At 68.4% G+C, this 57,525-nt stretch carries 50 protein-coding genes, 1 tRNA gene, 1 other RNA gene and 1 pseudogene (2 of these 53 only partly in view); 22 read left to right on the top strand and 31 right to left on the bottom strand.

Annotated elements, in window-relative coordinates; translation table 11 throughout:
• Window positions 1-975: the 3' portion of a TPM domain-containing protein gene (locus ACY466_RS01345; protein WP_463249197.1), read on the top strand. The gene continues 546 nt to the left of window position 1, outside the view; 975 of the gene's 1,521 nt are visible here — the last part of the coding sequence; its start codon lies beyond the left edge, outside the window; its stop codon occupies window positions 973-975.
• A 137-nt stretch (window positions 976-1,112) separates the two neighbouring features.
• Here ACY466_RS01345 and ACY466_RS01340 read toward each other — a convergent pair whose 3' ends face one another.
• The 5 genes from ACY466_RS01340 to ACY466_RS01320 all read right to left on the bottom strand — a co-directional run bounded on the left by ACY466_RS01340 (window position 1,113) and on the right by ACY466_RS01320 (window position 7,180).
• Complete coding sequence (locus ACY466_RS01340) at window positions 1,113-1,745, bottom strand: nucleoside/nucleotide kinase family protein (RefSeq protein ID WP_463249196.1); 633 nt, start codon at window positions 1,743-1,745, stop codon at window positions 1,113-1,115.
• A 43-nt stretch (window positions 1,746-1,788) separates the two neighbouring features.
• Window positions 1,789-2,766, bottom strand: coding sequence for an LLM class F420-dependent oxidoreductase (locus ACY466_RS01335; RefSeq protein ID WP_463249194.1), 978 nt, complete (start codon window positions 2,764-2,766; stop codon window positions 1,789-1,791).
• Window positions 2,767-2,794: 28 nt separating this feature from the next.
• The gene (locus tag ACY466_RS01330; protein WP_463249192.1) at window positions 2,795-3,595 is read right to left on the bottom strand and encodes an SDR family NAD(P)-dependent oxidoreductase; all 801 of its coding nucleotides are present in this window, start codon (window positions 3,593-3,595) and stop codon (window positions 2,795-2,797) included.
• A gap of 36 nt (window positions 3,596-3,631) precedes the next feature.
• Window positions 3,632-5,473 (bottom strand): glycoside hydrolase family 15 protein, encoded by a 1,842-nt coding sequence (locus tag ACY466_RS01325; RefSeq protein WP_463249191.1) that lies wholly within the window; start codon window positions 5,471-5,473, stop codon window positions 3,632-3,634.
• Between the two features lie 183 nt (window positions 5,474-5,656).
• Entirely contained in the window at window positions 5,657-7,180 is a 1,524-nt protein-coding gene (locus tag ACY466_RS01320; protein WP_463249188.1) for a catalase, read from the bottom strand.
• Between the two features lie 322 nt (window positions 7,181-7,502).
• Here ACY466_RS01320 and ACY466_RS01315 point away from each other — a divergent pair, with 322 nt between their 5' ends.
• Window positions 7,503-8,648: a hypothetical protein gene (locus tag ACY466_RS01315; RefSeq protein WP_463249185.1), complete on the top strand. Its 1,146-nt coding sequence runs from the start codon at window positions 7,503-7,505 to the stop codon at window positions 8,646-8,648.
• Window positions 8,649-8,654: 6 nt separating this feature from the next.
• Here ACY466_RS01315 and ACY466_RS01310 read toward each other — a convergent pair whose 3' ends face one another.
• The 9 genes from ACY466_RS01310 to ACY466_RS01270 form a co-directional block, all read right to left on the bottom strand.
• Window positions 8,655-10,361, bottom strand: coding sequence for a GMC oxidoreductase (locus ACY466_RS01310; protein ID WP_463249183.1), 1,707 nt, complete (start codon window positions 10,359-10,361; stop codon window positions 8,655-8,657).
• A complete protein-coding gene (locus ACY466_RS01305; protein ID WP_463249181.1) occupies window positions 10,358-11,932 on the bottom strand; it encodes a flavin-containing monooxygenase in 1,575 nt (524 codons plus the stop codon). Before ACY466_RS01305 ends, ACY466_RS01310 begins: the two co-directional genes overlap by 4 nt.
• Window positions 11,929-12,519 (bottom strand): TetR/AcrR family transcriptional regulator, encoded by a 591-nt coding sequence (locus ACY466_RS01300; protein WP_463249179.1) that lies wholly within the window; start codon window positions 12,517-12,519, stop codon window positions 11,929-11,931. The genes ACY466_RS01305 and ACY466_RS01300 overlap by 4 nt, the downstream gene beginning before the upstream one ends.
• Window positions 12,520-12,585: 66 nt before the next feature.
• Window positions 12,586-13,332 carry a TauD/TfdA dioxygenase family protein gene (locus tag ACY466_RS01295; protein WP_463252099.1) on the bottom strand — a complete coding sequence of 249 codons (747 nt, stop codon included), beginning with the start codon at window positions 13,330-13,332 and terminating at the stop codon, window positions 12,586-12,588.
• Between the two features lie 11 nt (window positions 13,333-13,343).
• Complete coding sequence (locus tag ACY466_RS01290; protein ID WP_463249177.1) at window positions 13,344-14,405, bottom strand: D-alanine--D-alanine ligase family protein; 1,062 nt, start codon at window positions 14,403-14,405, stop codon at window positions 13,344-13,346.
• Between the two features lie 2 nt (window positions 14,406-14,407).
• Complete coding sequence (locus tag ACY466_RS01285) at window positions 14,408-15,712, bottom strand: ATP-grasp domain-containing protein (protein ID WP_463249175.1); 1,305 nt, start codon at window positions 15,710-15,712, stop codon at window positions 14,408-14,410.
• Window positions 15,709-16,512, bottom strand: coding sequence for an O-methyltransferase (locus ACY466_RS01280; RefSeq protein WP_463249174.1), 804 nt, complete (start codon window positions 16,510-16,512; stop codon window positions 15,709-15,711). The genes ACY466_RS01285 and ACY466_RS01280 overlap by 4 nt, the downstream gene beginning before the upstream one ends.
• Window positions 16,509-17,750, bottom strand: coding sequence for a sedoheptulose 7-phosphate cyclase (locus tag ACY466_RS01275; protein ID WP_463249172.1), 1,242 nt, complete (start codon window positions 17,748-17,750; stop codon window positions 16,509-16,511). Before ACY466_RS01275 ends, ACY466_RS01280 begins: the two co-directional genes overlap by 4 nt.
• A gap of 12 nt (window positions 17,751-17,762) precedes the next feature.
• Window positions 17,763-18,434 (bottom strand): HAD family hydrolase, encoded by a 672-nt coding sequence (locus tag ACY466_RS01270; RefSeq protein ID WP_463249170.1) that lies wholly within the window; start codon window positions 18,432-18,434, stop codon window positions 17,763-17,765.
• Between the two features lie 348 nt (window positions 18,435-18,782).
• On the opposite strand from ACY466_RS01270, the gene ACY466_RS01265 reads away from it, so the two are divergent.
• Window positions 18,783-18,980 carry a PspC domain-containing protein gene (locus ACY466_RS01265; protein ID WP_463249167.1) on the top strand — a complete coding sequence of 66 codons (198 nt, stop codon included), beginning with the start codon at window positions 18,783-18,785 and terminating at the stop codon, window positions 18,978-18,980.
• A 69-nt stretch (window positions 18,981-19,049) separates the two neighbouring features.
• Here ACY466_RS01265 and ACY466_RS01260 read toward each other — a convergent pair whose 3' ends face one another.
• Both ACY466_RS01260 and ACY466_RS01255 read right to left on the bottom strand, forming a co-directional pair.
• Window positions 19,050-20,078, bottom strand: coding sequence for an aspartate-semialdehyde dehydrogenase (locus ACY466_RS01260; RefSeq protein ID WP_463249165.1), 1,029 nt, complete (start codon window positions 20,076-20,078; stop codon window positions 19,050-19,052).
• A gap of 7 nt (window positions 20,079-20,085) precedes the next feature.
• Complete coding sequence (locus ACY466_RS01255) at window positions 20,086-21,351, bottom strand: aspartate kinase (protein ID WP_463249163.1); 1,266 nt, start codon at window positions 21,349-21,351, stop codon at window positions 20,086-20,088.
• Window positions 21,352-21,493: 142 nt separating this feature from the next.
• Here ACY466_RS01255 and ACY466_RS01250 point away from each other — a divergent pair, with 142 nt between their 5' ends.
• Both ACY466_RS01250 and leuA read left to right on the top strand, forming a co-directional pair.
• On the top strand, window positions 21,494-23,173 hold the full coding sequence (locus ACY466_RS01250; RefSeq protein WP_463249161.1) for an FUSC family protein: 1,680 nt from the start codon (window positions 21,494-21,496) through the stop codon (window positions 23,171-23,173).
• A gap of 129 nt (window positions 23,174-23,302) precedes the next feature.
• Entirely contained in the window at window positions 23,303-25,117 is a 1,815-nt protein-coding gene (gene leuA / locus ACY466_RS01245; RefSeq protein WP_463249160.1) for a 2-isopropylmalate synthase, read from the top strand.
• A gap of 25 nt (window positions 25,118-25,142) precedes the next feature.
• Here leuA and ACY466_RS01240 read toward each other — a convergent pair whose 3' ends face one another.
• Window positions 25,143-26,072 (bottom strand): LysR family transcriptional regulator, encoded by a 930-nt coding sequence (locus tag ACY466_RS01240; RefSeq protein ID WP_463249158.1) that lies wholly within the window; start codon window positions 26,070-26,072, stop codon window positions 25,143-25,145.
• A 72-nt stretch (window positions 26,073-26,144) separates the two neighbouring features.
• Between ACY466_RS01240 and ACY466_RS01235 the strand changes: the two genes are divergently transcribed.
• The 3 genes from ACY466_RS01235 (at window position 26,145) to ACY466_RS01225 (ending at window position 29,227) form a co-directional block, all read left to right on the top strand.
• Window positions 26,145-27,083: an EamA family transporter gene (locus ACY466_RS01235; RefSeq protein WP_463249157.1), complete on the top strand. Its 939-nt coding sequence runs from the start codon at window positions 26,145-26,147 to the stop codon at window positions 27,081-27,083.
• Between the two features lie 151 nt (window positions 27,084-27,234).
• Window positions 27,235-28,530, top strand: a complete 1,296-nt coding sequence (locus ACY466_RS01230) for a MurT ligase domain-containing protein (RefSeq protein WP_463249155.1) — start codon at window positions 27,235-27,237, stop codon at window positions 28,528-28,530.
• The gene (locus tag ACY466_RS01225) at window positions 28,523-29,227 is read left to right on the top strand and encodes a type 1 glutamine amidotransferase (protein WP_463249153.1); all 705 of its coding nucleotides are present in this window, start codon (window positions 28,523-28,525) and stop codon (window positions 29,225-29,227) included. The genes ACY466_RS01230 and ACY466_RS01225 overlap by 8 nt, the downstream gene beginning before the upstream one ends.
• On the opposite strand, the gene ACY466_RS01220 is transcribed toward ACY466_RS01225, so the two are convergent.
• Window positions 29,228-30,205 (bottom strand): Bug family tripartite tricarboxylate transporter substrate binding protein, encoded by a 978-nt coding sequence (locus ACY466_RS01220; RefSeq protein ID WP_463249151.1) that lies wholly within the window; start codon window positions 30,203-30,205, stop codon window positions 29,228-29,230.
• A 274-nt stretch (window positions 30,206-30,479) separates the two neighbouring features.
• On the opposite strand from ACY466_RS01220, the gene ACY466_RS01215 reads away from it, so the two are divergent.
• The 3 genes from ACY466_RS01215 to ACY466_RS01205 all read left to right on the top strand — a co-directional run bounded on the left by ACY466_RS01215 (window position 30,480) and on the right by ACY466_RS01205 (window position 33,028).
• Window positions 30,480-30,608, top strand: coding sequence for a hypothetical protein (locus ACY466_RS01215; RefSeq protein ID WP_463249150.1), 129 nt, complete (start codon window positions 30,480-30,482; stop codon window positions 30,606-30,608).
• 99 nt (window positions 30,609-30,707) lie between these two features.
• Window positions 30,708-32,360, top strand: a complete 1,653-nt coding sequence (locus tag ACY466_RS01210; RefSeq protein WP_463249148.1) for a sensor histidine kinase — start codon at window positions 30,708-30,710, stop codon at window positions 32,358-32,360.
• Entirely contained in the window at window positions 32,357-33,028 is a 672-nt protein-coding gene (locus ACY466_RS01205) for a response regulator (RefSeq protein ID WP_463249146.1), read from the top strand. The genes ACY466_RS01210 and ACY466_RS01205 overlap by 4 nt, the downstream gene beginning before the upstream one ends.
• 104 nt (window positions 33,029-33,132) lie before the next feature.
• Here ACY466_RS01205 and recR read toward each other — a convergent pair whose 3' ends face one another.
• Genes recR through ACY466_RS01185 form a run of 4 tightly spaced genes read right to left on the bottom strand, consistent with a single transcriptional unit; the run spans window position 33,133 to window position 34,903 of the window.
• Complete coding sequence (gene recR, locus ACY466_RS01200) at window positions 33,133-33,744, bottom strand: recombination mediator RecR (RefSeq protein ID WP_463249145.1); 612 nt, start codon at window positions 33,742-33,744, stop codon at window positions 33,133-33,135.
• Between the two features lie 7 nt (window positions 33,745-33,751).
• On the bottom strand, window positions 33,752-34,090 hold the full coding sequence (locus tag ACY466_RS01195; protein WP_463249144.1) for a YbaB/EbfC family nucleoid-associated protein: 339 nt from the start codon (window positions 34,088-34,090) through the stop codon (window positions 33,752-33,754).
• Between the two features lie 38 nt (window positions 34,091-34,128).
• Window positions 34,129-34,467 carry a hypothetical protein gene (locus tag ACY466_RS01190; RefSeq protein ID WP_463249142.1) on the bottom strand — a complete coding sequence of 113 codons (339 nt, stop codon included), beginning with the start codon at window positions 34,465-34,467 and terminating at the stop codon, window positions 34,129-34,131.
• Window position 34,468: 1 nt separating this feature from the next.
• Entirely contained in the window at window positions 34,469-34,903 is a 435-nt protein-coding gene (locus tag ACY466_RS01185; protein ID WP_463249141.1) for an SRPBCC family protein, read from the bottom strand.
• A gap of 244 nt (window positions 34,904-35,147) precedes the next feature.
• On the opposite strand from ACY466_RS01185, the gene ACY466_RS01180 reads away from it, so the two are divergent.
• From ACY466_RS01180 to ACY466_RS01165, 4 genes and pseudogenes are all read left to right on the top strand, one after another.
• Window positions 35,148-36,521 carry an FAD-binding oxidoreductase gene (locus ACY466_RS01180; RefSeq protein WP_463249139.1) on the top strand — a complete coding sequence of 458 codons (1,374 nt, stop codon included), beginning with the start codon at window positions 35,148-35,150 and terminating at the stop codon, window positions 36,519-36,521.
• Entirely contained in the window at window positions 36,518-37,834 is a 1,317-nt protein-coding gene (locus ACY466_RS01175; protein WP_463249137.1) for a class I SAM-dependent methyltransferase, read from the top strand. Before ACY466_RS01180 ends, ACY466_RS01175 begins: the two co-directional genes overlap by 4 nt.
• 200 nt (window positions 37,835-38,034) lie before the next feature.
• A pseudogene (gene fadD5 / locus ACY466_RS01170) lies at window positions 38,035-39,585 on the top strand (fatty-acid--CoA ligase FadD5).
• On the top strand, window positions 39,582-40,829 hold the full coding sequence (locus ACY466_RS01165; protein WP_463249135.1) for an alpha/beta hydrolase: 1,248 nt from the start codon (window positions 39,582-39,584) through the stop codon (window positions 40,827-40,829). Before fadD5 ends, ACY466_RS01165 begins: the two are co-directional and overlap by 4 nt.
• A 111-nt stretch (window positions 40,830-40,940) precedes the next feature.
• Here ACY466_RS01165 and ACY466_RS01160 read toward each other — a convergent pair whose 3' ends face one another.
• The 6 genes from ACY466_RS01160 to ffs all read right to left on the bottom strand — a co-directional run bounded on the left by ACY466_RS01160 (window position 40,941) and on the right by ffs (window position 49,027).
• On the bottom strand, window positions 40,941-43,091 hold the full coding sequence (locus ACY466_RS01160) for a 3-hydroxyacyl-CoA dehydrogenase NAD-binding domain-containing protein (protein WP_463249133.1): 2,151 nt from the start codon (window positions 43,089-43,091) through the stop codon (window positions 40,941-40,943).
• An 11-nt stretch (window positions 43,092-43,102) separates the two neighbouring features.
• Window positions 43,103-44,314: an acetyl-CoA C-acetyltransferase gene (locus ACY466_RS01155; RefSeq protein ID WP_463249131.1), complete on the bottom strand. Its 1,212-nt coding sequence runs from the start codon at window positions 44,312-44,314 to the stop codon at window positions 43,103-43,105.
• 256 nt (window positions 44,315-44,570) lie between these two features.
• Entirely contained in the window at window positions 44,571-46,823 is a 2,253-nt protein-coding gene (locus ACY466_RS01150) for a DNA polymerase III subunits gamma/tau (RefSeq protein ID WP_463249129.1), read from the bottom strand.
• 57 nt (window positions 46,824-46,880) lie between these two features.
• On the bottom strand, window positions 46,881-47,468 hold the full coding sequence (locus ACY466_RS01145) for an HhH-GPD-type base excision DNA repair protein (protein WP_463249127.1): 588 nt from the start codon (window positions 47,466-47,468) through the stop codon (window positions 46,881-46,883).
• A gap of 132 nt (window positions 47,469-47,600) precedes the next feature.
• On the bottom strand, window positions 47,601-48,887 hold the full coding sequence (locus ACY466_RS01140; RefSeq protein ID WP_463249126.1) for an aminotransferase class I/II-fold pyridoxal phosphate-dependent enzyme: 1,287 nt from the start codon (window positions 48,885-48,887) through the stop codon (window positions 47,601-47,603).
• Window positions 48,888-48,932: 45 nt separating this feature from the next.
• An RNA gene (gene ffs / locus ACY466_RS01135) (signal recognition particle sRNA small type) lies at window positions 48,933-49,027 on the bottom strand.
• A gap of 94 nt (window positions 49,028-49,121) precedes the next feature.
• On the opposite strand from ffs, the gene ACY466_RS01130 reads away from it, so the two are divergent.
• Window positions 49,122-49,206 (top strand) — tRNA-Ser (locus tag ACY466_RS01130).
• A 79-nt stretch (window positions 49,207-49,285) separates the two neighbouring features.
• On the opposite strand, the gene ACY466_RS01125 is transcribed toward ACY466_RS01130, so the two are convergent.
• Entirely contained in the window at window positions 49,286-50,146 is an 861-nt protein-coding gene (locus ACY466_RS01125; RefSeq protein ID WP_463249124.1) for a DUF2797 domain-containing protein, read from the bottom strand.
• 271 nt (window positions 50,147-50,417) lie between these two features.
• Between ACY466_RS01125 and ACY466_RS01120 the strand changes: the two genes are divergently transcribed.
• A complete protein-coding gene (locus ACY466_RS01120; protein WP_463249123.1) occupies window positions 50,418-51,332 on the top strand; it encodes an alpha/beta fold hydrolase in 915 nt (304 codons plus the stop codon).
• Window positions 51,333-51,392: 60 nt separating this feature from the next.
• Here the strand turns inward: ACY466_RS01120 and ACY466_RS01115 are convergent, their stop codons facing one another.
• Window positions 51,393-52,805: an MFS transporter gene (locus ACY466_RS01115; RefSeq protein WP_463249121.1), complete on the bottom strand. Its 1,413-nt coding sequence runs from the start codon at window positions 52,803-52,805 to the stop codon at window positions 51,393-51,395.
• Between the two features lie 132 nt (window positions 52,806-52,937).
• On the opposite strand from ACY466_RS01115, the gene ACY466_RS01110 reads away from it, so the two are divergent.
• The 5 genes from ACY466_RS01110 to ACY466_RS01090 all read left to right on the top strand — a co-directional run bounded on the left by ACY466_RS01110 (window position 52,938) and on the right by ACY466_RS01090 (window position 57,082).
• A complete protein-coding gene (locus tag ACY466_RS01110) occupies window positions 52,938-53,846 on the top strand; it encodes a LysR family transcriptional regulator (RefSeq protein WP_463249119.1) in 909 nt (302 codons plus the stop codon).
• The gene (gene gluQRS / locus ACY466_RS01105; RefSeq protein WP_463249116.1) at window positions 53,843-54,775 is read left to right on the top strand and encodes a tRNA glutamyl-Q(34) synthetase GluQRS; all 933 of its coding nucleotides are present in this window, start codon (window positions 53,843-53,845) and stop codon (window positions 54,773-54,775) included. Before ACY466_RS01110 ends, gluQRS begins: the two co-directional genes overlap by 4 nt.
• A gap of 43 nt (window positions 54,776-54,818) precedes the next feature.
• The gene (locus tag ACY466_RS01100) at window positions 54,819-55,436 is read left to right on the top strand and encodes an RDD family protein (RefSeq protein WP_463249114.1); all 618 of its coding nucleotides are present in this window, start codon (window positions 54,819-54,821) and stop codon (window positions 55,434-55,436) included.
• A gap of 49 nt (window positions 55,437-55,485) precedes the next feature.
• Entirely contained in the window at window positions 55,486-56,262 is a 777-nt protein-coding gene (locus ACY466_RS01095) for a hypothetical protein (protein WP_463249112.1), read from the top strand.
• A gap of 79 nt (window positions 56,263-56,341) precedes the next feature.
• Window positions 56,342-57,082, top strand: coding sequence for a queuosine precursor transporter (locus ACY466_RS01090; RefSeq protein ID WP_463249111.1), 741 nt, complete (start codon window positions 56,342-56,344; stop codon window positions 57,080-57,082).
• A 141-nt stretch (window positions 57,083-57,223) separates the two neighbouring features.
• On the opposite strand, the gene tgt is transcribed toward ACY466_RS01090, so the two are convergent.
• A protein-coding gene (gene tgt, locus ACY466_RS01085; protein WP_463249108.1) for a tRNA guanosine(34) transglycosylase Tgt crosses the window boundary here: on the bottom strand, window positions 57,224-57,525 show its 3' portion. The gene runs 931 nt beyond the window's last position; 302 of the gene's 1,233 nt are visible here — the last part of the coding sequence; its start codon lies off the right edge, out of view; its stop codon occupies window positions 57,224-57,226.

The raw sequence follows: 57,525 nt of genomic DNA, 5'->3' as shown, positions 1-57,525 counted from the left end.
GACGAGTTCGCGGCCGGTCCCGGCTCGACGTGGCTGCCGTGGGCGGGGGTGGTCACGATGCTCGTCGGTCTCGGCGCCGTGGCGGTGATCTTCCGCAGGCGCGCGACGCCCACGGTGTCCAAGCAGTCCCCGACGATCCATCGCCCGGACCACCGCACCGACGCCGCGATCGGCACCACCCTCGTCCACCGCACCTTCGTGGCCGGTGCGATGCCGGCGACGGTGCTCTCGCTCGCGGCCGCCGACGCACTGGCCCTCGAACCGGAGGACAAGGCCGTGCGCGTTCGCCTCCTCGACGAGAGCAAGGTGCGCGGAGAGATCCAGCGATCGGTGTGGGACACGCTCACCGAACACGCCGAGGACGGTGTGGTGGACAGCGCGGGGCTGACGAAGGTCGCGGCCGGGACCGGCGCGACGAAGAACGTCGTGGACGCGCGGATGCGCGCCGACGGATGGCTGGCCGAGGGCACGGCGGCGCCGCGAGCGACGATGGCGATACTCGGCATCCTGGGCGGTGTCGCCATGGTGGGCGGCGGCATCGTCGCGGCCTCGGGCGCGCCGCTCATGGTGGTCACGGCCGTACTCGGTTTCGCGCTTCTCGTGACCGGCGTTCTGTGCTCGGCCATGTACTCGCGGTTCTCCGTCGCCGGCCGGGACGCGGCGCGCCCCTGGGAGGCGTACCGAGACGGGCTGAAGGAGGCGGCGAAGGACGAGTCCGATCCGGTCGATCTGGACGATGCGTTGCCGGACATCGTGGCGCTCGGGCTGGGCGGGGCGTACCGGAAACAGCTGGAGAAGGCCACGGATCCGTCGAGCGGTACTCCGTTGCGCGCCTTCACCTCTCCCACCGGAGCGGATGCGACCGTGCTGAACTGGGTGATGTTCTCCACGATCTTCACCGCCACGAACAGCAGTTCCGGCGGCACCGTCTCCGGTGGCAGCACGGGAGGTGGAGGCGCCGCGGGGAGTACGTGACGCGCTACCGGTGTCGGTGCGCGGCCGGTGTCGGTGCGCGGCCGGTGTCGGTGCGCGGCGATCCGCACACCTTCCATCGCTCCGCACCCCTTGCTGCATGCTGCGGTCGGTGCGAACGTTCGACAACCCGTGCGGATCTACCTCTCGTCCGGAACGGCGATGATCTGATCCGCCCGCTCCGCGCACGACGCCACCAGATCGGCGTTCGCCATGTCCACCGTGTGGACCCATGCCTCGGCGTCGGGTGCCGATCGACCGTTCTCGCGGTGCCGTGAGATCAACCGCTCCACGCGCACGTCGGCCGGCACATCGAGATACCAGACCGCGTCGAGGTGGCTGCGCACCTGGTCCCAGCCCGGCTCGTCGAGCAGCAGGTAGTTGCCCTCGGTCAGCACGATGGGGGTGATGTGCGGGACGGCGATCGCTCCGGCTTCGGCCGCCTCGATGTCGCGTCGGAACCGCGGGGCGTACACCACTTCCTCCGTGTGGGTCCGCAGACGATCCAGCAGGTTCACGTATCCGGCGACGTCGAACGTGTCCGGCGCACCCTTGCGTTCCCGACGCCCCAGGCGGTCGAGTTCCTCGTCCGCGAGGTGAAATCCGTCCATTCCCACCACCACGGCGTCGGGCGCGAGCGCGTCGGCCAGCAGCGCGCAGAACGTGGACTTGCCCGCTCCGGGTGGACCGGTGATGCCGATGACGCGGCGCGTGTCGAGATCCACGCGCAGTTCGGCGGCGAACCGCCCGACCGTCTCGGCGATCGTGCTCACCCGTGCGCCTCGAGCGATGCGCTCACGGCGCACGGGCGCGGCACTACGCCGACCGCAGCTTCTCGAGCAGCGGCCCCGCTGCCTCGGCGAGGAACTGCTCCTGCGACGCGTCGCCGACCTGCACGAGCGCGACGTCGGTGAAGCCGGCCTCCCAGTAGGGACGCACCTTCTCCACGATCGCGTCGAGATCCGGTCCGCAGGCGATGGTCTCGGCCACGTCCTCCTCGCGGACGAACTGCGTGGCTCCGGCGAAACCGGCCGTCGTCGGCAGGTCCGCGTTGACGGCCCAGCCGCCGGCGAACCAGCGGAACTGATCACGGGCGGTGGCGACGGCCGCATCGCGATCGGGTCCCCAGCAGATGGGGATCTGTCCGATCTTCTTCGACGGGGCGCCGCCGCTGCTCGCACGGGCGTCGTCCCACCCCTGCACCAGATCCGCCTTCGGCTCCGTGGCGATGAGGTGATCGCCGAGCGGGGCGAAACGGGCGATCGACTTCTCACCGGACACGGCGATGCCGATCTCGAGCGGTGTCTCGGGAACGTCCCACAGCCGAGCGGAGTCGACCCGGAAGTGCTTGCCCTCCCACGTGATCAGGTCGCCGGACTGGAGCTCGCGGATGATCGTGACGGCTTCCTCGAACATGTCCTGACGCTTGGCCACCGAGGGCCATCCTTCGCCGACGACGTGCTCGTTGAGGTTCTCTCCGGTGCCGAGACCGAGGGTGAAGCGACCGTCGGCGAGGATCTGCATCGTCGCCGCCTTCTGCGCGACGACCGCCGGGTGGTACCGGATGATGGGGCACGTCACGTACGTGTACAGGTCGACGGTGCTGGTGGCGTGCGCGACCGCGCCGAGCATCGACCACGCGTACGACGCGTGCCCCTGCGAGGACAACCACGGCGAGTAGTGATCGCTCGACACCTCGAAGTCGAACCCCACCGCCTCGGCCTGCACGGCGTAGTTCACGAGCTGCTTGGGGCCGCTCTGCTCGGTCATCAGGGTGTATCCGAAACGAGTCATGCTGTGTGCCTTCCGGGCTGGGCTGGAACTAGATGGTGGCGACCGAGCCGGAGTCGACCCGGTAGTTCGATCCGTTGACGAAGCTGGCGCGATCCGAGCACAGGAACGTGATGACGGACGCGACCTCCTCGGGAGTTCCGCGGCGACCGAGCTCCATGAACGGGCGATCTTCCTTCAGGAAGCTCTCGATGGCCTCGTCACGGTCGGTGCCCCGCGACTCGGCCCGCTTGTCCATCATCGCGTCGGTCATGGGGGTGTGGATGAAGGCGGGCGAGACCGCGTTCACCAGAACGCCTTCCGAGGCGTAGGTCTTGGACAGACCCTTCACCAGGGACAGAATTCCGGCCTTGGCGGCGCAGTACGGCAGCTCGTCGATGTACGGCTGCTCGGCGTCCTCGGAGGCGAGGAGAACCACCCGCGCCCATCCCGTGGCACGAAGATCGGGCAGGAACGCGCGCACCACGCGCACCGGTCCCAGGAGATCGATCTCGATGGTCTTCGACCACCCCTCGTCGTCGATCTCGTCGAACATGCCCTGGGCGCCGGTCACTCCCGCGCTGTTCACCAGGATGTCGACACCGCCGAGCGCCTCGACGGCCTTGGTGTGCAGCGTGTCCACGGCCGCGGGGTCGGTGACGTCGGCGGCGATCGCGGTGACCGAGCCGGTCTTCGCGTCGAGCTTGCCCGCGGCCTCGTTCAGCGAGTCCTCGTCGAGGTCGCTGACGACCACGTGCACGCCCTCGTCGAGGAGCATCTGTGCGGTGCACCAGCCGATGCCCGAGTCGGCGCCGGTGATGACGGCCTTCTTGCCGGTGATTCCGAGATCCATTGCGTTACTCCGATGTTCGAGTGCGCGACCGCACGGTCACGCTGAGGTGCGATCGTCCGACAGGTCGTCGGACGAGGTGGGGTGGGCGGACGTTCGGTCGTGACCCGACGCCAGGGTCAGCGCCGCGTTGATCAGGGCGAGATGACTCAATCCCTGCGGGAAGTTCCCCAGGTGCGTCTCGGTGCCGGAGTCGGATTCCCTGGTGGGATCGATCATCTCGGCGAACAGTCCGACATCGTTGCCCGTGGTGACGAGCCGATCCATGATGTCGCGGGCCTCGTCCTCGCGACCGACGGCGGTGAGAGCGGAGACCACCCAGAACGAGCACGCCACGAACGTGCCCTCCACCATCTGCATGCCCGAGTAGCGATACAGGTGATCACCCGATCCCAATTCCGAGCGCAGAGCGTCGATGGTGGACGACATCCGGTCGTCGTCCGTGCACGGACTTCCTGCGTGCAGGAGTACGGAGGCGTCCAGTTCGGTGGATCCGGGGTACCAGACGTAGGCCTGACGGTCCTCGGACCAGCAGTGGGTCTCGATCCACTCGGCGATGCCGTCCCGCTCGACCTTCCACCGATCGGCGACGCCGGGAATCTGTCCCTGCTCCGCGAGGTGCACGGCGCGGTCCAGAGCCTGCCAGCACCCCATCTTGGACGACGTGTAGTGCTGCTCGTCGGGCAGTTCCCACAGCCCGGCGTCGCGGCTACGCCAGATGTCGCAGGTGGTGTCGGCAATCTCGGCGAGAAGGCGACCGGTGGGGGCGTCGAGGATGTTGCCGGCGTCGACGTAGAGGGAGACGATGTCGAACAGATCGCCGAAGATGCCCTGCTGCAACTGGGTTGCGGCGTCGTTGCCGTTGACGACCGGTCCGATACCGCGCCAACCGGGCACGTCCGCCACCGTGCTGCCGCCGGGAATTTCGCCGCCGAGGGTGTAGAACACCTGGGTCAGTTGATCGTTCGCGCGCACCACGCGCAGCAGCCAGGCGACGGCGGCGTGCACTTCCTCGCGCAGACCGAACCGGATGAGGGCCTTGAGGGTGTAGGCGGTGTCGCGGACCCAGGCGTACCGGTAGTCCCAGTTCTTTCCGCCCGCCCACCGCTCCGGCAGCGAGGTGGTGGCCGCGGCGGCGATCGACCCGGCGGGACTGAACAGCAACAACTTCAGCGCCAGCGCGCTGCGGTGCACCTCGTCGCTCCACGGCCCGTCGTAGTTGAAGACCGTCGACCAGGTCTGCCAGTTGGCGATGGTGCGGTCGATGCCCGCGTCGACTTCCTCCGGCACCGGAAGGAACAGCGGCTCGACCTCGGTACCCACGACGCCGATCAGCGAGCGCGACTGCGGGCTGGTGGTGAAGCGGCCGCCGATGCTGCGATCACGCTTGTCGACGTCGTCGGCGTTCAGAGTGCGCACACCGAGGGTGACGCCGTCGATGCGCAGGACCGTGCCGTGGACCGTGTCGTACGCCCACGGTGAGGCCGTGCCCAGAGCCGTACCGGGTTCCACCGACCACTCCATGTCGACGGTCCCGGACACTCCCTCGACCCGGCGGGCGAGCTCGGTCCACGGAAGTCGGCCCGCGACACCGGTATTGAGCGAATCGGTCACCCGAACGACGCCCGTGTCCGTCGTGAAGGTCGTGATGAGCACGTTGGTGCCCTCGCTGTACTGCCGCGTGGTGGTGAAGTCCGCGGCGGGATTCATCGTGATGAAGCCGCCGGCCTCGGCGTCGAGGATCGCGGCGAACACCGGCGGGGAATCGAGATTGGGTATCGGTAACCAGTCGATGCGGCCGTCGTTGGCGACCAGCGCCACCGTCCGGCCGTCGCCGATGGCGGCGTAGTTCTCGATGCCGGTATAGCCGTCTGTTCTCATGCCGAGAACACGATCGCGGGGGAATGACTCACCCCGGACGGCTACCCGTACCCCGAGCTCGACAAACGGCGCCCGATCCCGCCGAGACCACCGTCACCGCACGCGCCGATGCCGCGCCCGGAAGATCTCGGGCGCGGCATCGGCGTTTCTGCGTTTCTGCGGTTCTACGGTCCTGCGGCGGAACTAGACGCGAGCGGCCTCGTCGGCCGGGTCGTCGACCGCACCGGCACCGGTGGTGGGGGCGGTGTCGCCCTGACCCGCGCGAACACCCTCCTCGACCTTCGCGCCGATCTCGGCGTCGACGTTCGTCCAGTACTGGAACACACGCTGCAGCACGTCCTCGGACACGCCGTTGAGGGCGTGGCCGACGATGTTGCCGACCAGACGCTCGCGCTGTGCGTCGTCCATGACCTCGCGGACCAGGTCACCGGCCTGGCCGAAGTCCCCGTCCTTGGGATGCTGGACGTAGCCGGTGCGCACGAAGCGGGGTTCGAAGTCCCAGGCGCCGTCGTCGCCGTACCGGTTGCTGTCGGCAGCGGGGCCACCGTACGAGTTCGGGGCGTAGACCGGGGTCTCGGGGCTGTTGAAGTGGTAGTTCATCGCCCCCTCCTTGGAGTAGGAGTTGATCTCCGACTTCGCCCGGTTGACCGGCAGCTGCGCGTAGTTGGCGCCGATGCGGTAGCGGTGCGCGTCCGCGTAGCTGAAGATGCGGCCGAGCAGCATCTTGTCCGGGCTGGCGCCGATTCCGGGAACCAGGTTCGACGGCTCGAACGAGCTCTGCTCGATCTGCGCGTGGAAGTTCTCCGGGTTGCGGTTCAGCGTCATCTTGCCGACCTCGATCAACGGGTAGTCCTTCTGGGACCAGACCTTGGTGAGGTCGAACGGGTTGTAGTCGTAGGTCTCCGCGTCGTCGTACGGCATGATCTGGACCTTGAGGGTCCAGGACGGGAAGTCACCGTTCTTGATCGACCCGAACAGGTCCTGCCGGTGGTGATCCGGCGACGTGCCGGCCAACTCGTCGGCCTTCTCCTGGGTCAGGAACTCGATGCCCTGGTCGGTCTTGAAGTGGAACTTCACCCAGCTCTTGGTGCCGTCGGCGGCGATGAGCTGGTAGGTGTGCGAACCGAAACCGTCCATGTGGCGGAACGACTTCGGGATTCCGCGGTCACCCATGAGCCAGGTCACCTGGTGAGCGGACTCGGGCGAGAGCGTCCAGAAATCCCACTGCATGTTGTTGTCACGCAGACCGGAATCCGGCATGCGCTTCTGGCTGCGGATGAAGTCCTGGAACTTGAGGGGATCCTTGACGAAGAAGATCGGCGTGTTGTTGCCGACCATGTCCCAGTTGCCCTCGGTCGTGTAGAACTTCAGCGAGAATCCGCGCGGGTCACGCCAGGTGTCGGGACTTCCCTGCTCGCCGGCCACGGTGGAGAAGCGGGCCAGCATGTCGGTCTTGGCACCCGGCTGCAACACCGCGGCCTTGGTGTACTTCGAGATGTCACCGGTGACCTCGAACGTGCCGAACGCGCCCGCGCCCTTGGCATGAACGACGCGCTCGGGAACCCGCTCGCGGTTGAACTGCGCCATCTTCTCGATGAGGTAGTGATCGTGCAGCAGGATCGGGCCCTGCGTGCCCGCGGTGAGCGAGAACTCGTCGCTGGGGACCGGAACGCCGGCGTTGTTGGTGGTGGGCCTCGGCTGGGTCATGGTGTGAATCTGCCTCCTCGGCGTCACGGGTCTCTCGGGTGCTGCTGGGGTGCAGTCGTCGACCTCGATGTGCTGGGGTTGCCCAGAATCGGGACAACGCACACATCGGGCCGATCCGAAGACCGTGACGCGATGATCCGAGTCTGCCACTAATCTGGACTGTGTCAAGAAAAGCCGAAGCGTCGTGCGGTGTCCCAACCGGACAATTACCGCATTGTGGTGCACCGACAAGCCGGTCGCAGCGGTCGCGAAGATGTGCCACTCTGTGTCCGCGCCGACGCTTCCGTGGTCGGCTCGGACCGTTTCCGGGGGGAACATCGTCATGCGTCGTCGATCCACTGTTCGTACGCTCGTTCGTCGGGCCACGCTCGTGTTCACGGTGACCGCCGCCGCCGCGGCGCTGCTGCCGGCGACCGCGCAGGCCGCGCCCGTCGCTCCCGCCACCGTGCTCGGATCGATCGACGACGGACCCGGACGGTTCTCCGTCTTCCGCACGGTCGACAGCGGTCTTCGGCCGACCGACGCCGACAACGCCGGCTGCGCCGAGCACTGGGGCGGCCCTCCCCGTTCCCTCACCGTGGTCGAACGGCTCGACGCCCGGCTGTACACCTTCGACTCCAGCTCGAGCACCGGGTTCCTGACCGATCCCACCGCGAACGACGTGGGCCCCATCTACGTCTGCAACGTCCCGGCGCTCGACGGCCAGGCCTTTCTCGGTCAGTGGGGCCGGATGACCGCCCCGGGGCTGGGTGAGGTGACGATGAACGGTCCGTGCGGCATCGAGTTCTACATCGGCGAACCCGGCCGCGGCGCCGTCGACTGTGTGCTTCGCCTCGATCCGAACGACAGCGGAGTCACCGGCGGAGTGGCGACCAGCAATTCGGTCGTCAACCCGGCGAGACTGCCCGACGGGCGCACCGGCTCCGTGTGGACGATGTACACGACGGGCGAGGCCGACGCGCCGGTCGATGCACCGAAGCCCGGTACCCCGCAGCCCACCGGCTCGGTGAAGTACAGCGTGACCCGCGAGGTGAACTCGTCCTCCACCGGTGCCACCGCGGCCTGCCCCGGCGGGGTGCGCACCACCGCCCTGCACCCCACCGGGGTCGACGCCGCCACCGGCACCGTCGACCCCGAACCGTCCGAGACGGCCGTCGCCACCGCCACGGTGTGCTACCAGCTACCCGGCGGCCCGGACTTCCCCGCGAGCCTGACCATCACGCACGAGGGTGTGACCCCGGCCCTCACCGCGACCTCCACCGGGCAATGCCGTCGGCTCGAACTCGCCGAGGCCCCGGGGTCGATGCAGCAGTCGTGCGGTTTCACGCTGCCCCCGAACTTCGGGCGCGGGCTCACCGGCGGGCAGGTCACCGTCAACGGGCTGGTTCCCATCGGCGATCCGGCCGGATCCGACAACTCGGCCGTGTGGACGACCGGGCTCCTCGGATCGATCACACCCGACCTCTGAGTGTCGTCAGTGCCCCTGACCCACCACCGTCAACGGCAGGCGCAGCGCTCCCGGCGCGTCGTCGGGTACCACCGGGTTCGACGGACGGACGGGCTTGACCGGTTCGTACCCCGCCGATTGCGGCGGACGCGGATCGGCCTCACCGTGGTTGGGCCACAACGCCATTGCTCGCTCGGCCTGCGCGGTGATGGTCAGCGACGGGTTCACCCCCAGGTTCGCACTGACGGCCGAACCGTCCACCACGTGCAGACCCTCGTACCCGAACACACGGTGGTAGGCGTCGATCACGCCGCGTTCCGGCGTGGCGCCGATGACGGCGCCGCCCAGGAAGTGGGCCGTCATCGGAATGTCGAACACGTCCGCGAACGAGCCGCCGGGGTCGCCGTCGATCATGTCCGCGGCCTTGCGGATGGCGGTGTGGCCCTCGGGGATCCACTTGGGCGGCGGGCTGCCGCTTCCCGGGCGTGAGGTCAACCGGCGGCCGAAGCGCCCCTTCTTCGATCCGAGCTCGAGCGAGTTGTCGTCGGTCTGCATCACCAGCGCGATGACCGTGCGCTCGGACCAGTTCTTCACGGACAGGCTGCGCAGAGTCGCGGCCGGGTTCTTCAGGGCGACCTTCAGGGTGGCGAGCGGCCGCGGGAGCTTTCCTCCGCCGTCGCTCAACACCGTCTGCAACAACCCGATCGCGTTGCTGCCCTTGCCGTACCGCACCGGCTCGATGTGGGTGTGATCGTTGGGGTGGAAGGACGAGGTGATCGCCACGCCCTGCGTGTAGTCGACCTGGCGGTCGCGGGCCGTGGCCGCGAGGACCGCCTCGGAGTTGGTGCGGACGACGGATCCGAGCTTGTCCGACAGCTTCGGCAGGGTGCCGGATTCCTTCATCGCCAACATGAGCTTCTGCGTCCCGTACGTCCCGGCCGCGAACACCACCTGATCCGCCGTCATCACGGTCGTCGTCCGGCGTAGCTTCGCGCCGGTACGGCGCGTCGTGACCTCGTACCCGCCGCCGGGTCGCGGGGCCACCGAGGTGACCGTGGTCAACGGGTGCACCACGGCGCCGGCCTTTTCCGCCAGGTACAGATAGTTCTTCACGAGCGTGTTCTTCGCACCGACCCGGCACCCGGTCATGCACGCACCGCACTCGGTGCAGCCGGTGCGCGTGGGGCCGACGCCGCCGAAGTACGGGTCCGCCGTCTCCCGGCCGCGGTCACCCGGTTGGCCGAAGAACACTCCGACCGGAGTCGTGGAGAACGTGTCGCCGACACCCATCTCCTCGGCGATGTCGCGCATGATCTTGTCCGCGGGGGTGATCGACGGGTTGTCCTCGACGCCGAGCATGCGTCGAGCCTGCTTGTAGTACGGCACCAACTCGTCCTGCCAGTCCGTGATGTCGCCCCACTGCGGGTCCCGGAAGAACGGCTCCGGCGGCTGGTAGAGCGTGTTCGCGTAGTTCAACGATCCACCGCCCACGCCGGCACCCGCCATGACCAACACGTTGGGCAGCAGGTGGATGCGCTGGAGGCCGTAGCACCCGATCATCGGCGCCCACAAGTACTTTCGCAGACGCCAGCTGGTCTTCGGCAGCTCGTGGTCCTCGAACCGTCGGCCGGATTCCAGAACCCCCACGCGGTAGCCCTTCTCCGTCAGCCGGAGCGCCGACACACTGCCGCCGAATCCCGAGCCGATCACGATCACGTCGTACGTGTTCTTCATACTGCGGACCTCTCCTCGGTGGGGGCAGCAACGCCGGTGACCGGCGAGCGCCGTCGCGTCGTGTAGTTCTCGATGTCGAACCGTTTCGTCGCCCGACGGAACAGCCACGTGAAGGTCGGCCACATCGCCGAGTTCCGCCCCTTCGCGTCCAGGTACCAACTCGAACAGCCGCCGGTGTTCCACACGGTGCCCTCGAGGTCGTCGTCGAGTTTCGCGTTCCACTGCTCCACGGCATCCTCGCGGACGTCCACGACACCGATGTTCTTCTCCGCCATCTGCTCGAGCGCCGATTCCACGTAGGCGGACTGCGATTCGAGCATGTACACGATGGAGCTGTGGCCGAGGTTGGTGTTCGGCCCGTACATCATGAACAGGTTGGGAAAACCGTTCACGGTGGTGCCGCGGTAGGCGTGCGGACTGCCGGCCCAGTGCTCGGCCAGCGTCGAACCGTCCCGCCCTCGGAGCAGGTGGGCCACCGGCGGCTCGGTGGGGGTGAACCCGGTCCCGAACACGATGGCGTCGACGGCGTGTTCGGTGCCGGTGGCGTCGACCACGCCCGTCGGCGTCACGGACGTCAGACCGGAGTTCACCAGGGTGACGTCCGGGCGCTCGAGCGTGGTGAACCAGTCGTTGGACAACAGCATCCGCTTGCACCCGATGCGGTAGTCCGGGGTGAGCTTCGCCCGCGTGCGCTTGTCCCGCACCTTCAGACGCAGGAAGCTCATGGCCACCGCGCGCGCGACACCGAGGAGCTGCGGGCGCTTGGCCATCATCTCGACGTAGAACTCGCGGTAACCGTAGATGGCGCCGCGCTGGAGCTTCAAGGTCCACGGAGCGCGGCGGTAGAGCGCGCGCTCGAGGGGGCCTCGGGTGCGGTCGGCGCGAGGAACGACCCACGCCGGCGTGCGTTGGAAGACGACGAGGTGCTCGGCCTTCGGGGCGATCTCCGGCACGAACTGGATGGCGGACGCTCCGGTACCCACGACCGCGACGCGCTTGTTCGTCAGGTCGTAGTCGTGGTCCCAGGTCGCCGAGTGGAACGTGTGCCCACGAAAGTCGTTCAGTCCGGGCACGTTCGGAAGTTTCGGAGTGGACAGAGTTCCGGTCGCGGCCACCAGGATCCGCGCGGTCAGCGTGCCGCGTTCGGTCTCCACGGTCCACCGCTCGTCCGCGTCGCTCCACTGCGCGCCGACCAGGGCGCAGCCGGTGACCAACCGCCGGCGGAGACCGAAGCGATCGGCGACGTCGCGGAGGTAGGAGTAGATCTCCGGCCCGCGCGCGAAGGTGTGACTCCACTCCGGCGACGGTGCGAACGAGAACGAGTACAGCGAGGTCGGAACGTCGCACGCCACACCGGGATACGTGTTGTCCCGCCAGGTTCCCCCCACGTCGTGTCCGCGCTCGATCATGAGGATGTCCGCGCCGGGATCCTTCTGCAGGATCCGCGCCGTCACCCCCATTCCGGCGAAGCCGGCGCCGACCACCAGAACGTCGACGTGGGCGGGCAGGCTCCGCGACTCCGGCAGGCTCTGCGCCTCTGCGTGCGCGTCGGATCGATTCGCCGTGGTCATGACTTCCTCACCATTGCCTCCCATACCGGTAACAGACGTGCTCGCATCTCGCGCTCCTCTTCGGGCGTTCGGAAAATGGCGGACACCGCCAACCCGCGCGCCAGTTCGATACTCAGATCGAGGGCGGCGGGAGACATGGTGTCCCCGTACAGTTCTCGTCCGCCCAGCTGCAGGGCGTCGGCGACGCGCCGCTCGAGCGGCTCGACCTTCTCGTGCAACGACGCGTCGGTGCGGGCAGCCACCCACAACTCGAGGGCGGCGTCGAACAGCGGTCCGGAGAACGCGTCGAGAAGAAGGTCCGGACCGGGTGCCTTGTCACGCCGAGCACCCAGGATCTCGTCGAGGCGACGCTCGACGAGGTGTTCGACGGCGGCGACCACCAGTGATTCCTTGGTGGGGAAGTGGTGCAACTGCGCGCCCCGGGACACGCCCGCCCGGCGGGCGATCTCCTGCGTACTGGCGCGGGAGTAGCCGAGCTCGACGAGCGTGTCGACAGCGGCGTCGAGCAGCTTTCCCCGCGTTTCGGCGGTCCGATCGGCCTGCGTGCGTCGCACGGGCACCTCGGGATCGTTGGTGGTCTCGGTCACACCATCGACGATAGCGGGAAACTTACAAACAGTCCAGACTGATTGTAAGTTTTCCCTCGCCGAGCGTCAGGCCACCATCCCCCGATGCATGACGCGATCCCCCACGACGCCGGAGTGGTCCGCCTTGTGCATGACGACCCGGTTGTCCCAGATGACCACGTCGCCCGGCGACCACCGGTGCCGCAGCGTGTTCTCCTCGGCGGTGCAGTGCTCGAACAGCTCCAGCACCACCTCGGCCGACTCCTCCGCGGTCATGCCGCTGACCGCGACACAGCGCTGCGGGGTCGACAGGTAGATCGACGTGCGACCCGAGATCGGATGCACCGCGAACAGCGGGTGCTCGGCCGACGTCTCCTGGTCGTCGCCCGGGTCCACCCCGGTGACGACGTGCGTGACGGTGCGGCCGTCCAGCTTCTCGCGCAATTCCGGATCGAGCGTGTCGTACGCCCGGTACTGATCGGTGAACAGCGTCTGCCCGCCCTCGGCGGGAACGGTGACCGCCCGGAGCGAGGTGTAGACGGGGGGATGCGCCACGTAGCTGGTGTCGACGTGGAACGTCGACTTCGGCGGTGTCGTCCGGCCCACGTTGCTGATCACGTTGAGGTCGGGGAATCCGGGTACCGGCGTCTCCCCCACGGTGAACACCGTGCGGCCGAAGCTCCGCAGGAAAGCGAGGAACGCCTCGTTGTCGGCGTCCTGCTCGGTGAACACCAGCACACCGTGCTCGGCCAACAGCCGACGCACCTCGGTGACGGCGTCGTCACCCAGCGCGTCCACCCGAGCGTCCGCCACGCGGGCGCCGATGGGGGACATCTCCGTCACGTTCACAGTTGCGCTCCTTCGATCGTCGAATGGTCGAGCAGGGTTCGTCGGCGCACTTCCCGCAGCGCGTCCGCGAAGAGATCGCCGACCTCGATGCCGGCTTCCTTCGCCATCATCGCGATCACGCTGGTCCGGGCGAACGAGCAGTACAGCCCGGCCTCGAGGAACCACGGCTTGCCGTCGGGGTCGATGCGGAAGTCGAAGAGGCTGTAGTCGCGGCACCCCAACGCGACGTGCGCGCGGCGCGCCGCTTCCCACACCCGCTCGGTGACCGGGTCCGTGGTCGGCACCATCCACGCCCGAGTGTCGTTCTTGGCCACGAGCACCAGCTGCCCGTCGTCGGTGCGCGTCAGCTTGTCGTCTCGGCCCCGGACGGGCTTGGTCGAGCTGTCCACCGCGTACTCCTCGAGCGGAAGGCAGATCAGTTCACCGCCACGAACCACGATGCCGCACCGTACTTCTCGGCCGAGTTCGATGTAGGTCTCCACCAGCGCGGTCGGCGACTCCTGCCACGCGGCATCGAGTGCATCCGCGAAATCGGCCTCGTCGCGCACCAGCGTCACCCCCACCGAGTTGTCGGCGTCGACGGGTTTGACCACGGCGGGTACCGGCAGCGTCGGCCTCTCGCCCGCTCGCAGCACCTCACCCGGGGGAACGGCGACCCCGGCCGCGGCCACGACGGCGCGGGCCACGGCCTTGTCCGCGGTCATCGCCATCACGTGCGGGGCATTTCCCACGACCGGGATCCTCAACGCGTCGAACAGGGACCGGTAGGTGGTCATCCCCGGTACGCAGAACATCTGCGGCAGAACCACATCGATGGCCGACGAGGCGATGTGGGCGATCGCATCGGCCAACGACAGGGCCGGCGCGCGATCGAGATCGGGAAGCGCGTAGGAGTCGGAGAAGCGCCACGAACCGTCGGGCGAGACGTAGGCGAGCACGAAGTCGTAGCGCGTCGGATCGGCCAGCGCCTCGACGGCGTTCGCGGCGTAGACGAGGGACAGGTCGGCGAAGAACCGACTCACCGCCGATCCGGCCAGATGAAGCACCCGCCGAGTCATGATCAGTCGCCTCCCGATTCCACGAGTTTGCCGATGTTGAAGTCGATCCGGGTCCACCCGCGACGCGCCCGCAGGTTCTTCAGCAGCAACGCGGGAATCTGCACGTGATGAACCATGAAGTACGGCAGCGGATCCGAGCGGGTGAGGATCGCGTCCTTTCCGCGCAGAACGGTTCGCAACCGGTGCGCGCGACCGGACTCGGTGAGCAGACGCCAGAGTTCGTGGTAGATCCAGTACGTCGGCCGGGCACCGGGACGCGGCGTGATCATGTCTCGGCCCGTTTCGAGGTAGGCCGCGGACACCCCGGGGTGATCGTGGAACATCGTGATCGCGGAGTGGGTGCGCGGATTGCATTCGATCGCGTACACCTCACCGTCGTCGCTCTCGATGAAGTCGAAGGACGCCTGACCGGTGAGGCCGAGTTCGGACACGAAATGCTCGACCCACCGCAGGATCTCGGGCTTGTCCACCATCTCGTAGTTGACCTGGAACGCCGAGGACACGCAGCACCCGTAGACCTGCAGGGAACCGTCCCGGACGGTGCCGTGCGTGCAGTACTCCTGACCGGTGACGAACTGCTGCAGGATCCAGGGATCGTCGGCCGAGATCGACAGGCTCCGCGCGAACGCCGCATTGCGCTCCGGGGTCTCCCGCGTGAGCGGGGTGAGGTCCATGCGGCCCACCGGGTTGTACGCCAGACGCTTGAGGATGTAACTGCGCCCGACCGGAAAGTCGAAATCCTCCACCTGCGCCGGGTCGGTGACGAGCCGCCAATCCGGAACCCGGAGACCGAGTTTCGACGCGGCCTCGGAGAACGCGGTCTTGTCGTCGAGCATGCGCACCGTGGGTCCGTCGACGTGCACGGTCTCGCACAACTCGTCCAGTACGCGTCGGGCGTCCGCCTCGAACACACTCGACGCCGGGCTGGACACGGGCACGAACACGTCCACTCGCTCCCGACGGACGATGTCCGCCAACGCCTCCGCGAAGTTCGGGGCCGTCGGTTCCGGAATGCAGTGGAAGGCATCCACCGCGTTCGAGAACCGGTGGCCCGTCAGGCGATACTTCGCCGATTCGACGAGCACCACGCGATGACCCGCGGCGTGGAAGGACCGCGCGAGTTGGAGTGCCTTGGTCATCTTCCCGCCGCTGATCATGACGGTCCGGCGCTCCGCGGCAGGCGCGGGGGCAGGCGCGCGGCGCAGTCGATGCGCCACGGCCGCCCCCGCCACCAGCGCGGCGTCGATGGGCAGGGTGGCGGTCAGCGCACCCAGGGCCGCGAGGGTTCGCCCCGCGTTCGCGCTCATTCGCCGACGTCGATGCGCCGGATCAGGGTGAGGCCGTCGCGCAGCGGAAGCAGCACCTGCTCCACTCGGGGGTCGTCGGCGACGGCGCGATTGAAGTCGCGGATCGCCGCCCCGTTGGCGGTCGGCGCGGAGGGCAGATACGGCTCGCCCTGCAGGAGGGTGTTGTCGACCGCGACGATCGCGCCCGGAGCCAGCAACGTCGAGTCGAGCAGCGTCTCGAGGTAGCCGAGGTACCCGGACTTGTCCGCGTCGATGAACACGAAGTCGAACTGCCGGTTTTCGGCGTCGAGAGCCGTCAGGGTGTCGGCCGCCGGACCCACGTACACCGTGATCCGGTCACCGACCGGGGATGCGGCGAACGACTGCTGGGCGAACTCGGCCACCGCCGCGTCCACCTCGCACGCCACCACCTCGCCGCCGTCGGTAACGGCCTCGGCCGCCGCCAGTGCGGAGTAGCCGGTGAACATGCCGATCTCGAGAACACGCGACGCGCGAGCGAGCCGCACGAGCATCTTGAGGGCCTGACCCTCCACGTGGCCGGAGAGCATCTCCTGCTCCAGGGTGCCGTCACCCCAGTCCGCGTCGCGGGTGCGCCGCGCGAGGTCGGCGAGCGCCGGCGACTCGGCGGTGGTGGACGCATCGAGGTAGGGGTCCATCCCACCCGCGAGATCACGGGCGCGGTGGAGCCGGTCCAGGATGTCGGGGTCCACCCCGTCGACCCGGCCGAGGAGCTGGGCCACGTGGTCCAGCTCCTCGGCCAGGATCGCCACCGGAGTCACCGGGCGAGGGCGAGAAGTCACCGAGCCGTGGCCTTCCCGACGGCCTGCTCGCTCTCCGGAAGGGTGAAGGTGTCGACGCCCTCGCCCTGACGGTCGAAGTCCTGGCAGATCTTGTTGTGCAGCGTCAACACGTCCGAGAGCTCGTCGGTGGAGACGTCGTTGAGGAACGTGCACGTCCCGATGGGATCGGGAACGGCCGCCCGCAACATGCCGTCGCGCGTCTTGAGGATGGAGTTGGTCGCCTCGGTGAGCAGCTCCGGGGTGAGGTGCGGGCTGGTGAGCGAGAGTCCGAGACGGCTCATGACTCCCAGTACCCGGTCACGATCGTCGACCGACAGGTGGCCGCGCTGCTCGGCGAGCGTCGTGGACAGTGCCATGTCGATGTTGATCGCGTGGCCGTGGAAGAACGGCACCTCGGGCGCGAGCTCGAGCGTCGGGCTCCAGGTGTGTCCGAACGCGATGACCCGGTCCAGATCGATCTCGTGCAGGTTCGGTGCCTCGAGCTCGAGCATCGTCTCGATCGCCTTGTAGGTGAGGCGGTCGCCGATCTCGCGCAGTTCGGCACTGCCGTCGAGGTGTCCGAAGTGCGTGCGCAGCAGATCCGGTCCGTGCGAATCGAGCATGTCGAAGATCTCGGAGTTGCCCACCACGGAGATCTTGATCAGCTCGGCCATGCCGTTGCGGATCTGGTCCTCGGGCAGAGTCTTCATGAAGCTGAAGTCCAGCAGCACCTTCTGCGACGCGTGGTACGCGCCGAGCCGGTTCTTGTGCTTGCCGTAGTTGACCGCGACCTTGATGGACACGCTGGCGTCGATGAGGCCGATGAGCGTGGTGGGGATACGGATGTACGGGGTGTTGCGTCGGTAGCTCGCGCAGGCGTAACCAGCGACGTCGGTGGTGAGGCCGCCGCCGACGACCAACACCGGCTCGGTCCGCACCAGACCGAACGCGTCGAACTCGCCGACGATGCGCTCGAAGGTCTCGAGGGACTTCGCCGTCTCGCGGATCTGCACGGCGACCGTGGTCAGCTCGATGCCGTGGTGATCGAAGTAGGTGTGGATCTGCTCGCCGTAGTGCTCGAGGACGCTCTCGTCCACCACCATCAGGCAGCGGCCGTAGGGGCGGTAGCTGTCGGCGAGTTCGGTGCTGTCGACGGAGAACACACCGTCGACGTACAGCAGGTCGTATTCGATCTTTTCGTAGCCCTCGACGTGGAAGGACTTGTCACCGGCGGTGACGCTTGCCTGGAGGTTGCTCATCGTGTGTCGCTCCTAATTGCTCGCAGTGGCGAGTCGACGGACCTGCTGCGGATCCAGGGACTCGACCGTCTCGGTCGCGGCGGCGAAATCTCCGCCCGCGGTGTTCTCGTTGGGGAACGCGACGCAGGTCACGTCGGCGGCTGCGGCTGCGCGCACGCCACCTTCGTTGTCCTCGATCGCGACGCATTCCCCGGCCTGCTCCCCGAGCTGTTTCAGGGCGAACGTGTAGGACGCCGCGTCCGGCTTGCCCTGCTCCACGTCGGACCCGTCGACGACGACGTCGAAGGTGTTCGCAGCGATGTGCGACTCGAGGGCCGTCAACACCGCCGCCACGTTCTCCGCCGACGTGGTGGTCACGAATCCGAGACGCATGCCGTTGTCCTTGGCCGCCGCGATGGTCTCCACGACACCCGGGCGCGGCTCGACGGACGTCTCGGCGAGGAGCGCACGGAACCGCTCGGACTTGGTGGCGTGGACGGCGGACGCATCGACGTCCTGGCCGCGGGACGACGCGAAATCGGCGATGCGCTGCGCGCCACCGTTGGTGCCCATCATCGAGCGGTAGTCCTCGCGCGACCAGTTCCAGTCCAGGTCGTGCTGGGCGAACGCGTCGTTGAAGGATCGACGCTGGAGTTCGGAGGTGTCGACGAGGGTGGAGATCGAACCGAACAGGATGGCGGACATGGAAGAGGTTCCTTTCGTGCTTCCACTGCGGGGTGCTCACCGGACGACGTCGAGGACGCGATCGCCGACGAGAACAGCGGAAGGGGCGTCGGCGGGGGATCCTGCGATCACCGCGCTGGGATTCCACGCGGTGCATGGCGCCGCCGCGCCACGTGTAGTCATTCGGATGCGGAGGCCAAAAGGACCGTTTTCCTCGTGAGAACTTCCGGGACCGGGCGGGAACTTCTGGATCGGGTTCGTCCGTTGGGTGGCTACCCGCGTCGGAAACGACGCTCGGAGATTCGGGCATGACGGATACTCATGCAGCACGGACACTCACGTATCACCGTCGACCACGAGGAGCACACCATGACCGCACCGGCCCGCCGACTCACCCGCTCCCGGCGCAGCAAGTGGATCGCCGGCGTCTGCGGCGGCCTCGCCGAGCGCTTCGGCCTCAACGCCAATCTGGTCCGGTTCCTGTTCGTCCTGTCGTGCGCGCTGCCCGGCCCGCAGTTCGTCATCTACCTCATCATGTGGATGGTGGTCCCCAAGGCGACGTACTGACCGGCGACCGCGAACCACGAAAGCCCGCCCCGAGAGTCTCGGGGCGGGCTTTCGTGACGGGCGGGTCGACTAGTCGACGAACAGCTCGGCGATCTGGATCGTGTTCAGAGCGGCGCCCTTACGGAGATTGTCACCCGAGACGAACAGGGCGAGGCCGCGCCCGTCGGGAACGCCCGGGTCCTGCCGGATGCGACCGACCAGCGAATCGTCGGCACCGGCGGCCTGCAGCGGCGTCGGGACGTCGACGACGCGCACACCGGGGGCCGACGACAGGAGTTCCTTCGCTCGCTCGACGGACAGCGGGTTCGCGAACTCCACGTTCATCGACAGCGAGTGGCCGGTGAACACCGGTACGCGAACACACGTGCCGCTGACCAGGAGCTCCGGGAGTCCGAGGATCTTGCGCGACTCGTTGCGCAGCTTCTGGTCCTCGTCGGTCTCCCCGGACCCGTCGTCCACGAGCGATCCGGCCAGCGGAAGCACGTTGAAGGCGATGGGCTCGGTGTAGACACCGGGGGCGGGGAACGGGGCGTCGCTGCCGTCGTGCACCAGCTTCTCGGCGTCGTCGATCACGGCGCGCGCCTGGGTGGCGAGTTCCTCGACACCGGCGAGTCCGCTGCCGGAGACCGCCTGGTAGCTCGACACGATCAGCCGCTGCAACACCGCCTCGTCGTGCAGGACCTTCAGCACCGGCATGGCGGCCATCGTGGTGCAGTTGGGGTTGGCGATGATGCCCTTGGTCAGGTTCTTCGTGGCCTCGGGGTTGACCTCGCTGACCACCAGCGGCACGTCCGGGTCCTTGCGCCACGCCGACGAGTTGTCGATGACGGTGACCCCGGCGGCCGCGAACCTCGGTGCCTGCTCGCGGGACATGGTGGCCCCCGCCGAGAAGAGCGCGATGTCCAGACCCGACGGGTCCGCGGTGGCCGTGTCCTCGACGACGATCTCGCCGTCGCCCCACGGCAGTGTCTTTCCCGCAGACCGAGACGAGGCGAAGAACCGCACCGAATCGGCCGGGAAATTGCGTTCCACCAACAGTTTTCGCATGACGGCACCCACCTGACCGGTGGCTCCGACGACGCCGATGTTCAGACCCATGTTGTGGCTACCTTCCGGTTCCGCCGTGCACCACGGCCTGTTCGTCGCCACCGAGGTCGAACGCGGCGTGCAGGGCACGCACCGCGTCGTCGAGCTCGGTGTCCTTGGTGAGCACCGAGATGCGAATCTCGGAGGTGCTGATCAGATCGATGTTGATGCCGGCTTCGGCGAGCGCCTCGCAGAACGTGGCGGTGACGCCGGGGTGGGACTTCATGCCCGCACCGATCAGCGAGACCTTGCCGATGTGGTCGTCGTACTGGACGCGGGAGAACCCGATCTCGCCCTGCAGGGCCGTCAACTTCTCCACCCCGCGCGGACCGTCGGCCTTGGGCAGGGTGAAGGTGATGTCGGTCTTGCCCGTCTCCACCTTCGAGATGTTCTGCAGCACCATGTCGATGTTGATCTCGGCGTCGGCCACCGCGCGGAAGATCTTGGCCGCGTAACCCGGCTCGTCCGGCAGACCGACCACGGTGATCTTGGCCTCGCTGCGATCGTGGGCGACACCGGTGAGGATGGCTTCTTCCATTGGAATGTCCTCCATGGATCCGGACACGATGGTCCCTGGTTTGGTGGTGTAGGACGAGCGGACGTGCACGGGCACGTCGTAACGGCGGGCGTACTCGACGCAGCGCAACATGAGCACCTTCGCGCCGCACGCCGCCATCTCGAGCATCTCCTCGAACGAGACCTTCGCCAGATGGCGGGCGTTCGGGACGATGCGCGGGTCGGCGGAGAAGATGCCGTCGACGTCGGTGTAGATCTCGCACACGTCGGCGTTCAGCGCGGCGGCCAGGGCCACGGCCGTGGTGTCGGATCCGCCACGTCCCAGCGTCGTGACGTCCTTGCTGTCCTGGCTGACGCCCTGGAAGCCGGCCACGAGAACGATCGAACCCTCGTCGAGTGCGTCGCGGACGCGACCGGGAGTGACGTCGATGATCTTGGCGTTGCCGTGGACGCTGGTGGTGACGACGCCGGCCTGCGAGCCGGTGAACGAGCGTGCCTCGGCGCCGAGGGAGTGGATGGCCATCGCCACGAGGGCGTTGGAGATGCGCTCGCCGGAGGTCAGCAGCATGTCCATCTCGCGAGCGGGGGGAGCCGGACAGACCTGCTGGGCGAGATCGAGAAGTTCGTCCGTGGTGTCACCCATGGCCGAGACGACCACGACGACGTCGTTACCTGCGCGCTTGGTCTCGACGATCCGTTCAGCGACGCGCCGGATCCGCTCGGCGGTAGCCACCGAGGATCCTCCGTACTTCTGAACGACGAGTGCCACGCTGGTACTACCTCCTGCGACGAACGGTGGGGCCGAATCCCGGTCTCCGGGGCCGGTGACCGCCTCGCAGCCTACCGAGAAGCACCTGCGTGGCGTGCACTGCGTGCAGCGCCCGACCTCGCCGGGGCCCTACCATCGGGCTGTGAACAGGGGGACGAACAGCGGCGATACGTCCGATTCGGCGCATCCCCCGCCCCGTCCCGCGCGGCGTCGGTCGCTGTTCGTCGCCCTCCCCGCCGTCGGGCCGCGGTGGCCCGGCGGTCTGCGGGCCGCGGCCGCGTTCGGGGTCCCCGCGCTCGTCTTCCTCGCGCTCGGTTTCGAGACCGAGGCCCTGCTGACCGCGACGGGCGGATTCGCCGCCGTCTACGGCGAGGGGCGCCCGTTCCGGGCACGGCTGTCGGTGGTGCTGCTCGCCGGTCTCGCCCTGGTCGCGTCGGCGACGGTGGGCGGCGTCATCGGCGAGGCCCTGTCGCCGCGGACGACGCTGGTGGGGGCGATCGCGGTGGTGGTGGCGCTCTCGCTGGTCGGCACGGTGGCCGCGTTCGTCGTCGACGCCCTGCGACTCGGACCGCCGGGTGCCTTCTTCTTCGTCCTCACCTGTGCGATCTCGACGCTGGTCCCGCAGACCGGGATGTCCGCCGCGACCAATTCGGCATGCGTCGCGATCGGTGCGGTGTGGGCGCTCGCGGTGTCGATGTCGCCGGCGCTGCGGGATCGGTCCGCCCCCGAGACCGCCGCGGTGGCGGCGGCCGAACGGGCGGTGGCCGCGTTTCGCGAGGTGGTCCACGCCCGCGAGCCCGCGACGCCCGCGCGGCACCGGGCCGCGTCCGCCCTGCACGCGGGGTGGTCGGCCGTGCACGCCGCGCGGCTTCCCGCCCGACGCCCGGACGACGAGCTTGTCCGACGACTCCGGCGAGCCCACGCGTCGTTCGCGGGCGATCCGGACGGGCCCGACGACGGGTCCATCCCCATGGCCGGCCCGACGATCGGATACCGCCTGCACCGTGGGCTGCATCCGTCATCCCACGCGGTGACCACCGCGGCGCGGGTGCTGATCGCCTCGCTGGCCGCCGGCGCCATGAGCGTGGCGCTGGGGCTGGACCGACCCGATTGGGCCGTCGTGTCCACCGTGCTGATCCTGCAGCAGGGGCTCGATCGCCGCCGTGGCGCCGTGCGAGGGGTCCATCGCCTCGCGGGCACCGTGGTCGGCGTCGTCGCGTTCGCCGTGCTGTTCTCGCTGTCCCCGAGCGGTGTCGCCCTGGTCCTGCTGTTGATGGGTCTGCAGTTTCTCGTCGAGCTGTTCATCGCCCGGAACTACGGCATCGCCGTCGCGTTCATCACCCCGCTGGCCCTCCTCATCGGCGGAGCGGCGCACCCCGGCGCGCAGGCCTGGCCTCTCGCGGCCGAACGTCTTCTCGAGACGCTCATCGGTGTCGTCTGCGCGTTCGCGGCGATGTGGGTGGTCGCCCCGCGCTCCTACCGACGCTGCCTGCGGTGGTGCGATCAACGCGTGATGACGACCGCCGTCCGGCTTCTCGACGATCTCGAGGACGTGCCGCCCACGGCACCGACGGCCATGTCGCTGCGCCGTGACCTGCAGTTCGAGCTGGTGGGGGCCGCGTTGGCGGCCGAACACGCCGCCAACGACGACCCCGCGTGGACCGCCTCGGTGTGGCCGACGCACACGGTGGTGGACGCGTACGGGTACGACCTGCTGTCGGCGTGCTGGGCGGTCCCCACCGGTGAGCACCTCGCGGCCCGCGAGACCTGGACCGATCGAGCCGACGCCATCCTGGTGCCCGGCCGCACGGGAACGGAGTAGGGTGACGGCCATGTTCGGCGCCGCACGCACGCTTCTCCTTCGTCGCCGCGACGGGGTCTGATCCACAGACCGGCTCCCCGTCGCGGGTCTCTCGGCGCCGGTCGAACCCCTCTTTCCTACGGAGAACTCATGTCACCCGCCGACGCATTCGTATCCGGATCGCGCACCGTCACCACCCCGACGAAGCCCGCGCCGTCCGATCAGCCCGTCTGGAACACCCAGAAGAACTCGTCGATGCCCACCTACCGGTATCGCCCGTTCGCCGACGAGGTCGAGCCCGTCACGCTCCCCGACCGCACCTGGCCCGACAAGGTGATCGACCGCGCGCCCCAGTGGTGCGCCGTGGACCTCCGTGACGGCAACCAGGCACTGATCGATCCGATGAGTCCCGCCCGTAAGCGCCGGATGTTCGAACTCCTCGTCCGCATGGGCTACAAGGAGATCGAGGTCGGCTTCCCGTCCGCGAGCCAGACCGACTTCGACTTCGTCCGCGAGATCATCGACGACGGCGCGATTCCGGACGACGTCACCATCCAGGTCCTGACGCAGTGCCGCCCCGAACTGATCGAACGCACCTTCCTCGCGTGCGAAGGAGCGCGCAAGGTCATCGTGCACTTCTACAACTCGACCTCGATCCTGCAGCGCAAGGTGGTCTTCCGCGCGGACGAGGACACGATCGAGAAGATCGCCACCGACGGTGCCCGCAAGGTGCTCGAGGAAGCGGCGAAGTTCCCGTACACCGACTGGCGATACGAGTACTCGCCCGAGTCCTACACCGGCACGGAGCTGCAGTACGCGCTGCGCGTGTGCGACGCGGTCTCCGAGATCATCGCGCCCACCCCGCAGAGCCCGATGATTCTCAACCTGCCCGCCACCGTCGAGATGGCCACTCCGAACGTCTACGCCGACTCCATCGAGTGGATGCATCGCAACTTGGCCCGACGCGACAGCATCGTGCTGAGTCTGCACCCCCACAACGATCGCGGAACCGGCGTCGCCGCAGCGGAACTCGGCTACCAGGCCGGCGCGGATCGGATCGAGGGCTGCCTGTTCGGCAACGGCGAGCGCACGGGCAACGTCTGCCTGGTCACGTTGGGGCTCAACCTGTTCACCCGCGGCGTCGACCCGCAGATCGACTTCTCCAACATCGACGAGATCCGCCGCACGGTGGAGTACTGCAACCAGCTCCCCGTCGCCGAGCGCCACCCGTACGGCGGTGATCTGGTCTACACCGCGTTCTCGGGCAGCCACCAGGACGCCGTGAACAAGGGGCTCGACGCGATGAAAGTATCTGCGGACGAGCAGGATTCGGATGTCGACGACATCCTGTGGCAGGTTCCGTACCTGCCCATCGACCCCAAGGACGTCGGCCGCTCCTACGAGGCCGTGATCCGCGTCAATTCGCAGTCGGGCAAGGGCGGCGTCGCGTACATCATGAAGGCCGACCACGGTCTGATGCTGCCGCGCCGCCTGCAGATCGAGTTCTCCTCCGCCGTGCAGCGCGTCACCGACGGTGAGGGTGGCGAGGTCTCGGCCAAGGCCATGTGGGACGTCTTCTCCGAGGAGTACCTGGCTCCGATCAGCCCCCTCGAGCGGATCCGTCAGCGCGTCGCTGCCTCGGAGGTGGACGGTGGTACCGACTCCATCGCCGCCGTCGTCAAGGTGAACGGCACCGAACAGGAGATCACCGGGGCCGGCAACGGACCGCTCGCCGCGTTCGTCGACGCCCTCGCCGGTATCGGCTATCAGGTCAGCGTGCTGGGCTACACCGAACACGCCATGTCCGCCGGCGACGACGCGCAGGCCGCGGCCTACGTCGAGGCGTCCGTGACCCTGCCCGACGGCAGCGACGTCACGGTCTGGGGCGTCGGGATCGCCACGTCCATCACCACCGCGTCCCTGCGCGCGGTCGTGTCGGCGGTGAATCGGGCGGCTCGCGCGTAGGACTCAGCGTTTCGGGGTCACGGGGTCACGGGGTCGCGGGGTTCGGGCTCACGGGGTTCGGGGTCACGGGGGTTCCGCCCACCTCGGCCTCGAACGCGTCGACGACGGCTCGCACCGCGGGCCGTTCGTCGGCGCGCGGCCGCGTCGCCAGCTCGTAGATGCGGGCCGCCTTGACTCCGGCGATACGGCATCGGGCCACGCGGGGATGGGTCGTCGCGAACCGGGGCATGAGTGCGACCCCGTGTCCGCCGGCGACGAGCTCCTCCATCACCCGGAAGTCGTTGATGCGCTGCACCACTCGGGGCGTGACTCCGGTGATGGTGGCGACGGAGAGCAGGACGTCGTCGACGGGGAAGCCGCCGCGCACGCTGATCCACTGCTCCCCCGCCAGCTCGCGTACGTCGACGGCTTCCCGGTCGGCGAGGCGGTGGCCGCGCGGTAGGACGAGATCGATCGGCTCGCGCATCAGGGTGCGCACGGACACGCGGGCCGACGCGGTGGACGGGGCTCTCTCGTCGCGGTGGGTGAGCACGAGGTCGTAGTCGGCCAGCAGCTGCGGTACCGCCGACGCGGGCACGTCCTCGTCGCGGGCGTCGATCTGCACGCCCACTGCCCGCGCTCTGCGCAGCACCCCGGACAACAGCAACGCCGCACCCGACGGGAAGAGAGCCACCCGCACCGTTCCCGTCGCCGTTCCCCGGTACGACTGCATCTCCGCGCGCGCACGGTCGAGCGCGGCGAGGACGTCGTCGGCGTGCGGGACCAGCGCGCGACCGGCGTCGGTGAGCCGGACGCGTCGCCCGTCGGGTTCGAGAAGCGGAACTCCGCTCTCGCGCGCCAGCACCTTGAGCTGCTGCGACACGGCCGAGGGCGTCATCGACAGGGCGTCGGCGACGGCACCCACGGTCCCCCGGTCGGCCAGTTCGCGAAGGATTCTGAGGCGGGCCACGTCCATGTAGCGATGCTACAAGGTCACGTAACGACAATTCGATTGTTCTTCACGGCCGTGGACCCCATGCTGACTTCCATGACCACCCGCGATCGCCTGCTCGGCCTCTCCGTCGTCGTGATGTGGGGACTGAACTTTCTCGCCATCCGCGCCGGACTCGACGAGTATCCGCCGTTCTTCTTCGCCGCCCTGCGGTTCGCGGTCATCGCGATACCCGTGGTGATCTTCGTGCGTCGACCGAACGTGCCGCTGAAGTGGCTTCTGCTGTACGGCACCGGATTCGGACTGCTCCAATTCGCGTTCCTGTTCGCCGCGATGAACGCGGGGATGCCGACCGGGTTGGCGTCGTTGGTGCTGCAGTCGTCCGCACCGTTCACGGTGATCCTGGGCGCGGTGCTGCTGCGCGAACACGTGCAGCCGCGCCAGTGGATCGGCATCGGTATCGCCGTCGGCGGCATGATGGTCATCGGATGGGACCGGGCGCAGAGCGCCACCCTGCTGCCGGTGCTGCTGACCCTGCTCGCCGGACTCAGCTGGGCCTTCGGCAACCTCGGCAATCGACTGGCCACGCAATCGTCCCGACCGGCCTCCAGCATGCCCGCCGAACCCATGCGCCTGATGCTGTGGATGTGCGTGATCCCACCCCTGCCCATGTTCGCGCTCTCGGCGGCGGTGGAGGGCCCCGCCAGCGGATGGGCGGCCATCGGGCAGTCGATCTCCGACGGGCGGTACGCCGGCCTCGTCGGGCTCGCCTACATCGTGTTCGTCGGCACCATCGCCGGCTCCGGCCTGTGGACCGTACTGATCTCCCGGTACCCCGCCGGAGTGGTTGCGCCGTTCTCGCTGCTGGTCCCGGTGGTGGGGATCGGGGCGTCGTGGGTGGGGCTCGACGAGGTTCCCAGCGCGGCCTCGCTCGTGGGCGCGGCCGTGGTGATCGGGGGATGCATGTGGGGGCTGACGCGATCGCGCCGGTCGACGGCACTCGAACGGGCGGCGGTGGAGGTGCCCGTTCGCTGAGTGTGGGCGCCGGCGGCGATTCTGCGATCGAAACGTGCAACCGCACGGGAAATATCGATCGCGGTAGAACACTTCGTACGCAGAATCTGCAGACGCGCTCTCGCACACGCGGAACCGCCTCCCCGGCACCGGTGTGGGAGGATCGTTCACCATGGTCGACAGCAGCTCACCCCGCCGCGGCGCGGGAGTCGGACGGCACCTGGGCGCCCGCGGCCGGGTCGCCCTCGGCGCCGCATCCGCCGCCGCGTGGGCATCCCAGAAGGCCGGGCGCGGCAAGGGATCGATGATCGGTGGACTCGTCGCCCTCAAGATCGACCCGAACCTCATGTCCCGCCTCGGCCGCGGTCGCCGTACCGCGGTGATCACGGGTACCAACGGCAAGTCGACGACCACCCGGATGACGGCCGCGGCCCTCGCCACTCTCGGTGACGTGGCGACACAGGCGGACGGCGCGAACATGGACGCCGGAATCGTGGCCGCGCTCAACGCTCGGCGCACCGCTCCCCTCGCCGCCCTCGAGGTGGACGAACTCCATGTTCCCAACGTGTGCGACGCCGTCGACCCGCAGGTCGTGGTGCTGCTCAACCTCAGTCGCGATCAACTCGATCGCGTCGGAGAGATCAACATGATCGAGCGCAAACTGCGCGCCGGGCTCGCGCGCCATCCCGAGACGGTCGTCGTGGCCAACTGCGACGACGTGCTCATGACCTCCGCCGCGTACGACTCCCCGAACGTGGTCTGGGTCGCGGCCGGGAGCGGCTGGGTCGGCGACTCGGTGAGCTGCCCCCGGACCGGCGAGCCGATCGTCTGGGAGGACGAACACTGGCGCAGTACGGGTTCCGACTTCGCACGCCCCACCCCGGACTGGTGGCTGGACGAGACGAACCTGTACGGGCCGAACGGTCTCGTGATCCCGATGTCGCTGAGCCTGCCCGGCCGGGCGAACCGGGGCAACGCCGCGCAGGCCGTGGCCGCCGCGGTCACGATGGGCGCCCGACCCGAGGACGCGGTGGCCGCAGCAGCATCCGTGACGGAGGTGGCCGGCCGCTACAGCACCGTGCAGTACGGGTCGCACTCGGTCCGAATGCTGTTGGCCAAGAACCCCGCCGGGTGGCAGGAGGCGTTGTCGATGATCGACCCCGATGCCGACGGTCTGGTGATCGCCGTCAACGGACAGGTTCCCGACGGAGAAGACCTGTCGTGGTTGTGGGACGTGCGCTTCGAACACTTCGAGAACACGCAGGTCGTCGCGGCGGGTGAGCGGGCGACCGATCTCGGCGTCCGCCTGACCTACGCCGCGGCGGGTCACACTGTGGTGCGAGATCCGTTGCGCGCCATCGCATCGTGCCCACCGGGTCGGGTCGAAGTGCTCGCCAACTACACGGCCTTCCGTGACCTCGGCCGAGCCCTCGCGCGCGAAGGTGCGAAGGAGGCTCCCGGTGTCTGACGTCTTTCGCATCGGCCTGGTGCTGCCCGACGTGATGGGCACCTACGGCGACGGTGGCAATGCGCTGGTTCTGCGCCAGCGAATGCTGATGCGCGGCAGGGCCGCCGAGATCGTCTCGATCACGCTGAACGATCCCGTTCCCGAGTCGCTCGACGCCTACGTACTCGGCGGTGCGGAGGACTCGGCCCAGCGCCTGGCCACCAAGCACCTCACCCGCTACCCCGGTCTGCAACGCGCCGCCGACCGCGGCGCTCCGGTGCTCGCCATCTGCGCCGCGATCCAGGTGCTGGGGCAGTGGTACGAGACCAGCTCCGGTGAGCGCGTCGACGGTGTGTCGATGCTCGACGTCACCACCGCCCCCCAGCACGACCGTTCCATCGGCGAAGTCGTCACCCGGCCGTCGCTGACCGGGCTCACTCAGCTGCTGACCGGATTCGAGAACCACCGCGGCGGAACGACTCTCGGACCCGATGCGTCGGCGTTCGCCCGAGTGCAGTCCGGCATCGGCAACGGTGTGGGCGACGGGAACGAAGGCGTGGTCCAGGGGTCCGTCATCGGCACCTACATGCACGGTCCCGCTCTCGCCCGCAATCCCGAGCTCGCCGACTACCTCCTCGAGAAGGCGCTCGGCGAGACCCTCGAGCCGCTGCACCTCCCCGACGTGGAGCAGTTGCGGACGGAGCGCCTGCGGTCGTGATCAGCCGCCGATGGTCTCGTCGACCAGGATGCGCTGCTCCTCCAGGAACTCCACGAACTCGGATCCGGTGAGCAGAGCATTGCTCCATCCGTTGCGCAGCAGGATCTCTCGCCACACCGGTGAATCCTGCAACGCCCGGACATCCTCGACGAGGCGATCGGTGTGCTCCTGCGCCAGCCCGGGTGGCGCGAGCAATCCCCGCCAGTTGTCGAAGGTCAGGTCGACGCCCTGCTCGCGCAGGGTCGGGGCGTCGACCCCGGCCACCCGCTCGGCACTGCTGACCGCGAGAGCCCGCACCGTCCCCGAGTCGATCTGGTCGATGTACTCGCTGATCCCCGTCGTCGCGACGTCGACCTGCCCGGTCAGTAACGCCGGAAGCAGTTCGCCCCCACCGTCGTAGATGCGATAGCCCGACGACGCCGGATCGATACCGACCGTCGACGCCAAACGGGTGCGGAACAGTCCGTCGGGACCGCCCGCGGCCGAACCGCCCGCGAACTCCAGGGTCGTCGGTTCCGTCCGCCACCGCGCCAGGAGATCGTCGAGTGTGCGCAGCGGCGACGCGGCGGGAACCAACACCACCTCCGGTTCGGTGACGAGACGCGCGATGGGGGTCACGTCGTCGATGCGGTGCTCGGACGGCGCGGTAGCGAGAGCCCCCACCAGTCCGAGACCCATCATGAGCAACAGCCTGTCGTTTCCGCGCTCGAGCGCGATCCGATTGAGGCCGACCACGCCACCCGATCCCGGAAGGACGAGCACGCCGTCCACCTCCGTGCCCTCGGCGTTCCAGGCCCGCGCGAGACTGCGCGCCGTGAAGTCGTATCCCCCGCCCGCGCCGGCGGGCGCGATGATGCGCAACCCCGGTTCACCCACGCCGGTGATCGCCGATTCGACCGACCTCCCGCACCCGGCGAGCACCAGCGCGCACGCCAGGATCGCGGCCACGATGCGGCGGGAGGAAAGACGGGTCTGCACTCTCTCAGCCTGCCCTACCCGCCGACCACCCGACACCGATCGGCGACGCGGAGGTGCGAGGACGTCAATCCACCGTTGCGACCGTGACGTCGCGCGTACCCGGCTTCGGACCCGATCCCGCCGCCATTGACCATTCTTTCGACTTTTATGCCATTTCGGGTGGAGGCGTAACGGCGCGCTGGTTATGGTTCGTCTGCTTGGTCCGAATCACCGGACCTGGTTGGTACGGACGCATCCGCGACGTACTCGGTGTTTCGTGACAAGGGAGTTTCGAATGCTCGAAGCAATTCTCGAAGGCATCACCTCAGGCCTGGGCGACGTGATCAGCGAAGCGTTCACCGCGTTCGTCGGCGGACTGCTCGGCGATCTGCTCGAAGCCGGCAGCAGCGGCGGCTCCAGCTAGTCCACGAACCGACATCCGGCCGGGTGGTGACCGCAACGGCGGTCACCACCCGGCCGCTGTTCGGCACCCGATCGGCCGCCGCACCGGTACGGTTCTCGCATGCGACGATCGGCGATGCTCGGCCGCCGACCCACGCTGTCGACCCAACTTCTCGCGCTGCAACTGCTCATCGTGGTCGCGGTGCTGGTGGTCGTCAGCGGCCTGTCCCTCGCCCAATCGTCGGCGACGTTCCAACGTGAGCAGGGCCTCCGCGTCCAGTCCGCCGCCGAGAGCCTGGCCGCGAATCCGACGGTGCGGCAGATACTTCCGTCCGCTCTCCCCCGCCTCGACTCGGGGTTGCAGGGCGCGCTCGATTCTCTCCTGGCCCTCTCCGCCCTCGACTACGCCCACCTGACGGACCCCGCCGGCATCATCGTCGTCTCCACCGATCCGGATCGCATCGGACTCCCGTCGTCACCGGAAGGCGCCGGCGCGCGCGAGGGGCGGTCCTGGACGGGGCTGGCCACGGGCGCAGAAGATCCCGGGCCCGCGCCGTCGGACTCGGTGCAGTCTCACGTGCCGGTGATCGACGCCGAGGGCGCCGTCGTCGGCGTGGCGATCGTGGGCCGTGACTACCCCTCCATCTGGGCTCGATTGGCCCAGGCCGCACCGGATCTCGTCGTCTACCTCGCCGTCGCCACCGTGCTCGGCGCCGCCGGCTCCGTCCTGCTGGCCCGACGCGTCAAGCGGCAGACGATGGGCATGGAGGCCCGCGAGATCGTCGATCTGGTGCGGCAACGCCAGGCGATGCTCGAGGGGCTGGAGGAGGCGGTGATCGCCCTGGACCCGTCGGGCCGGGTTCTGCTCACCAGTCGCAGCGCCCACGAGATGCTCGGGCTCGACGACACCAGCGTCGGCAGGCCCGTGACCGAGCTGGGACTCGACGACCGGGTCCTCACCGTGCTGCGCAGTCCCGAGGCCGACAAGGACCAGCTGGTGCTCACCGGCGATCGCATCCTGGTGTTCAACACCGTGCCCATCGAGGCGGGCGGATCGGTCGTGGCGACGGTGACCACGTTCCGGGATCGGACGGAGCTCAGCGAGGTCGAGAGCAAACTCGACATGAGTCGCACCAGTTCGACCGCACTGCGCGAGCACATCCACGAGTTCGACAACCAACTGCACACCATCTCCGGTCTCGTCCAGCTCGGCGAGTACGAGGAGGTGGAACGCTACGTCGACGGCATCACCGAGCACCGCGGACGACTGACGTCCACCGTGACCGACCGTATCGACGACCTGGGGGTCGCGGCGCTGCTCATCGCCAAGATCGGCGCCGCCGCCGCACGGTCGGTGATCGTGGACCTGGACAAGCGCTCCGCACTGCCGCGCACCAGCGACGAGGTCTCGCGCGACCTGTGCACCGTGGTGGGCAACCTGCTCGACAACGCCGTGGACGCGCTGCTCGAACGCGGTGTGGGCGACCCCCGCATCCGCGTCCGGATCGGTCCCGACGACGACGCGTCGGGCACGGTGATCGAGGTGGCCGACAACGGGCCCGGTATCGATCCGGAGGATCGGGAGCGCGTGTTCGAGCAGGGATGGAGCACGAAGGGGACGACGCAGGACGGCCACGGATTCGGCCTGGCGCTGGTGAGGGTGGTGTGCCGACGCCGCGGTGGTGAAGTATCGGTGGACGAAGCCACCGTCGGCGACCGTCGGTGGACGGTGTTCACCGCCCGAGTGAACACGGCCGGGGGGAGTGCGACATGAGCGTGATCAAGGTGCTGGTGGTCGACGACGACGCGATGGTGGCCCGCGTCCACACCGGATTCGTGGCCAAGATCGACGGGTTCGAGGTCTGCGGCGTCGCGCACTCTCCGGATCGGGCCCTGCAGTTGGTCGCCGAAACCGCCCCCGACCTGGTGCTTCTCGACGTACACCTGCCGGGCACGACCGGACTCGACCTCATCGCACCGTTCCGTGAGCTGGCCCCGGACATCGATGTTCTGGTGATCACCAGCGAACGCGAGGCGGACTCGGTGCAGAAGGCGCTGCGCTCCGGGGCGGTGCACTACCTGATCAAGCCGTTCCGGTTCGCGGCCCTGCAGGAACGGCTCGAGCACTACCGGCACTCCCGGCACTCGCTGTCGGAGGTGGAGCAGGCCGAACAGGACGCCGTCGACAAGGCCTTCGGGGTTCCCGGCTCCCCGAATCGGCTGCCGAAGGGCCTGAGCGCCGAGACGCTGAGCATGGTGGAGCGGCAGTTGAGGGCGCACACGGACGAGGTGTCGGCAAGCGCGATGGCCGAGGCCACGGGCATGTCGCGGTCGAGTGCCCGCCGTTATCTGGAGTACCTCAGCGAAGTGAACCGGGCCATCGTGACGCTCGACTACGGCAACGTCGGGCGGCCGGAACGGTTGTACAAGTTGCGGCGGTGAGTTCGCCGAACGTGCACCATGATCCGATTTCGGCTCTCATCGACGGAAAACCGTCGATCCGGGCCGAAATCGGACGGTCGTGCACGCCGCAGCGCGGCACCTGCTCAACGCATCGCGTTCCGGCCCGAGAGCGCTCGGCCCAGCGTGAGTTCGTCCGCGAACTCGAGATCACCGCCCATCGGCAGACCCGACGCCAGCCGCGTCACGGTCAGGCCGGGGAATCCGCGCAACATGCGCAGTAGATACGTCGCCGTCGCCTCGCCCTCGGTGTTGGGATCGGTCGCGATGATCACCTCCGCGACATCGACGCCGTCCTCCTGATTGCCGATGCGCGTCAACAGCTCTCGGATACGGAGCTGGTCCGGGCCGACGCCACTGAGTGGATCGAGAGAGCCCCCGAGGACGTGGTAGCGCCCCTTGAACTCCCGCGTCCGTTCCACGGCCTGAACGTCCTTGGGCTCCTCGACCACGCAGATCATCGTGCGATCACGGCGGGGATCGGCGCAGATGCGGCACATCTCCTTGTCGGACACCGTGCCGCAGACGATGCAGAACTGCACACCGTCCCGTACCCGCTGCAGCGCCTTCTGGAGCCGGTCGATGTCCGGCGCCTCGACACCGAGGAGGTGAAAGGCGATGCGCTGCGCGCTCTTCGGACCGACTCCCGGCAGCTTGCCGAGCTCGTCGATCAGATCCTGGACCGGTCCCTCGTACACGTGTCGGTCAGAAGCCGGGCAGGCCCGGCATACCGCCGCCGCCGAGTCCGGCGAGCGGACCGAGCTTCTGGGACGCCACCTCGGCCGCGGCCGTGGACGCGTCGGCGATGGCGCCGATGACCAGATCCTGCAGGGTCTCCACGTCATCGGGATCGACGACCTTGGGGTCGATCGTCAGCGAAACGACCTCGCCACTTCCCTTGACCGTCGCCACGACGAGGCCGCCACCGGCCTGACCGGTCACCTCGGTCGCCGCGATCTCGGCCTGGGCGGCCATCAACTGCTGCTGCATCTGCTGCGCCTGCTGCAGAAGCTGGGACATATCGGGCTGCTCACCGGGTTGCACGTCGATGGGTCCTCTCGGTCGTGGGGTGTCCGATCAGCCTAGTCGTCGGCCGTGTCGGGGGTGGTCGGCGCCGGGTCCTCGGGACCGCGGGACGGGGGGCGGGGGACGTCCGCTTCCCACCGGGCGCGGCGCTCGTCGTCGCTCTGCTCCCACCAGGGTGTCCCGCGCTCCCCGAGGGCCACCTTCGCGGCCTGCACGCCGGCACGGGATTCGGGCGCCCCCGAGGTACGGCGCACGTCCCGCCGCCACGCCATGAGAATCGAGCGCAGTTCGGCCTGACGGTCCTCGGGGATCGCCGGGTCGGTCGCGCGCCACCGACGGCCCTTCACCACGATGTACCGACCGTCGTCGGTGCGCTCCGGGCCGTCGTCGCTCACGTCATTCGACCTGGCGGGAGAGGTTCTGCAGCACCTGCGCCTGGATCTTCTTCAGACCGAGCGGGGCGAAGGTCTTCTCGAAGAATCCCCCGATACCGCCCGCACCCGTCCACTCCGTGGTGGTGGTGACGGTCGATCCGCTGCCGTCCGGCGCCACCGTGTAGGTGGTGACCATGGACGAGTTGGCGTCGCGCTCGGTGATCGTCGACCCCGCGACGGTCACGGTGGCGAGGACGTCACGCGAGCGCTTGGACGTGGCCTGCAGGGTCCACCGCGCGACCGTTCCGTTGCCCTGTCCCCCCTCGACGACGGTGAAGTCGCGGAACTGCTCGGGCAGGATGCGCGGGCGAACGGTCTCGTAATCGGTCAACGCGGCCAGGACCTTGTCCGGCGCTGCACTCGTGGTGTGGCTACTGCTGGCACTGACCTGGGCCATGAGAGAGATGCTCCTCTTCGAACGGTGAACGATGGGTGACGTCGAGTCTTTCATCGACGCGCGCATCGACCACGTGCGGAGGGGACCGGGCCCTAACGATCGGGTGAAGAATTGCCGTCCCCGGCCGTCACCGGTGGCCGCCCGAACGGACCGGACGTACGGTACTGGCGTGTCTTGGACGTTCGACCCGACCACCAGTACGACCAGCTCCGCCGGAACCGGACGAAACGCCTATGACCAGGGCGTGAGCCGGTTGCTCCACAGTTACCGCGCCATTCCGCCGGGCGCGACGGTCCGGTTGGCCAAGAAGACCTCGAACCTCTTCCGGGCGCGACCGAAGAACTCCGCACCCGGCCTCGACGTGTCCGGGCTCCAGGGCGTTCTGGCGGTCGATCCGAGCGCCGGCACCGCCGACGTGGCGGGCATGTGCACCTACGAGGACCTGGTCGACGCGACCCTCCCCCACGGCCTCGCGCCCCTGGTGGTGCCGCAACTCAAGACCATCACCCTCGGCGGCGCCGTGACCGGGCTCGGGATCGAGTCGTCGTCCTTCCGCAACGGTCTTCCCCACGAGTCCGTGATCGAGGTCGACGTCCTCACCGGGCCCGGCGACGTGGTGACCGCCACCGCCGACAACGCATACGCCGATCTCTTCCACGCTTTTCCCAACTCCTACGGAACGCTCGGCTACTCGACCCGCCTGCGCATCGAGCTCGAACCGGTGCTGCCCTTCGTGGCGCTGCGGCACGTGCGGTTCCACGACGTCGCGACGCTGCAGTCGGTCATGGACACCGTGGTCACCGAACGCGAGTACGACGGGGAGACGGTCGACTATCTCGACGGGGTCGTGTTCTCCCGCGACGAGTCCTACCTGACCCTCGGCCGGCAGACCGACGAGCCCGGGCCGGTGAGCGACTACACCGACACCCGGATCTACTACCGATCGCTCCAGCACGACGACGCGACCCCGAAGACGGACCGCCTCACCATCCGGGACTACCTGTGGCGGTGGGACACCGACTGGTTCTGGTGCTCGCGTGCGTTCGGTGCCCAGAACCCCCGTATCCGACGCCTGTGGCCGAAGAAGTACCGGCGCAGCAGTTTCTACTGGAAGTTGATCGGCCTGGACCAGAAGTACGGCATCGCCGATTTCCTGGAACGACGCAAGGGCAACCCGATTCGCGAGCGGGTGGTGCAGGACATCGAGGTCCCCATCGAAAAGACGGCCGCGTTCGTCGAATGGTTCCTCGACGAGATTCCGATCGAACCGATCTGGTTGTGTCCGTTGCGACTTCGTGAGACCTCGCGCACCGACGCCGACGTCGGTGGGCGGCAGTGGCCGCTCTACCCGCTCGAACCGCATCGGACGTACGTCAACGTCGGTTTCTGGTCCTTGGTCCCGGTGGTCGACGGCGAGCCCGACGGTGCGGCGAACCGGCGCATCGAGGCGAAGGTGACCGAACTCGACGGTCACAAATCCCTGTACTCGGATTCGTTCTACGGCGAGACCGAGTTCGACACGCTCTACGGCGGTGACCACTACCGCCGGATCAAGAAGAAGTACGACCCCGATTCACGTTTGCTCGATCTGTATTCGAAGGCGGTACACCGTAAATGACGACATTCAAGGAACAGCGCGACCACCGGGGCACCGGCCAACCGAAACTCACCCTCGCCGAGATCCTGCGGGAGTTCACCGAAGGTGATCTGCCCGTACGGTTCTCGGCCTACGACGGCAGCACCGGCGGCGCCGTCGATTCGCCCTACGGTCTCCGGTTGACCTCCCCGCGTGGGGCCACCTACCTGGCCACGGCCCCGGGTGACCTCGGCATGGCCCGCGCGTACGTCTCCGGCGACCTCGAGATCGAGGGTGTTCATCCCGGCGATCCGTACGAGGCGCTGAAGCTGCTCGGCGATCAACTGCACTTCCGGCGCCCGACGGCCAAGACGCTGGCGGCCGTCACCCGCTCCCTCGGCTGGGAACTGCTGCGGCCCATCGCCCCGCCACCGCAGGAATCGTTGCCACGTTGGAGGCGGATCGCGGAAGGACTGCGGCACTCCAAGACTCGCGATGCCGACAGCATCCACCACCACTACGACGTCTCGAACACCTTCTACGAGCACGTCCTGGGCACCTCGATGACCTACACGTGTGCGGCGTATCAGAGCGCGGACCAGTCGTTGGACGCCGCGCAGGAGAACAAGTACCGCCTGGTGTTCGACAAGCTCGGGCTGAAGGCCGGGGACCGCCTGCTCGACATCGGCTGCGGGTGGGGCTCGATGGTGCGGTACGCCGCCCGCCGCGGCGTCCACGTGATCGGCGCGACGCTCTCCGCGGAGCAGGCCGAGTGGGCGCAGGCCGCGATCGCCGCGGACGGTCTGTCCGACTTCGCGCAGGTGCGGCACAGCGACTACCGCGACATCACCGAATCGAACTTCGACGCCGTCTCCTCGATCGGTCTCACCGAGCACATCGGCGTCGCACAGTACCCGGCGTATTTCCAGTTCATCAAGGGCAAGCTGAGTCCCGGCGGACGCCTGCTCAACCACTGCATCACCCGGCCCGACAACCGCGGCGCCACGCGCGCAGGCGGATTCATCGATCGCTACGTCTTTCCGGACGGCGAACTCGCCGGTTCCGGTCGCATCATCTCCGAGATCCAGGACGTGGGCCTCGAGGTGCGGCACGAGGAGAACCTCCGCGAGCACTACGCCCTCACCCTCCGCGACTGGGGCCGCAACCTCGTGGAGAACTGGGACGCGTGCGTCGAGGAGGTCGGCGAGGGAACGGCTCGGGTGTGGGGCGTGTACATGGCGGGATCCCGGCTGGGATTCGAACGCAACGTCGTGCAACTCCACCAGGTGCTCGCGGTCAAGCTCGACGCGAACCACAGCGCCGGGGTCCCGCTGCGTCCGTGGTGGGACGGGTAACGCCGCTCGACCTCGATTCGCACCGGTTCCCGCGGTGCGCACCCCCTGCACCATGGTGCAGCCGGTGCGCCTTCGAGGAAACCGGTGCGGATCCATTCGCCGATCTTGTGGGCCGGACCTCGGTGTGTGACCCTGACAACACCCGATCGAGCCACACGGTGTGATCCGCGGGCCGTGCCCACCGAGAGAGGACCCCGGCCATGGCGGAGAGCGACCTACACCGGCTCGACCACGCGAGACGCAGCAACTGGAACAACCAGGTCCGCCGACACGCCGCGATGAATCCACAGGGGACCGCGCTGCGCTTCCTCGGAACGACCACCACCTGGCACGAGCTCGCCGACCGCACCGATCGGCTGGCCGGGGCGCTGGGTCGGCGCGGCGTCGGCCCCGGTGATCGCGTCCTCGTCCTCATGCTCAATCGGCCCGAGTATCTCGAATCCGTACTGGCGATCAACGCGCTCGGCGCCATCGCCGTGCCGGTGAACTTCCGGATGACCCCACCCGAGGTCGTCTACCTGGCCGAGAACAGCGGTGCGTCGCTGCTCATCACGGACGCCGCACTCAAGGTCCTCGCCACCACCGTTGCGGCACAGATCGATTCGATGAGCGAACCGGTGGTGGCGGGCGGCGAGAACGACACGTACGACGCGCTGCTGGCGGAGAACGCCGACGCCCCGCGGGTCGACGTTCCCGACGACACCCCGGCGCTGATCATGTACACCTCGGGCACCACGGGTCGGCCCAAGGGTGCGGTGCTCTCGCACGCGAACATGCAGGCGCAGGCCCTGACCTGCATCCGCGCGCTCCAGATGCACGGGGTCGACGAGATCGGGTTCTGCGCTTCCCCGATGTTCCACATCGCCGCGCTGGGCAGCCTGGCGCCCAGCTTGCTGCTGGGCGTTCCGACCGTGATCCATCCGGTGGGCGCGTTCGATCCGGCCGCACTGCTGGACGTCCTCGAACGCGAGCGAGTCACCACCCTGTTCCTCGTCCCCGTGCAGTGGCAGGCGGTGTGCGCCGAGCAGGCCCGCGCACCCAGATCGCTGGCGCTGCGGGTCATCTCGTGAGGCGCCGCACCGGCGTCGGACACCGTGCTGCGGGCGATGTCCGACACCTTTCCCGACGCCCTGAACGTGGCGGTGTTCGGCCAGACCGAGATGTCGCCCATCACCTGCGTGCTCGACGGGGAGGACGCCCTGCGCAAGATCGGGTCCGTCGGTCGGGTCATCCCCACCATCGCCGCACGGGTGGTCGACGACGAGATGAACGACGTGGTGCGCGGTGAGATCGGCGAGATCGTCTACCGCGGGCCCACCCTCATGCTCGAGTACTGGCAGAACCCCGCTGCCACCGCGGATGCGTTCCACGGCGGCTGGTTCCACTCGGGCGACCTGGTGCGCCAGGACGACGAGGGTTTCGTCTTCGTCGTCGATCGCAAGAAGGACATGATCATCTCGGGCGGCGAGAACATCTACTGCGCCGAGATCGAGAACGTGCTGTTCTCCCACCCGAAGGTCCTCGAAGCCGCCGTCGTCGGCCGACCGGACGACCGTTGGGGCGAGGTACCCGTCGCCGTCGTCGCGTTGGCGGATTCCGCCACGAACCTCACCCTCGCCGAGCTGACGGGGTGGTTGGACGATCACCTCGCGCGCTACAAGCACCCGAAGGATCTCGTGGTCGTCGACGCACTTCCTCGGAATGCGAGCGGCAAGGTGGTCAAGGTAGCTCTACGACAACCGGCGTCGTGACCGGACCGGAGCGACTCCTGGCGCGTGGGCACGAGTCGAGCGACGACACGTCCGCCGATGTTCGGCAGCGGGCAATCCCCGGATGGTGGAATGGCGAGATGATCCGCACCCCCTTCGGTCGACTCGCCACCATCGCCGCGGTCAGCGCCGCACTGCTCTCCGCGTCGCTGGTCGCCCCGCCCACCGCAGCGGCCGAGACCGCGCCCGGCACCGTCACCGATTCCCGTCCCCTCGCCGCCGAACTCGCGCCCGCCGGCGCCGCGGAGAGCATCTTCCTTCGCTACTCCACCCTCCGGACCGCGGTGGCCACCGGGGAATCGACGGGCGTCGTCTTCGTACCGGAAGGCGACACCCCGGACGGCGGGTGGCCGGTGGTGTCCTACGCGCACGGCACGACGGGCATCGCCGACGAGTGCGCGCCGTCGACCACGGGTGTGACGATCTTCGAACGCCCCGCGGTGGAACAGTTCCTGGCGGCGGGTTACGCAGTCGTGGCCACCGACTACGCCGGCATGGGAACGCCCGGCGTCCACGCCTACCTCGACGGTCCGGCGGCGGGCGCCAACGCCGCCGACATCGTGCGCGCCGCACACTCGATCCTCGGCGACACCCTGTCGGATCGGTGGATGGTCACGGGGTTGTCCCAGGGCGGCAACACCGCGTACTACACCGCGGCCGTCGCTTCGGAGCGGTTGCCCGAGTTGGACTTCCGCGGCGCCGTCCCCATCGCCGCCCCGACCCAGCTCGACACGGTGTTCGCGCTCGCCGGCCCCGGCATACCGGCGGTCGTGCCCTCCGGACTCACCGGCTACGTCACCTACCTTCTGGCCGGACTCGACGACCAGCGCCCCGAACTGAACGTCCGGGACTACCTGACCCCGGCCGGGATCGACGCCATCACCGCCGCGAAAACCCTGTGCGGTACCGACTTCCGTCAGTACCGGGAGGACACCGACCTCCAGCTCGGCGCCATGTTCACCCGGCCGCTGAACGACCCGCAGATGCGCGCCGTGCTCGCGCAGATGCAGGACGTCCCGGCGAGCGGTTACGATCGCCCGCTACTGGTCACCCAGAGTTTCGCCGACCAGGCCGTCCCGGCACCGCTGGCCGCCGTGCACGCCGCCGAGATGACTGCTTCCGGAACGGATTACGACCTGGTGACCTTCCCGACGCCGGATCACATCGGCACCCTCGAGGCGTCGATGCCGGCCGCGTTGGAGTTCGCGGCGACCGTGCTGCGGTAGGCGTTCCTATCGCAACGACACCCGCCCGCGGACCGAAATTCTCGGTCCACGGGCGGGTGTGTCAGCGCGGAAGCTGTGCCGACGCGGGATTCACGTCAGCTCTGGACTGGGTCAGCGCAGCGACTCCGGCGGAGTGAAACGCTCGCCGTACGTCTTCGCCAGCTCCTCGGCCCGTGCGACGAACGCCGCCTGCCCGACGGTTCCGTCCGCGGCCTCGTAACCGACGATGTACTGGTGGACACCACCGGTCCACGCCGGGTAGCCGATGCCGAAGATCGATCCGATGTTGGCGTCGGCGGTGGTGTTCAGGACACCCTCGTCGAAGCACTTCTGCGTCTCGATCGCCTCGATGAAGAGCATGCGCTCCTTGAGGTCGTCGAAGGCGATGTCCGCAGACCCGGACTTGAACGCGTCCCGCAGTCCCGACCACAGGCCGGTGCGCTTGCCGTCCGCGTACTCGTAGAAGCCCGCGCCCTTGGCCTTCGACGGACGATCGAACTCGTCGACCATCTTGTCGATGACGGCTCCGGCCGGGTCCTCCGGCGGCGTACCGCCGGCGGCGACGACCGCGTCGTAGGTCTCATTGCGGATCTTCTGCATCAGCGTCAGCGTCAGCTCGTCGGAGAGCTGCAACGGCGGCGCCGGGTAGCCCGCCTGGAGTCCGGCCTGCTCGATGGTCGACGGCTCGACGCCCTCGCCCAGCATCGCGATGGCTTCGTTGATGAAGGTGCCGATCACGCGGGAGGTGAAGAATCCGCGGCTGTCGTTGACCACGATCGGCGTCTTCTTGATCAGCTGCACGAGGTCGAACGCCTTGGCCAGCGCGGCATCCGAGGTCTTGTCGCCGCGGATGATCTCGACCAGCGGCATCTTGTCGACGGGCGAGAAGAAGTGGATACCGATGAAGTCCTCTTCACGCTTCACACCGGTGGCGAGACCGGTGATGGGCAGTGTCGAGGTGTTCGAACCCAGCAACGCGTCGGGTGCGACGAGGTCCTCGATCTCCTGGAACACCTTGTGCTTCAGGTCCTGCGACTCGAAGACCGCCTCGATGACGAGGTCGGCGCCCTCGACGTCCTTGGGATCCGCGGACGGGGTGATGCGCGCGAGCAGGGCGTCGGACTTCTCCTGCGTGGTCTTGCCGCGCGAGAGCGCCTTGGCCTCGATGGCCTCGGAGTACGCCTTGCCCTTCTTCGCCGACTCGATCGCGACATCCTTGAGTACGACGTCGATTCCGGCCTTCGCGCACACGTAGGCGATACCCGCGCCCATCATGCCGGCGCCGAGAACCGCGACCTTGGTGAACGAGGTCTTCTCGAAGCCGTCGGGACGGGACTTCCCGGAGTTGATGGCCTGGAGGTCGAAGAAGAACGCCTGGATCATGTTCTTCGAGACCTGACCGGTGACCAGGGTGGTGAAGTAGCGAGATTCGATGGTCGACGCGTTGTCGAAGTCGACCTGCGCACCCTCGACCGCGGCGGACAGAATCGCCAGCGGAGCCGGCATCGGGGCGCCCTTGATCTGCTTGCGCAGGTTCGAGGGGAACGCCGGAAGAATCTGCGCCAGTTTGGGATTGGACGGGGTGCCGCCGGGGATCTTGTAGCCCTTGACATCCCACGGTGCGACGCCGCCCTCGGGGTTGGCCTTGATCCACGCCTTGGCGGCGGGCACCAATTCCTCTGCGGTGTCGACCAATTCGTGGATGAGTCCCAGCTCCAGCGCCTTCTCGGGCCGGAAACGGGTGCCCTGGCTCAGAACCGACATGAAGCCGTTCTGGATACCGAGGAGCCGGGTGATGCGGGTGACGCCGCCGCCGCCGGGCAGCAGGCCGAGGGAGACCTCGGGAAGTCCGAGCTGCACGCTCGGGTTGTTCAGCGCGATGCGGTGATGCGTGGCGAGGGTGATCTCGAGGCCGCCACCGAGAGCGGCGCCGTTGATCGCGGAGACCACCGGCTTGCCCAGCGTCTCCAGCCGACGCAGCTGCGCCTTGACGCCCTGGACCTCGTCGAACACCTGCTGGGCGTCGTCGGGTCCGGCCTTGATCATGTTGTTGAGGTCACCGCCGGCGAAGAAGGTCTTCTTCGCGGAGGTGACGACCACACCGGTGATGGACTCGCGCTCGGCCTCGAGCCGGTCGACGGTGGCGCCCATCGAGTCCTTGTACAGCTGGTTCATGGTGTTGGCGCCCTGGTTGGGGTCGTCCATGGTGAGTACGACGATGCCGTCGGCATCCTGATCCCACTGAATCATGTTGTCTGTCATGTCTTCTGTCCTCAGACTCGCTCGATGATGGTGGCAACGCCCATGCCGCCGCCGATGCACAGGGTGATCAGGGCGTAGCGGCCGCCGCGGCGCTCGAGCTCGTCGAGCACGGTGCCGGTGATCATGGCGCCCGTGGCGCCGAGGGGGTGGCCCATGGCGATGGCTCCGCCGTTGACGTTGAGCTTCTCGCCCGGAATCTTCAGATCCTTCTGGAAGCGCAGGACCACGGAGGCGAAGGCCTCGTTGAGCTCGAACAGGTCGATGTCGTCGACCGTGAGGCCGGCTGCGGCGAGAACCTTCTTCGACGCGGGCGTCGGGCCCGTGAGCATGATGGTGGTGTCCGCACCGCTGGTGGCGGTGGCGACGACGCGGGCACGCGGCGCCATCCCCATCGACTTGCCGGCGTCTTCGCTGCCGACCAGGACCAGGGCTGCACCGTCGACGATGCCAGAGGAGTTACCCCCCGTGTGGACGTGATCGATCTTCTCGATCCAGTGGTACTTCTGCAGCGCGACGTCGTCGAATCCACCCATCGCGGCGATGCCCTCGAACGCGGGCTTGAGCTTGCCCAGCGACTCTGCGGTGGTTCCGGGACGCATGTGCTCGTCCTGGTCGAGGATGAGCAGACCGTTCTGATCGGTCACCGGCACGACGGACTTGGCGAAGTATCCGCCCGACCACGCTGCGGCCGCACGCTCCTGGGACTGCGCGGCGTACGCGTCGACGTCGTCGCGGGTGAAGCCCTCGATCGTGGCGATGAGGTCGGCGCCGATGCCCTGCGGGGCGAAGTAGGTGTCGTAGTTGGTCTGCGGGTCCATGGCCCACGCACCGCCGTCGGAGCCCATGGGGACGCGGGACATCGACTCGACGCCACCGGCGACCACGAGCTCGTCCCAGCCGGAGCGCACCTTCTGCGCGGCGAGGTTGACGGCTTCGAGGCCGGACGCGCAGAAACGGTTGAGCTGGAAGCCGCCGACGGTGTCGGGCATCTTCGCGGCGAGCACCGCGGTGCGCGCGATGTCGGCGCCCTGGTCACCGACGGGCGAGACGACGCCGAGGATCAGGTCCGAGATGCGGTCCTCGTCCAGATCGGGGAAACGACGACGGAGCTCGTCGATCAACCCGGTCACCAGCGAGATCGGCTTGACCGAGTGCAACGACCCGTTCTTGCCCTTGCCTCGCGGGGTTCTGATGGCTTCGTAGATATATGCCTCTGTGGTCACTGCGAACAGTTCCTTCCGACGTGTGTTCGAGCAGCACGACGGCGGTGCGCCGCTGCCCCGAGGTACAGACCTCGACAGCAGTCACCCTAGGCGAGCTCACCTACCCCCGACAGGTCCCAAACGAGCACGGAAGATGACCGAATTCGCGCGGTCCGGACTCCTGCGCGGGACGGGGGCGGGGGCATATCCGCACGGCGCCCAGCAGAACGCACGGCTCCGGACCTGTGCGGACTGCTGCGCGGTGTGCGGTTGGGGCTCAGACGTCCTTGAGCGGGGTGGCACCGAGCTCGCTCTGCAGGAGTTCGAGCGCAACCTCGTCGGGATCCCGACGCGTCGACGGATCGACGGGCTCCTTCGCCTGCTTCATGAGCTCTTCCTGCTCCTCCGGGCTCTCCGGCGGGGGCGGGCCGTCGTAGGCCGCACCGCTGTACGCCGAACCACCGTCACCCGGGTCGTCCGGATAGTCGGGCTCCTCGGCGGGCGGGGGGATGTCGTCGGACGGAGGCTGATTGTCCCGGCGCTGGGTCTTCGGTCGCTGGCTGTCCGGACGAGCGGCGTCGGGTGCCGACCGGCTGGGCCGAGAGAACCGAGGCGCCACCGCTTTGGGGCGCTCGGCCGGTGCGGGCGCCGGGGTCGCGGCCGGCGGTGCGGTGGCGCCGCCGATCTCACAGGTCACCTCCCACTCGACACCGAACACGTCACGCAACGCATCGCGGATGACCTCGGCGTTCCGTGGTTCGATCAGACGTTTCGCGAGCGGGGCCGAATCGTGGGCGAGCACGATGGTTCCGCCACCGACCGAGCGCACCGTGGCCCCGGACAGCATGACCTCGACGGTGCGGCTGCGGTCGCGCACCTTGGTTCGCACCTCGGTCCACACCGCGCGGAGGGCGGCCGCGTCGGGTTCGGCTGCAGCGGGTGCCGGGGCTTCGGGTTCCGGCTCGGGTTCGGGTTGCCAGTCCGCGGCGTCGGCGCTGGGCTCCTCCGGCCGAGACGACTCCGGCTGGGGTTCCGGCCGAGACGGCTCCGGCTGCTGGGGTTCCGGCTGCTGGGAGTCGGCAGCGGGCGCTGCCGGGGCGGGCTCGACCGCGGGCTCCTCTGCCGGTGCCGAGGCGGGCTCCGGAGCCGGTGTGGACACCGGGGTGGGCTCCGAAGCCGCCGGGGGTGTAGGTGCGGGCGCGGCAGTCGGTGCGGGCGCCGGTTCGGCCGCACGCTCACTCGGCCGTCGGAACTTCGGCGGCGACCCCGCAGACGACCCCGCCGCCTCGACACCACGGCTTTCGACACCACGCGGCGCCGCGTCCTCGGCGACGTGCTGCGCGTGCACCGCGGCGGCCTCACCGGCGGGCAGTGTCACATCCAGACGACGCTCGATCCGCTCCAACCGTTGCAGCACAGCACTTTCCGCGTCGGACGCAGCGGGCAACAGCATCCGGGCGCACATCACCTCGAGCAGCAACCGCGGAGCGGTGGCGCCCCGCATCTCCCCGAGCCCGGCGTGCACCGTCTCGGCGTACCGGGCGAGTGTCGCCGGCCCGATGTGCTCGGCCTGCTCGCGAATGCGCTCCACCAGATCCGCGGGAGCGTCGATGAGCCCGCGTTCCCCCGCGTCGGGTACGGCTCGCATCAGGATCAGGTCCCGGAGCCGTTCGAGGAGGTCGACGGCGAACCGCCGAGGATCGTGGCCGGCGTCCATCACCTTCTCGACGGTGCCGAACAGCGCCGCTCCGTCCTGCGCGGCGAGGGCGTCCACCGCCTCGTCGATGAGCGCGACATCGGTCACGCCGAGGAGCATCAGCGCGCGGGTGTACTGCACACCCTCGTCACCCGCACCGGCGAGCAACTGGTCGAGCACGCTGAGGGTGTCACGCGGCGATCCGCCACCCGCGCGGATGACCAGCGGGAACACTGCATCCTGCACCGTGACGTGTTCCTCGGCGCAGATCCGTTCCATGAGCCCACGCATCGCGGCGGGCGGCAGCAACCGGAACGGGTAGTGGTGCGTACGGCTGCGGATGGTCGGCAGCACCTTCTCCGGTTCCGTCGTCGCGAAGACGAAGATCAGGTGCTCGGGCGGCTCCTCCACGATCTTGAGCAGCGCGTTGAACCCCGCGGTGGTCACCATGTGCGCCTCGTCCACGATGAAGACGCGGTAGCGCGATTCGGCCGGGGCGTAGAACGCTCGATCGCGAAGCTCACGCGTGTCGTCGACACCGCCGTGGCTCGCGGCGTCGAGCTCGATCACGTCCAGATTGCCGGGGCCTCCGGGCGCGAGAGCCACGCACGAGTTGCACACCCCGCACGGCGTCGACGTGGGCCCCTGGACACAGTTCAGCGAGCGCGCCAAAATGCGCGCCGACGACGTCTTGCCGCAGCCACGCGGACCCGAGAACAGGTACGCGTGGTTGATCCGCTTGGTGTCGAGCGCGACGGACAGGGGCTCGGTGACATGCTCTTGCCCGACCACTTCCGCGAACGTCGCTGGACGGTACTTCCGGTACAGGGCCACGCGGGAAAGAGTACCGGCGCGCACCGACACCCCGACGCGTCGCCTGATCGGCGCCGATCAGGCCTTGCCCGACGCCTCCTTGGCCGCCTTCTTCGCGGCTTTCTTGAACTCGCGCACCTCACCGAGGGTGGCCGCGTCGACCACGTCGGCGATGGATCGACGTGCACCGTCCTCGCCGTAGGCGCCGGCCGCGTCGCGCCACCCGTCGGGTTCGACGCCCATCTGTTTGCCCAACAGCGCGAGGAAGATTCGCGCTTTCTGGTCGCCGTAGCCGGGCAGTGCCTTGAGCCGCTTCAGCACTTCCTTGCCGTCGGGATCGCCGTCGGTCCAGATCGCGTCGGCGCGCCCGTCCCATCGGTCCACGATCGCGGTGCACATCGACTGGATGCGCTTGCCCATGGAGCCGGGAAAGCGGTGCACAGCGGGTGCCGTCGAGCAGATCTCGAGGAACCGATCCTCGGGCATCTCGGCGATGGTGTGCACGTCGAGCGAACCCATGCGGTCCGCCAACTTCTTGGGGCCGGCGAACGCGGATTCCATCGCGACCTGCTGGTCGAGGAGCATGCCGACCAACAGGGCGAGGGGGTCCGAGGCGAGCAGAGCGTCGGCGTCGAGGTCGCCCACCAGGTTCAGGGTCGTGGCCATGGGCGTAATTCTTCCACGACGCACCGGGGCGATCACGCGGCGAGTTTGCGCGCACCGTCCAGCGTCATGCGCACGCTGCACGGTGCGCGCGGCGCTGCAGGGTGCGCGCGGGAGAAATCCCCGACCGCCGAACTACTCCGCGCGCAACTTCTCCGCCGCCGCGAGCAGCACGCACGTCGCCACACCGTCCATCGCCGCGGCCAGCTCGTCCGTGGACGGGAAGCTGGGGGCGAGGCGAATGTTGCGGTCGTCCGGATCCTTCTTGTACGGGAAGGCCGATCCCGCCGCGGTCAGCGCGATACCCGCGTCCTTGGCCAGCGCGATGGTGCGGGCCGCGGTCCCGTCGAGCACGTCGAGGCTGATGAAGTAGCCACCCTTGGGCTCGGTCCACGACGCGACCTTCGCCGCTCCCAGCCGATCCTCGAGGATCTCGCCGACCAGCGCGAACTTCGGCGCGAGGATCTCGCGATGCTTGGCCATGTGCGCACGCACGCCGGCGGCGTCGCCGAAGAAGCGCACGTGACGCAGCTGGTTCAACTTGTCCGGACCGATGCTCTTCTTGCCGAAGTGACCCTGGTACCAGTCGAGGTTCTCGGTCGATCCGCCGAGGAAGCTCACGCCGGCCCCGGCGAAGGTGATCTTCGACGACGACGCGAACACCAGCGGGCGGTTGGCGAATCCCGCGTCCGCCGCTATCCCGAGCACGTCGTACGACGGTGCGAGATCCTCGGTCAGCGGATGCACCGCGTAGGCGTTGTCCCAGAACAGGCGGAAATCAGGCGCCGCCGTCGGCATCGTGGCCAACCGGCGCACGACCTCCTCGGAGTACACCGCGCCGGTGGGGTTGGCGTAGTTCGGTACACACCAGATGCCCTTGATCTGCGGGTCGGACGACACGAGCCGCGCGACCTCGTCGACGTCGGGTCCGTCCGGGTTCATCGCGACCGGGATCATCTCGATGCCGAGGGACTCGGTGATGGCGAAGTGCCGGTCGTAGCCGGGGCTCGGGCAGAGGAACCGGACGACCGGCTCGGCCGACCACGGCCGCGGGGAGTCTCCGAACCCGTGCAGCAGACCCCAGACGACGAGGTCGTGCATCATCTCGAGGCTCGCGTTGCCGCCGGCCAGCAGGTTCGACGCGGGGATATTCAGCAGTTCACCGAAGATGGCACGCAGTTCCGGCAGACCCGCGAGGCCGCCGTAGTTGCGGCAGTCGGTGCCCGCGGAGTCCCGGAAGTCCGCACCGGGCAGGGTCAGCAGCTCTGCGGCCAGATCCAGCTGCTCGGGGGACGGCTTGCCGCGAGTGAGGTCGAGCGAGAGTCCTCGGCCGCGCAGTTCCTCGTACTCGGCGGTGCGCTTCTCGTGCTCCGCGGCCAGCTCGTCGGGATTCATCAGTCCGAGTTGGGTCTGCGTAGGCATGCGAAAAGGGCCTTTCGAGGAGGCTGATTTCTGTGCTGAGCGGAGTTAAGGGGACCCCGCGCACCCGGCAGAGCCCGTTGACCCTTGCTGCCTTCCGGCCCTGGGGGAGTTCACAGGATGCGCGCCGCGCGGGATCCGTGGACGAGTCTAGTCACACCGACGCCGCAGCGCGGAACCACCCAGGTCATCGGGCCGATTCGTCCGATGAGGGGTACCCCCGGTAAGGTAGCCGACGGAGGATTCGCCTAGTGGCCTATGGCGCTCGCCTGGAACGCGGGTTGGGTTAACGCCCTCAGGGGTTCAAATCCCCTATCCTCCGCAGAGAACGGCCCCCGACCTCACGCAGGTCGGGGGCCGTTCTGCATTCCCGACGTCCCCAGCCCCGGCGTCCCTGCAACTCAGAACAACGCCCCCTGCATCGCGGGCAACTCCGTCTCGAACTCCCCCAGTTCGACGCGCCGCCCGGACAGTCGCGACAGATCGACCACGTACCGGGTGTCCGGATCCGCCCGCACCGTCGCGATCGCCGCGCTCCCGACGCAGTCGACGATCTCGAGTCCGTGCGTCCCCGTCGCCACGTCCAGCGGATACGGCGCGCGGGCACCCCGCAGCAGCGCGGCCCGGCCGTCGGGCGGAGCCCACCGTTCGTCGACGACGGCGAAGTCCTCTCCGGAGAATTCCCCGGAAATCTGCAGGTCACCGAGATGCCGGCGGGCGATCGCGGCCATCTCGGCGTTGTCGCGATCGAGCGCCTCGAGGTCCACCGGCGCCGCCAGGCCCGACGCTTTCGCCGCGGCTCGCACGGCCTGGCGCAGTCCCGCGGTGTCGGTCATGGCGTCCTCGAGGTGCCGCACCACCCGACCGTCGACGGCGCGGGCGATGTACCGGCCCACCACCGCGCCCTGCTCGGTCAGGCGCCCCCATTTTCGGGGGTCGGCGGCGGTTCCCACCTTGTGCACCCCGCCGGCGAAGGTGGCGACGTAGAGCCAGTGTGGTTGCAGTACAACCGCTTCGAGTCCGCGCGAGAGGAAGTCCTGGCGGTGGACGATGTGCACGAACCGGTACGGATCCGCTGCGACGCACGCCGCACAGCGCGAGCCCGCCGTGGCCCGAGCCGCGTGCGGACATGCCACCGGTCGGCCGCTGTCGGCGTCGCGGCGGCCCGTGCACCACAGCACGCCCGGCCCGTCGAGGGACCGGAATCGCAGGGCGGCGCCGCGCAAGGAGAGGGTGGTGATCGCGTCGTCGACGAGGGTCATCACCGGATTCGAGCCCGGCCAGCCGACATTCCGCACGAGCACACCCACCCCGGCAGTATCCCGCACGAGGGGAGACGGAGCCGGGGCCGGATCCCGATCGTCGCCGTGAACTGGGCCAACATCCCCGGTGTGCGCGGTGACGCGTCATGGTCCGCCGGGTGACCCACACCTCCGGAGCCCCGTTGCTGTTCCCGATTACATGCTCCGAAAAAGGGTCGGACCCCGCTTCGGCGGGCACACTGACGTAGAAGACATACGGAAGGGTTCACCGATGGCAGCACCACTCACCACTTCACAGGAGATGCAGACCCTCGTCTTGCACGGCGACGATCTGAAGTACCTCGACGTGGGGTCCGGTCCGACCGTCGTGCTCATCCACGGGTTGCTGGGTTCGCACCACAACTGGGCACCGCAGATCGAATCGCTGTCACGCTCCTACCGCGTGATCGTGCCCGACCTGTTCGGGCACGGCGAGTCCGACAAGCCCGGCGGCGACTACTCCATCAGCGCGCACGCCGCGAGCATCCGCGATCTGCTGAAGTCACTGGGCATCGGGTCGGCCACGTTCGTCGGCCACTCGCTCGGCGGCGGCATCGCCATGCAGACGCTGTACCTGTTCCCCGAACTGGTCGAGCGCATGGTGCTCATCGCCAGCGGCGGGCTCGGACCCGAGGTCAGCCCGCTCCTGCGTGCCGCATCACTGCCCGGCAGCGAGTTCGTTCTTCCCGTGATGGCCTCGAAGACCGTCCGAGGTATCACCGACCTCGCCCTCGACCAGCTGTCGAAGGTCGGAATCTCACCCATGAGCCCCAGCGCCGAGGAAGCGTGGCGCAGCTTCGAGTCCGTGCAGGATCCGGGCACCCGGCGCGCCTTCCTCGCCTGCGTGCGGTCGGTCATCGGTTTCCGCGGACAGACGATCAGCGCCACCCCGCACTTCGCGAGCTTCCCCGAGCTCGACGCCATGCTGGTGTGGGGCGAGCGCGACACGATCATTCCGAACTCGCACACCGAGAACGCCCGCGCCGAGCTCCCCCGTGGCCGGGTCGAGATCTTCCCGCGCGGCGGACACTTCCCGCACCTGGACTACCCGGACCGCTTCGATCGTGTCTTCGACGAGTTCATGGACGAGTGCGGCGCAGCTCCCCACCAGGTCAAGCCCCGATTGATCGCCGAATCCGGCGCCTGACCCTCCACCGATGCACGATGCCCCCGGCCGTACAGGTCGGGGGCATCGTGCGTCGGAGCACTATCGGCGTCGGTCCTGCGCCGGCCCGACGTCCGCCAGCCCCACCTTCGCCAGCTCGGCCTCGGTCGCCAGGTTCTTCGCGTCGGCGATGTCGATGGTCTCGAGCGCCAGTCCCCGCGTCTCACGAGCGAACACGACGGCCACGACGGTGACGGACGCCGCGATTGCGAGATACCACGCGATGGGCACCGACGAGCCGTAGACGTCGAGCAACCGCACCGCGATGATGGGCGCCAGCGACCCCGCCACGATGGACGTGACCTGGTAGCCGAGCGAGACACCGGAGTACCGCATCCGCGTCGGGAACATCTCGGCCATGATCGCCGGCTGCGTGGCGTACATGAACGCGTGGAACACCAGGCCGATGATGATCGCCAGCATGATGACAGCGTTGTGGCCGCTGTTCATCATCGGGAACGCGAAGAAGCCCCACGTCGCCGCGGCGATGGCACCGCCGAGGTACACCGGACGACGGCCGACGGTGTCCGCGAGCCGCCCCACCAGGGGGATCACGGCGAAGTGCACGGCGTGCGCACCGAGCATCCACCACAGGATCGTGCTGGTGTCCGTCCCCACCTCGACGGAGAGATAGGTGATGGAGAAGGTGACCACGAGGTAGTACATGACGTTCTCGCCGAACCGCAGGCCCATCGCGGTGAAGACGCCACGCGGGTACCGCTTGACCACCTCGAACACCCCGTACGACGCGGCCTTGATGACCTCGGTCTGCTTCTGCGCCTCCAGGAAGATGGGGGCGTCGGTGACCTTGGTGCGGATGTAGTAGCCGACGAACACGATGACCGCGGACAGCCAGAACGCGATACGCCAACCCCAGCTGAGGAAGTCGTCCTCCGACAGCGTCGTGGTGAGGATCAGCAGTACGACGGTGGCCAGCAGGTTTCCGGCGGGCACGCCGGCCTGTGGCCAGCTCGCCCAGAACCCGCGGCTCTTGTTCGGGCTGTGTTCGGCGACGAGCAGTACCGCTCCTCCCCATTCGCCGCCCACGGCGAAGCCCTGGATGAAGCGCAGGGTCACCAGCAACCCCGGCGCCCAGTAGCCGATCTGCCCGAACGTCGGCAGACATCCCATCAGGAAGGTCGCCGAGCCGACCAGCACCAGGCTGAACTGCAGGAGCTTCTTGCGGCCGTACTTGTCGCCGTAGTGCCCGAAGACGATGCCGCCCAGCGGGCGGGCCACGAAACCGACGGCGTAGGTCACGAAGGCCGCCAGAATCGCGTCGAGCTCGCTGGTTCCCTCGGCGAAGAAGATCTTGCTGAACACCAGGGTCGCGGCGGTTCCGTAGAGGAAGAACTCGTACCATTCGACCACCGTGCCGGCCATCGACGCGGCGACCACCTTGCGCAAGCCGGCGGGTTCGGCGTCGTCCCGGTCCACCCGATCGGTCACTGACATGTGCGCTCCTCGAAGACGACGGGTGGGTCTGTGACTCAGCGCACACAAACCCTTACGGTGTCGAAGTATCGACCCGCATCGCCGGGCACCACAATGACCGCACCTGCAGGTCCCGACTGCAAAGATGCACACATGACCGGTCCCATCGCCGACGATCTGCTCGTCCTGCTCGCGGTGGGACGGAGCGGTCGGTTCGTGGCCGCCGCGGACACGCTCGGCATCAACCACACCACCGTCTCGCGTCGCATCGCGTCGTTGGAGAAGTCGCTCGGGGGCCGCGTCCTGGTGAAGACGTCCGGAGGGTGGGAACTGACCTCGCTCGGTCGGCGAGCCCTGGCCGCCGCGGAAACCGTCGACGACGTCGTGCGCGGCCTGATCGATCCGGCGGGCGAGGCCCTGTCGGGTGTCGTGCGCATCTCCGCGACCGACGGATTCAGTGCCTACCTGGCCGCGCCCGCCGCCGTCGCGGTGCGGCGCGGGCACCCCGGGGTGTCCGTGGAACTCGTCGCGGCGACGCGTCGGGCGTCGCAGCAGCGTTCGGGGATGGACATCGAGGTGGTCGTCGGGACACCGCAGGTCCACCGGGCCGAGGCGGTGCACCTCGGCGACTACACCCTGGGGCTCTACGCCACCCGAAACTACCTGTCGACCAACGGGATTCCCGACGTCGTGGCCGACCTGGCCGACCATCCGCTGATCTACTTCGTCGAGTCGATGCTTCACGTCGACGATCTCGATCACGCACGCAGCGTGGCGCCGACGATGCGCAGTTCGATCGCCTCGACCAACGTCTTCGTCCACGTCGAGGCGACCCGAGCCCACGCGGGCATCGGGCTGCTGCCGTGCTTCATGGCGGATCGGCACGACGATCTGGTCCGGGTGCTGCCCGCCGAGATCTCGGTGACCCTCGCCTACTGGCTGGTCGCTCGCAGCGAGACGCTGCGCCGGCCCGAGGTCGCAGCGGTGGTGACGGCCATTCGCGCGCAGGTCGCCGCCCGGTCCGATGCTCTGCTCGGCCGCGCTCCTTCGGCCGCCACGTGACGGCAGGACGATTCGCGCCCAGCCCGTCCGGCGATCTGCACGTCGGAAATCTGCGGACTGCGTTGATGGCGTGGATGTTCGCCCGCGCGACGGGTCGGCCGTGCGTGCTGCGCGTCGAGGACCTCGACCGGGTGGCGGCCGGCTCCGAGGAGCGTCAGCTCGCGGATCTCGCCGCACTGGGACTCGAGTTCGACGGTCCGATCCTGCGGCAGTCCGACCGCCGGGACGCGTATTCGGCGGCGATCGAGACTCTGCGAGCGAGGGACGCCGTCTACGAGTGCTTCTGCACCCGGCGCGAGATCCAGCAGGCGGCGTCGGCCCCCCACGCTCCCGAGGGTGCCTATCCGGGAACCTGCCGAGACCTCACCGACACCGAACGGCAGGCCCGACGCGACGAGGGTCGACGGGCCGCGCTGCGCCTGCGTTCGGAGGTGCGCACGTACACGGTCACCGACGTGCTGCACGGCGCGGTGTCCGGCGTCGTGGACGATCTGGTTCTGCAGCGCACCGACGGGGTTCCCGCGTACAACCTCGCGGTGGTCGTCGACGACGGATATCAGGGCGTCGACCAGGTGGTGCGAGCCGACGATCTGCTGACCTCCGCCCCGCGCCAGGCCTACCTCGCGTCGCTGCTCGGCATCGAGGAACCGTCGTACGCGCACGTTCCCCTGGTGCTCGGGCCGACCGGAAAACGGTTGGCGAAGCGGGACGGGGCGGTCACGCTCGCGGACCTGGCTGCCGTGGGGGTGACGGCGGCGGACGTCCTGGTCGCGATCGCCCGGTCCGCCGGACTGCCCGCCGAGCCGGGAGCAACTCCCGCGTCGTTGCTGGCCTCCTGGTCTCCCGACGTTCTCGTCCGTCGGCCCGTCTACCTGGACCCGTCGGCTCCGGGTGTGACTCTGCACCAACACCCGCCTGCCACAGCGTGATCGGGCCTCGAAGAGCCGGACATTGCGGACGTACAATGAACGCATGACCACAGGTGGCTACGACCCCAACCAGGATCCGAACAACCCCCGGCCGGGCAGTTACCCGCCCCCGGCCGGCAGCTACCCGCCCCCGCAGGGCAACTACCCGCCCCCGGCCGGCAGCTACCCGCCGCCGCAGGGGAACGTCCCGCCGGTCGGCGGCTACGGCTATCCGACACCGCAGTTCGACAACCAGGGCATGCAGGGCTGGCAGCCCGCGGGTGTCGGCGTGCGCTTCGGTGCCCGATTGCTCGACGGGCTGATCGTCGGCCTCGTGGTGGGCCTGCTGTCGGCGCTGATCGGGCTCAACCTGTCGGGCGTGGGCTTGTTCTCCGGCGTGGGACTGTTCGCGTACTTCGTGATCATGGAGCTCACCCAGGGGCGGACGCTGGGCAAGATGATCCTGAACCTGCAGGTTCGGGGAGCGAACGGGGCTACGCGGCCGTCGCTGAAGGAGTCCGCGATTCGCAACTCCTTCATGTTGCTCACCATCATCCCGTTCATCGGCGGACTGCTGGCGTTCATCGCGTACATCGTGATCGCCGTGACCATCGGATCGAGCTCGACCAAGCAGGGCAAGCACGACGAGTTCGCTGGGGGCACGCAGGTCGTCAAGGCCTGAGGCGAAAGTGGCCCTCGCCGACGGTCGTCGTGAGATTTAGAATCGACCCATGACCACAGGTGGGTACGACCCCGACAAGGACCCCTACGCGGGAAACCGTCCGCCGCCGCAGAGCAGCTATCCGCCGCCCGGCAACTTTCCGCCGCCGAGCGAGTACGGCGGGTACCCACAGCAGGGTTATCCGTCGCCCCCGCCGTTCGACAACCGTGGTGTCGCGCCGGAGCTGTCGGTCGGCGCCGCGATCTCCTTCGGCTGGGACAAGTTCCGGGGCAACGCACTTCCGTGGCTCGGCGTCGTCGCACTCACCTTCGTCGTTCTGGGCGCCGTCGAGTTCGTGACGAGCAGCGACACCAACTGGGTCGTGAACCTGCTCTCCACGCTGCTGATCACGGTGCTCGGTTACCTCGTCCAAGCCGCGTTGGTTCGCGGGGCACTGCACGAAGCCGACGGGCACAAGCCGGGGTTCGGGGCGTTCTTCCAGTTCGGCAACGTGGTGACGATCATCGTCGCCGGACTGCTCATCGGCATTCTCGCCGGTATCGGGTTCGCCCTGCTCGTCGTCCCCGGACTGCTGGTCACCTTCTTCACGTGGTGGGTCTTCCAGTTCGTCGTCGATCGCGACGAGGACGCCATCACCGCGATCAAGTCCAGCGCGAAGGCCATCGCGTCGCGACCCGGCCCGATCTTCCTGCTCGCCCTGGCGCTCGTCGGCGTGAACATCCTCGGCGTCCTCGCCCTGCTGGTCGGGCTGCTCGTGTCGGTGCCGGTCACCATCCTCGCGTCCACCTACGCATACCGGGTGGTCACGGGCGGTCGCGTGGCCTGACCGACGCTCCGCACGACGGGCGCGAATCCCTCCGACCGGGGATTCGCGCCCGTCGTCGTTCGGGTGCTTGTATTGCCCAGTGAAAAACTCCTACACCGACACCGACGGCGATCGCCCGTCTGGACAGGTCGCGTTCGCACACGTCAGCCGGGGCTACTACCCCACCATCGTCGCGCTCTTCGTCGCGACGCTGCTGATTTCGAACGTGGCCGCCAGCAAGGGCGTCTCCTTCTTCTCCGATTCCGAGCTGTTCCTCGGACCCCTGCAGATCCTGCCGATCAACACCGACGGCGCGTTCTTCCTCTTCCCCCTCGCCTACATCCTCGGCGACGTGCTCAGCGAGGTGTACGGCCTGAAAGCCACGCGCCGCGCGATCTACCTGGGCTTCGGGGCGATCATCCTCGCCGCCCTGTGCTTCTTCGTCGTCATCGAACTCCCCTCCGCGAGCTTCTACGAGAATCAGGAATCGCTCGAGACCGTCCTCGGCGTCGTCCCTCGGTTGGTTCTCGCGGGCCTGGCCGGCTACTTCGTCGGGCAACTCCTCAACGCGTACGTCCTGGTCAAGATCAAGGAACGCACCAAGGAGAAGCATCTCTGGGCGCGCCTGATCGGCTCGACCGTGGTCGGAGAATTCTTCGACACCCTCATCTTCTGCGCCATCGCTGCCGGGGTCATCGGCATCACCACGTGGACCGATTTCGTGAACTACGTGATCGTCGGGTTCCTCTGGAAGACCTTGGTGGAGGTGCTGGTGCTGCCGATCACCTACGCGGTGATCAACCACATCAAGAAGCGCGAACCGACGTACCAGCCGGCCTGATCGCCTTCCCGCTCCGCTCCCCGCTTCCCCCGCTCGATTCTGCGATTGAAATGTACTAGCGCACACGAAATATCGGGCGCAGTCACACAATTCGGTCGCAGAATCGGGGAGCGGGCGGGGGCCGAGTGAGCGGCGCGCCACTCAGGAGCGGTAGAACCGCCCCAACGTCTCCCGCTTGAACTCCTCGAACCGACCCTCGGTGATTGAGGCGCGGATGTCGTCGACGAGTTTCACGGTGAAGCGCTCGTTGTGGATGGTCGCCAGCGTCGAGGCGAGCATTTCCTTCGCCTTGAACAGGTGGTGCATGTACGCGCGGGTGTAGTGCGCGCACGTGTAGCAATCGCACTCGTCGTCGATGGGCGTGAAGTCGCGGCGAAAGCGCGCGGTGTTGATGTTGAACCGACCCCGCGGGGTGTAGATCGCCGCGTTGCGAGCGACCCGGG

Source organism: Rhodococcus sp. K11/5 (genome assembly GCF_055193735.1).
Note: the sequence above shows the minus strand (reverse complement) of the source record. Positions and strands in the feature narration are given on the sequence as shown.

Excerpts from the sequence above, each read along its gene's own strand:
- ACY466_RS01125 (WP_463249124.1), bottom strand. The coding sequence starts at position 50,146 with ATGACCCTCGTCGACGACGCGATCACCACCCTCTCCTTGCGCGGCGCC.
- ACY466_RS01110 (WP_463249119.1), top strand. The coding sequence starts at position 52,938 with ATGACCGGTCCCATCGCCGACGATCTGCTCGTCCTGCTCGCGGTGGGA.
- ACY466_RS01330 (WP_463249192.1), bottom strand. The coding sequence starts at position 3,595 with ATGGATCTCGGAATCACCGGCAAGAAGGCCGTCATCACCGGCGCCGAC.
- ACY466_RS01160 (WP_463249133.1), bottom strand. The coding sequence starts at position 43,091 with ATGACAGACAACATGATTCAGTGGGATCAGGATGCCGACGGCATCGTC.
- ACY466_RS01310 (WP_463249183.1), bottom strand. The coding sequence starts at position 10,361 with ATGAAGAACACGTACGACGTGATCGTGATCGGCTCGGGATTCGGCGGC.
- ACY466_RS01240 (WP_463249158.1), bottom strand. The coding sequence starts at position 26,072 with ATGGACGTGGCCCGCCTCAGAATCCTTCGCGAACTGGCCGACCGGGGG.
- ACY466_RS01275 (WP_463249172.1), bottom strand. The coding sequence starts at position 17,750 with ATGAGCAACCTCCAGGCAAGCGTCACCGCCGGTGACAAGTCCTTCCAC.
- ACY466_RS01210 (WP_463249148.1), top strand. The coding sequence starts at position 30,708 with ATGCGACGATCGGCGATGCTCGGCCGCCGACCCACGCTGTCGACCCAA.
- ACY466_RS01335 (WP_463249194.1), bottom strand. The coding sequence starts at position 2,766 with ATGACTCGTTTCGGATACACCCTGATGACCGAGCAGAGCGGCCCCAAG.
- ACY466_RS01295 (WP_463252099.1), bottom strand. The coding sequence starts at position 13,332 with ATGTCCCCCATCGGCGCCCGCGTGGCGGACGCTCGGGTGGACGCGCTG.
- ACY466_RS01115 (WP_463249121.1), bottom strand. The coding sequence starts at position 52,805 with ATGTCAGTGACCGATCGGGTGGACCGGGACGACGCCGAACCCGCCGGC.
- ACY466_RS01320 (WP_463249188.1), bottom strand. The coding sequence starts at position 7,180 with ATGACCCAGCCGAGGCCCACCACCAACAACGCCGGCGTTCCGGTCCCC.
- ACY466_RS01260 (WP_463249165.1), bottom strand. The coding sequence starts at position 20,078 with ATGGGTCTGAACATCGGCGTCGTCGGAGCCACCGGTCAGGTGGGTGCC.
- leuA (WP_463249160.1), top strand. The coding sequence starts at position 23,303 with ATGTCACCCGCCGACGCATTCGTATCCGGATCGCGCACCGTCACCACC.
- ACY466_RS01145 (WP_463249127.1), bottom strand. The coding sequence starts at position 47,468 with ATGGCCACGACCCTGAACCTGGTGGGCGACCTCGACGCCGACGCTCTG.
- ACY466_RS01140 (WP_463249126.1), bottom strand. The coding sequence starts at position 48,887 with ATGCCTACGCAGACCCAACTCGGACTGATGAATCCCGACGAGCTGGCC.
- ACY466_RS01265 (WP_463249167.1), top strand. The coding sequence starts at position 18,783 with ATGACCGCACCGGCCCGCCGACTCACCCGCTCCCGGCGCAGCAAGTGG.
- ACY466_RS01120 (WP_463249123.1), top strand. The coding sequence starts at position 50,418 with ATGGCAGCACCACTCACCACTTCACAGGAGATGCAGACCCTCGTCTTG.
- ACY466_RS01270 (WP_463249170.1), bottom strand. The coding sequence starts at position 18,434 with ATGTCCGCCATCCTGTTCGGTTCGATCTCCACCCTCGTCGACACCTCC.
- ACY466_RS01230 (WP_463249155.1), top strand. The coding sequence starts at position 27,235 with ATGGTCGACAGCAGCTCACCCCGCCGCGGCGCGGGAGTCGGACGGCAC.
- ACY466_RS01175 (WP_463249137.1), top strand. The coding sequence starts at position 36,518 with ATGACGACATTCAAGGAACAGCGCGACCACCGGGGCACCGGCCAACCG.
- ACY466_RS01215 (WP_463249150.1), top strand. The coding sequence starts at position 30,480 with ATGCTCGAAGCAATTCTCGAAGGCATCACCTCAGGCCTGGGCGACGTG.
- ACY466_RS01205 (WP_463249146.1), top strand. The coding sequence starts at position 32,357 with ATGAGCGTGATCAAGGTGCTGGTGGTCGACGACGACGCGATGGTGGCC.
- ACY466_RS01185 (WP_463249141.1), bottom strand. The coding sequence starts at position 34,903 with ATGGCCCAGGTCAGTGCCAGCAGTAGCCACACCACGAGTGCAGCGCCG.
- ACY466_RS01290 (WP_463249177.1), bottom strand. The coding sequence starts at position 14,405 with ATGACTCGGCGGGTGCTTCATCTGGCCGGATCGGCGGTGAGTCGGTTC.
- ACY466_RS01285 (WP_463249175.1), bottom strand. The coding sequence starts at position 15,712 with ATGAGCGCGAACGCGGGGCGAACCCTCGCGGCCCTGGGTGCGCTGACC.
- ACY466_RS01305 (WP_463249181.1), bottom strand. The coding sequence starts at position 11,932 with ATGACCACGGCGAATCGATCCGACGCGCACGCAGAGGCGCAGAGCCTG.
- ACY466_RS01325 (WP_463249191.1), bottom strand. The coding sequence starts at position 5,473 with ATGAGAACAGACGGCTATACCGGCATCGAGAACTACGCCGCCATCGGC.
- ACY466_RS01095 (WP_463249112.1), top strand. The coding sequence starts at position 55,486 with ATGACCACAGGTGGGTACGACCCCGACAAGGACCCCTACGCGGGAAAC.
- ACY466_RS01100 (WP_463249114.1), top strand. The coding sequence starts at position 54,819 with ATGACCACAGGTGGCTACGACCCCAACCAGGATCCGAACAACCCCCGG.
- ACY466_RS01235 (WP_463249157.1), top strand. The coding sequence starts at position 26,145 with ATGACCACCCGCGATCGCCTGCTCGGCCTCTCCGTCGTCGTGATGTGG.
- ACY466_RS01315 (WP_463249185.1), top strand. The coding sequence starts at position 7,503 with ATGCGTCGTCGATCCACTGTTCGTACGCTCGTTCGTCGGGCCACGCTC.